This window comes from Streptomyces sp. SM11 (genome assembly GCF_002910905.1).
In the GTDB taxonomy this organism is placed as follows: domain Bacteria; phylum Actinomycetota; class Actinomycetes; order Streptomycetales; family Streptomycetaceae; genus Streptomyces.
In genome coordinates, this window is sequence record NZ_NEUE01000208.1 from 1 (window position 1) to 55,229 (window position 55,229).

The 55,229-nt window shown below is 69.6% G+C and carries 43 protein-coding genes and 2 pseudogenes; 14 read left to right on the forward strand and 31 right to left on the reverse strand.

All coding sequences use genetic code 11. The features are described from left to right. From B9S58_RS19645 to B9S58_RS19690, 10 genes and pseudogenes are all read right to left on the reverse strand, one after another. Window positions 1–1,335, reverse strand: a pseudogene (locus B9S58_RS19645) (hypothetical protein); the annotation flags it as partial. Beyond that, window positions 1,332–5,030 (reverse strand): tubulin-like doman-containing protein, encoded by a 3,699-nt coding sequence (locus B9S58_RS19650; RefSeq protein WP_103533420.1) that lies wholly within the window; start codon window positions 5,028–5,030, stop codon window positions 1,332–1,334. The pseudogene B9S58_RS19645 and the gene B9S58_RS19650, both read right to left, overlap by 4 nt. Before the next feature lie 49 nt (window positions 5,031–5,079). Next, entirely contained in the window at window positions 5,080–7,350 is a 2,271-nt protein-coding gene (locus tag B9S58_RS19655) for a VWA domain-containing protein (protein ID WP_103533421.1), read from the reverse strand. Window positions 7,351–7,468: 118 nt separating this feature from the next. Continuing rightward, complete coding sequence (locus B9S58_RS19660) at window positions 7,469–8,059, reverse strand: Pycsar system effector family protein (protein WP_103533422.1); 591 nt, start codon at window positions 8,057–8,059, stop codon at window positions 7,469–7,471. Further along, a complete protein-coding gene (locus B9S58_RS19665; RefSeq protein WP_103533423.1) occupies window positions 8,056–9,156 on the reverse strand; it encodes a hypothetical protein in 1,101 nt (366 codons plus the stop codon). The genes B9S58_RS19660 and B9S58_RS19665 overlap by 4 nt, the downstream gene beginning before the upstream one ends. Then, the gene (locus B9S58_RS19670; protein WP_103533424.1) at window positions 9,149–11,653 is read right to left on the reverse strand and encodes a hypothetical protein; all 2,505 of its coding nucleotides are present in this window, start codon (window positions 11,651–11,653) and stop codon (window positions 9,149–9,151) included. Before B9S58_RS19670 ends, B9S58_RS19665 begins: the two co-directional genes overlap by 8 nt. 2 nt (window positions 11,654–11,655) lie before the next feature. Then, entirely contained in the window at window positions 11,656–12,510 is an 855-nt protein-coding gene (locus B9S58_RS19675; protein WP_103533425.1) for a hypothetical protein, read from the reverse strand. Window positions 12,511–12,611: 101 nt separating this feature from the next. Next, a complete protein-coding gene (locus B9S58_RS19680) occupies window positions 12,612–13,322 on the reverse strand; it encodes a Crp/Fnr family transcriptional regulator (RefSeq protein WP_103533426.1) in 711 nt (236 codons plus the stop codon). A gap of 542 nt (window positions 13,323–13,864) precedes the next feature. Further along, entirely contained in the window at window positions 13,865–14,227 is a 363-nt protein-coding gene (locus B9S58_RS19685) for a nuclear transport factor 2 family protein (protein ID WP_103533427.1), read from the reverse strand. Beyond that, window positions 14,224–14,934, reverse strand: a complete 711-nt coding sequence (locus B9S58_RS19690; RefSeq protein ID WP_103533428.1) for an SDR family NAD(P)-dependent oxidoreductase — start codon at window positions 14,932–14,934, stop codon at window positions 14,224–14,226. Before B9S58_RS19690 ends, B9S58_RS19685 begins: the two co-directional genes overlap by 4 nt. A 227-nt stretch (window positions 14,935–15,161) precedes the next feature. On the opposite strand from B9S58_RS19690, the gene B9S58_RS19695 reads away from it, so the two are divergent. Next, window positions 15,162–16,052 (forward strand): helix-turn-helix transcriptional regulator, encoded by an 891-nt coding sequence (locus tag B9S58_RS19695; protein WP_181009380.1) that lies wholly within the window; start codon window positions 15,162–15,164, stop codon window positions 16,050–16,052. A gap of 330 nt (window positions 16,053–16,382) precedes the next feature. Here B9S58_RS19695 and B9S58_RS38060 read toward each other — a convergent pair whose 3' ends face one another. After that, window positions 16,383–16,547, reverse strand: a complete 165-nt coding sequence (locus B9S58_RS38060) for a hypothetical protein (protein ID WP_181009381.1) — start codon at window positions 16,545–16,547, stop codon at window positions 16,383–16,385. Between the two features lie 131 nt (window positions 16,548–16,678). Here B9S58_RS38060 and B9S58_RS19705 point away from each other — a divergent pair, with 131 nt between their 5' ends. Further along, window positions 16,679–17,134 (forward strand): hypothetical protein, encoded by a 456-nt coding sequence (locus B9S58_RS19705; protein WP_103533430.1) that lies wholly within the window; start codon window positions 16,679–16,681, stop codon window positions 17,132–17,134. Between the two features lie 389 nt (window positions 17,135–17,523). Here B9S58_RS19705 and B9S58_RS19710 read toward each other — a convergent pair whose 3' ends face one another. Then, window positions 17,524–18,204: a response regulator transcription factor gene (locus B9S58_RS19710; protein WP_103533431.1), complete on the reverse strand. Its 681-nt coding sequence runs from the start codon at window positions 18,202–18,204 to the stop codon at window positions 17,524–17,526. Window positions 18,205–18,227: 23 nt separating this feature from the next. Next, the gene (locus B9S58_RS19715; protein WP_103533432.1) at window positions 18,228–19,469 is read right to left on the reverse strand and encodes a sensor histidine kinase; all 1,242 of its coding nucleotides are present in this window, start codon (window positions 19,467–19,469) and stop codon (window positions 18,228–18,230) included. Window positions 19,470–19,610: 141 nt separating this feature from the next. Here B9S58_RS19715 and B9S58_RS19720 point away from each other — a divergent pair, with 141 nt between their 5' ends. Both B9S58_RS19720 and B9S58_RS19725 read left to right on the forward strand, forming a co-directional pair. Further along, window positions 19,611–20,825, forward strand: coding sequence for a serine hydrolase (locus B9S58_RS19720; RefSeq protein ID WP_103533433.1), 1,215 nt, complete (start codon window positions 19,611–19,613; stop codon window positions 20,823–20,825). 53 nt (window positions 20,826–20,878) lie between these two features. Further along, a complete protein-coding gene (locus B9S58_RS19725; protein WP_103533434.1) occupies window positions 20,879–22,051 on the forward strand; it encodes a serine hydrolase in 1,173 nt (390 codons plus the stop codon). A gap of 443 nt (window positions 22,052–22,494) precedes the next feature. On the opposite strand, the gene B9S58_RS19730 is transcribed toward B9S58_RS19725, so the two are convergent. The 3 genes from B9S58_RS19730 to B9S58_RS19740 are packed head-to-tail and all read right to left on the reverse strand — an operon-like array spanning window position 22,495 to window position 26,242. Next, window positions 22,495–23,577: an ABC transporter ATP-binding protein gene (locus B9S58_RS19730; RefSeq protein ID WP_103533435.1), complete on the reverse strand. Its 1,083-nt coding sequence runs from the start codon at window positions 23,575–23,577 to the stop codon at window positions 22,495–22,497. Further along, on the reverse strand, window positions 23,574–25,181 hold the full coding sequence (locus B9S58_RS19735; RefSeq protein ID WP_103533436.1) for an iron ABC transporter permease: 1,608 nt from the start codon (window positions 25,179–25,181) through the stop codon (window positions 23,574–23,576). Before B9S58_RS19735 ends, B9S58_RS19730 begins: the two co-directional genes overlap by 4 nt. Before the next feature lie 5 nt (window positions 25,182–25,186). After that, window positions 25,187–26,242 carry an iron ABC transporter substrate-binding protein gene (locus B9S58_RS19740; RefSeq protein WP_103533437.1) on the reverse strand — a complete coding sequence of 352 codons (1,056 nt, stop codon included), beginning with the start codon at window positions 26,240–26,242 and terminating at the stop codon, window positions 25,187–25,189. Between the two features lie 246 nt (window positions 26,243–26,488). Between B9S58_RS19740 and B9S58_RS38065 the strand changes: the two genes are divergently transcribed. After that, window positions 26,489–26,929 carry a hypothetical protein gene (locus tag B9S58_RS38065; RefSeq protein ID WP_181009384.1) on the forward strand — a complete coding sequence of 147 codons (441 nt, stop codon included), beginning with the start codon at window positions 26,489–26,491 and terminating at the stop codon, window positions 26,927–26,929. Next, window positions 26,896–27,090 (forward strand): hypothetical protein, encoded by a 195-nt coding sequence (locus B9S58_RS19745; protein ID WP_374935693.1) that lies wholly within the window; start codon window positions 26,896–26,898, stop codon window positions 27,088–27,090. The genes B9S58_RS38065 and B9S58_RS19745 overlap by 34 nt, the downstream gene beginning before the upstream one ends. Window positions 27,091–27,410: 320 nt before the next feature. Here the strand turns inward: B9S58_RS19745 and B9S58_RS19750 are convergent, their stop codons facing one another. Both B9S58_RS19750 and B9S58_RS19755 read right to left on the reverse strand, forming a co-directional pair. Beyond that, window positions 27,411–28,562: an SWIM zinc finger family protein gene (locus B9S58_RS19750; protein WP_103533438.1), complete on the reverse strand. Its 1,152-nt coding sequence runs from the start codon at window positions 28,560–28,562 to the stop codon at window positions 27,411–27,413. 119 nt (window positions 28,563–28,681) lie between these two features. Then, complete coding sequence (locus B9S58_RS19755) at window positions 28,682–31,489, reverse strand: DEAD/DEAH box helicase (RefSeq protein ID WP_103533439.1); 2,808 nt, start codon at window positions 31,487–31,489, stop codon at window positions 28,682–28,684. A 264-nt stretch (window positions 31,490–31,753) separates the two neighbouring features. Between B9S58_RS19755 and B9S58_RS19760 the strand changes: the two genes are divergently transcribed. Continuing rightward, on the forward strand, window positions 31,754–32,065 hold the full coding sequence (locus tag B9S58_RS19760) for a hypothetical protein (RefSeq protein ID WP_103533454.1): 312 nt from the start codon (window positions 31,754–31,756) through the stop codon (window positions 32,063–32,065). Between the two features lie 77 nt (window positions 32,066–32,142). Here the strand turns inward: B9S58_RS19760 and B9S58_RS19765 are convergent, their stop codons facing one another. After that, entirely contained in the window at window positions 32,143–33,330 is a 1,188-nt protein-coding gene (locus B9S58_RS19765; protein ID WP_103533440.1) for a hypothetical protein, read from the reverse strand. A 530-nt stretch (window positions 33,331–33,860) separates the two neighbouring features. Between B9S58_RS19765 and B9S58_RS19770 the strand changes: the two genes are divergently transcribed. The 4 genes from B9S58_RS19770 to B9S58_RS19785 all read left to right on the forward strand — a co-directional run bounded on the left by B9S58_RS19770 (window position 33,861) and on the right by B9S58_RS19785 (window position 35,927). Then, on the forward strand, window positions 33,861–34,160 hold the full coding sequence (locus tag B9S58_RS19770; protein ID WP_146063537.1) for a transposase: 300 nt from the start codon (window positions 33,861–33,863) through the stop codon (window positions 34,158–34,160). A 23-nt stretch (window positions 34,161–34,183) separates the two neighbouring features. Continuing rightward, a complete protein-coding gene (locus B9S58_RS19775) occupies window positions 34,184–34,936 on the forward strand; it encodes an IS3 family transposase (protein ID WP_258044754.1) in 753 nt (250 codons plus the stop codon). Between the two features lie 182 nt (window positions 34,937–35,118). Continuing rightward, the gene (locus tag B9S58_RS19780; protein ID WP_103533443.1) at window positions 35,119–35,445 is read left to right on the forward strand and encodes a hypothetical protein; all 327 of its coding nucleotides are present in this window, start codon (window positions 35,119–35,121) and stop codon (window positions 35,443–35,445) included. Continuing rightward, entirely contained in the window at window positions 35,442–35,927 is a 486-nt protein-coding gene (locus tag B9S58_RS19785) for a hypothetical protein (protein ID WP_181009382.1), read from the forward strand. Before B9S58_RS19780 ends, B9S58_RS19785 begins: the two co-directional genes overlap by 4 nt. Before the next feature lie 457 nt (window positions 35,928–36,384). Here B9S58_RS19785 and B9S58_RS19790 read toward each other — a convergent pair whose 3' ends face one another. From B9S58_RS19790 to B9S58_RS19830, 9 genes are all read right to left on the reverse strand, one after another. Beyond that, window positions 36,385–38,811 carry a DEAD/DEAH box helicase gene (locus B9S58_RS19790; protein WP_103533444.1) on the reverse strand — a complete coding sequence of 809 codons (2,427 nt, stop codon included), beginning with the start codon at window positions 38,809–38,811 and terminating at the stop codon, window positions 36,385–36,387. After that, window positions 38,808–40,169 carry a site-specific DNA-methyltransferase gene (locus tag B9S58_RS19795; RefSeq protein ID WP_181009383.1) on the reverse strand — a complete coding sequence of 454 codons (1,362 nt, stop codon included), beginning with the start codon at window positions 40,167–40,169 and terminating at the stop codon, window positions 38,808–38,810. Before B9S58_RS19795 ends, B9S58_RS19790 begins: the two co-directional genes overlap by 4 nt. Window positions 40,170–40,806: 637 nt before the next feature. Further along, on the reverse strand, window positions 40,807–41,802 hold the full coding sequence (locus B9S58_RS19800; RefSeq protein ID WP_103533446.1) for a thiopeptide-type bacteriocin biosynthesis protein: 996 nt from the start codon (window positions 41,800–41,802) through the stop codon (window positions 40,807–40,809). After that, window positions 41,784–43,016, reverse strand: coding sequence for a lanthionine synthetase C family protein (locus B9S58_RS19805; protein ID WP_103533447.1), 1,233 nt, complete (start codon window positions 43,014–43,016; stop codon window positions 41,784–41,786). The genes B9S58_RS19800 and B9S58_RS19805 overlap by 19 nt, the downstream gene beginning before the upstream one ends. Continuing rightward, window positions 43,013–46,078, reverse strand: a complete 3,066-nt coding sequence (locus tag B9S58_RS19810) for a lantibiotic dehydratase (protein WP_103533448.1) — start codon at window positions 46,076–46,078, stop codon at window positions 43,013–43,015. The genes B9S58_RS19805 and B9S58_RS19810 overlap by 4 nt, the downstream gene beginning before the upstream one ends. Window positions 46,079–46,163: 85 nt before the next feature. After that, window positions 46,164–46,355 carry an FxLD family lanthipeptide gene (locus B9S58_RS19815; RefSeq protein WP_012380187.1) on the reverse strand — a complete coding sequence of 64 codons (192 nt, stop codon included), beginning with the start codon at window positions 46,353–46,355 and terminating at the stop codon, window positions 46,164–46,166. Between the two features lie 55 nt (window positions 46,356–46,410). After that, complete coding sequence (fxlM, locus tag B9S58_RS19820; protein WP_103533449.1) at window positions 46,411–47,646, reverse strand: methyltransferase, FxLD system; 1,236 nt, start codon at window positions 47,644–47,646, stop codon at window positions 46,411–46,413. A 217-nt stretch (window positions 47,647–47,863) separates the two neighbouring features. Beyond that, complete coding sequence (locus B9S58_RS19825; protein ID WP_103533450.1) at window positions 47,864–48,283, reverse strand: DUF6415 family natural product biosynthesis protein; 420 nt, start codon at window positions 48,281–48,283, stop codon at window positions 47,864–47,866. Then, window positions 48,280–48,705 carry an ATP-binding protein gene (locus tag B9S58_RS19830; protein WP_258044746.1) on the reverse strand — a complete coding sequence of 142 codons (426 nt, stop codon included), beginning with the start codon at window positions 48,703–48,705 and terminating at the stop codon, window positions 48,280–48,282. The genes B9S58_RS19825 and B9S58_RS19830 overlap by 4 nt, the downstream gene beginning before the upstream one ends. Before the next feature lie 618 nt (window positions 48,706–49,323). Here B9S58_RS19830 and B9S58_RS19835 point away from each other — a divergent pair. From B9S58_RS19835 to B9S58_RS19845, 3 genes are all read left to right on the forward strand, one after another. Next, a complete protein-coding gene (locus B9S58_RS19835; RefSeq protein WP_258044756.1) occupies window positions 49,324–50,196 on the forward strand; it encodes an XRE family transcriptional regulator in 873 nt (290 codons plus the stop codon). Beyond that, entirely contained in the window at window positions 50,193–50,720 is a 528-nt protein-coding gene (locus B9S58_RS19840; protein WP_083192939.1) for a GNAT family N-acetyltransferase, read from the forward strand. Before B9S58_RS19835 ends, B9S58_RS19840 begins: the two co-directional genes overlap by 4 nt. A 233-nt stretch (window positions 50,721–50,953) precedes the next feature. Next, window positions 50,954–51,997: a hypothetical protein gene (locus B9S58_RS19845; RefSeq protein WP_258044750.1), complete on the forward strand. Its 1,044-nt coding sequence runs from the start codon at window positions 50,954–50,956 to the stop codon at window positions 51,995–51,997. 284 nt (window positions 51,998–52,281) lie between these two features. On the opposite strand, the gene B9S58_RS38480 is transcribed toward B9S58_RS19845, so the two are convergent. The 3 genes and pseudogenes from B9S58_RS38480 to B9S58_RS19860 form a co-directional block, all read right to left on the reverse strand. Continuing rightward, window positions 52,282–54,210 carry a hypothetical protein gene (locus tag B9S58_RS38480; RefSeq protein ID WP_219818898.1) on the reverse strand — a complete coding sequence of 643 codons (1,929 nt, stop codon included), beginning with the start codon at window positions 54,208–54,210 and terminating at the stop codon, window positions 52,282–52,284. Window positions 54,211–54,432: 222 nt separating this feature from the next. Then, a pseudogene (locus tag B9S58_RS19855) lies at window positions 54,433–54,540 on the reverse strand (IS5/IS1182 family transposase); the annotation flags it as partial. Between the two features lie 20 nt (window positions 54,541–54,560). Beyond that, on the reverse strand, window positions 54,561–55,229 hold a 669-nt coding region (locus B9S58_RS19860), incomplete at its 5' end, for an ISAs1 family transposase (RefSeq protein ID WP_107494948.1).

A 55,229-nucleotide genomic window follows, 5' to 3' on the forward strand; every position in this document is an offset into this window, starting at 1 on the left:
CGTGCGCAGCCGGCCCGCGCCCAGCAGCGCGACGGCCACGAACACCACCGGCACCACCAGGGCCGCCAGGACGGCGGGCCACTGCCACAGGCCGCCCAGCAGCCCGGCCGCACCCGCCATGAGCAGCACCCCGCCCGGGGTACGGGGCGGTGCGGCGTACTCGGTGGCGGAACCGCGGTTCACCGACTCCTCGGAGTGGTCGGCGAGCCGGTGCAGCAGCGCGGTGCCCGGCACCGGCTCGACCCGCCCGGCCAGCGAGGTGAAGTGCTGGGCCACCGAACGCAGCGCGAGCCCGTCGCCGAGGAGCATGCCCGCCAGTTCACGCAGCCCCTCCCCGACGCGTTCCCCCGCGCTGTCGGCGAGGGGCACCCGCAGCCCGAGCGCGCCGAGCCGGGCGGTGGCCTCCGCGGTGGGCGCCGCCGCCGCACCGCCGCCGCCCGAAAGGGCCCGCTCCACCAGAGTGCGGAACCCGTCCAGGTCCTCGCGGGCCTGTTGCAGATCCGCCTCCAGGGCCTCGCGCCGGGCCGGGTGCAGCAGGCCCGGGAAGGCCCGCAGCGCGACGAGGTTCTCGTCCGCCCGGTCCAGGGAGTCCGCGCACGCCCGGTGTGCGAGGTTCGCCGGTCCGTCCGGCCGCCGGTGCCCGTGGCCCCGGCCGTCCCGCCCCGTCACGAGCGCGCGCAGCGGTTCGGGCAGCCGGGCGTCCGGGATGACGTCGACCGGGTCGCCGGCCCCGGTGTCCTCACCCGCGAACCGGGTCAGCGCGTCCCGCCAGGCCCGGTCTCTGACCTCCGCCGGCAGATCCTGCTCCAGCAGCCGGACCCCTGGGGCGGCGACGGAGTCGGGCAGCATCCGCAGGTCCTCCAGGACCCGGACGAAGACGTCCGGGACCGACAGGAGGTCCACCAGGACGGCCAGCGACGCGGGGTCGTCCGGCGCCGGCCGGTCCAGGGCGGTACGGGCGGAACGCAGATCACCGGCCCACACCAGGCCGATCGAGGAGGCCCGCAGGGTCGTGGGCCGCACCAGCCGGCGGTCGGGGAGGTAGGCCTCCTCCCCGCCGGCGTACGAACCGGGGGAGCTGCCCACCAGCAGCACCAGGATCCTGGTCTCGCCCACCGCCCGGTAGCCGGAGAGTAGTTCGTACTGGAGCTGGTGGTCGGTCAGCCCGGCCGGGGTGTCGGTGACCAGGAACAACGGATAGTCGGGTTCCGGCAACCCGGCCCGGCCCAGCTGCTCGGCCACCCGGTCGCGTACCGCCTGCGCGGTGGCCAGGGCCGCGGACCCGGCGCGCAGGTCGAGACGGACGACGGCGGTGGTGTCCTCGGGAGACGTCACTGCGGGCCCCCGTTCCGGTAGGAGCGCCCGGCGGCGTCCTCGTCCGTGTCCCAGCCGTCGCCGTCCCAGCCGCCACCCGGGGCCGGGCGGCGCACGGGCGGCCGGTCCTGCCCCCCGAACCCGTCCGGCCCGTCGTCGTCCCGACCGCCGGACCGGTCGTCGGCGGGTGGCCGTGGGTCGGTGAACCGGTCGTCGGTGAACCGCTCGTCGGCGAGCCGGTCGTTTCCGAACAGCTCGTCCCTGGACCGGGCGCCCGGGAACCGCTCATCGCCGAACCGCTCGCTCCGGGCCCGCCCGCCGCGCGAGGCGCCGGTCCCGTACCGCTCCTCCTCGTGCCGCGCACCGCCGTCGTACCGCTCCTCCCCGTACCGCTTCTCCGCCTCGTACGGGACGGAGCGGGCCGCCGTCCGCGGCGCGGGCACGGCGTCCTCGCGGAGCCGGTCGTCGGCCGGGCGTTCGTCGGTGCTCGGGGCCGCCGTGCCCCAGTCCTCCTCGTCCGCCAGGGCGCGCCGGCGTTCCGGGGCGGGCCGGGCGGGGTGCGCCTTCGGGGTGCCGCCGCGCGCGTGTTCCAGCAGGGTGCGCAGCGTGGGCTGGATCGCGTGCTGGTCGCCGAACTCCGTGTCCAGGGCGGCGGGCAGGGTCTCGGCCCAGAATTCCCACAGCGGCCGGATCCAGCCGTCCACGCGCTGCCCGCCGTGCTCCCGGCGTTCCTCCAGGAGCTCCAGCTGGCGCGGGGCGATGTGTTCGACGAGCTCGACGAACAACGGGTGCGGGGTGCTGCCGGCCCGGGCGAGGCCGAGAGGCTGGGCGCCCATCAGCTTGCGGCAGTAGTCCTCCACGGTCCGCTCGTCGTCCAGCACGGTCCAGCGTTCGTAGGAGCGCAGCAGCTCCGACCAGCTGGAGATGCCGCCGGGGAAGTCCCCCAGACGCAGCCGTACGCCGGGGACGCTCGCCCCCTTCTCCGGGAACAGCCGCAGCCGCACTCGCGAGGGCGAGGCGGTGTCGCCGTCCAGGACGTCCACCTGGCCGTTCCACAGGCAGCACAGCAGGCGGTGCAGGATCGTGCGCCGGTCCTCCTCGCTGCTGACCATCCAGTCGTCCTCGAAGCCGAGGCGCTGCCGCCAGCGCAGTACGTCGTGGGCCTGCTCGTCGTCCTTGGCCCTGGCCCACTGGCGCAGCACCTTGCGGGCCTCGGGCACCTGGGTGAGGCTCATCTCGCTGCGGAAGAGGACCACGGTGATCGAGTCGCTCTCCACGCCCCGGTACTCGACGGAGTTCTTCGCGTCGGACGGCAGCCGCAGCGCCTTGGCGAGGTACTCCTGCACCTCCTCCGCCGCCTGGACCCGCGGGTGGGTGACCAGAACCCGCAGCGGCCCGGTGCCCTCCGGGGTGAAGCCGACCGGCAGCAGACCGGCGAGCTTGCGGCTGAACAGGTCGAGGGCCTCCTTGCTGACCTGGTCGGTGGCGTCGGCGTCACCGGCGGCGGCCGCCAGCAGGGTGCTCATGGAGGGCAGCAGGGGCCGCTCCTCCATCTGCGCGCCGTTCTCCGCGAAGAGCCTGGTGATCCGCCCCTCCAGCCGGGCCTTGACGACTCCGACCGCCCCGTCGGGGCTGCGGTGGCTGCGCGTGTGCACGTCACGCCAGGTGTCCCCGTCGATGAGCCGCAGCAGCAGCGACGCCTCGTCGTCGCTCTCGTGCAGGCCCTCACCGCGTACGAGCCGGGCCACGACGTCCTCGTAGAAGTGGTTGAGGCTGCGCTGCGGCGGCAGGAGGTAGGAGATGCCGGTGCGCTCCGCGTACAGCTCCAGTCCCTTCTGCTCGGCGGACTTGCGTTCCTGGTCGGCCTGTTTGCGGAAGGCGTTCACCAGCCGCAGCATGTCGGTGCCCGCCATGTCCGCCTGCGACTGCCAGCGCTGCTGCTGCTCCCGCCAGGCCTCGTGCCATACGGCCCGGCAGCGCCAGCGGTACCAGTTGTCCTGGGCCTGGAGAGCGGCCCGTACGTCGTCGTCGCCCCACCGGGCCGGGGACATTCCGGCGATACGGCCCTTGATCCGGGGGGTCTTCGGCGGCTGGTCGGTGACGCCCGGGGGCCGCTTCGGGGAGCGGGAGCGGGCGGTGACCATGCCGAGGAACCCGAGCCGGGTGATCTCGTCCTCGCTGTCGGGGACGCCCCTGACGAGGCGTTCGGCCAGGAACGGGTCGACGCGCTGCAACAGCTGCTCGATCGCCGGGCGCGGGCTGAAGCGGGCCGCCATCGCGGCGGCCTGGCGGTCGGCGATGGACTGGAGCCCGGACAGCAGGCGCTGCATGTCGCCGATCCGGTGGTTGAGCGCCTCCTCGATCGCCTTGCCGCCGCGGGGCAGCGGCTGGGGGTCCTCGACGGGCAACTGCTTGCGCTCCCACAGCTCTTCGAGGTGGGAGTCGGCGAACAGCTGACGGACCAGCGGCACGGCGTCGTCCTTCGCCGGGTTGCGCGGCCGTTCCACCAGTTCGGTGACCGCGACCCGCAGCAGCCGCCCGGCCACCAGATCGGCCAGCTGGTCCATGGGCGCGGTCATCGAGGCGACCAGGCTGGTGGAGACGCCCTGCCGGCCGATGCCGGTGGGGGACAGCGCGCTGCGGTGCACACCCCGGTTGATGAAGCTCGCGGCGAAGGTCTGGAAGTCGTCGTCGCCGGCCATCGACCGGCCCTGGGAGCGGCTGTCGCCCAGTTCGGTGCCGATCAGCGACATCACGAGCGAGACGATGGAGCGGCGCAGATCGTCCTGGCGGATGCCCGCGGTCGGGCTGAAGAGGAACGCGGTCGGCAGGATTCCGGTGCGCAGCCGGACCGGGGTGACGCCCGGGTAGCGGATGCCGAGGCCGGTCTCCTGGTCGAGTTCGCCGATCTCCGCGCCGGCGGTCGGCGCGTTCTGCCCGTCGACCAGCCGGAACAGGTCGACCAGCGCACGGGCGGCGTTGAGGTCCGCCTCGCGCCCGCCACCGGTGGAGGCGCTGAACGAGGACGGCATGACGACCAGCGGGTAGATCTTCACGCCGTTGAACCGGCGCATCTTGAACGCCTGGTTGATCAGGTGCAGATAGTCCAGGAAGATCCCCGCGCCGGTGCCGCCGGCGACCGAGAACGCGACGAAGACATCGCAGCCGGTGACCCGGCCGCCGCCCAGTTCGCTCAGCTCGCCCGCGGACCTGGCGATCGCGTCGATCGCCTGGAGGAGGGGCTCCAGGACCGGCTGGAGGGAGTGCCGCAGCGTGGCGAAGAGCGCGGCACGGCCCACCGTGGGGAGCTGGCCGGCGCCGTTGTGCAGCGGGGTGACGCGCGGTTCGCCGTCGCGCGAGGGCAGCCAGCCGGCGACCTCCTCGCGGAGGCTGGCCCGCAGCATCTGCGTCACCTCCGGCGAACTGTCGAAGTTCGGCAGGAGGTTGTGGGTGGCCCGCGAGGTGCGGGCGTACGCCGCGCGCAGCGAGGAGTCCACGTTGAACTGGGGCAGCCGCTGGAGGTCGGACTCGCTGAAGTCCGCGTACACGAACTGCAGGCAGTCGGGCAGCTGGTAGGGGGCGAGGCCGCCGATGTGCTGGAGTGCCGTGCCGTCGGGGCCGCACAGGTCCACACGCAGCTTGCGTTCCAGTTCGGCGCCGACGAGGCCGCCGGTCCCGCCCAGGCCGACGAAGAGCATCGGCTGGAAGATCTTCATGGGGTTCCTCCCGCTACCGGCCGGGGTCGGGCCGGTTCGTCAATGGGCGTCACAGGTAGTCGTCGTGGCTGCCGGGGCTCACCGGATCGGGCCGCTCGGGGGTGCTGGGGCGTACGGAGTCCTCACCGAGGGCGAGGCTCAGCCGGTCGGTGAGTTCGGCCCGGCCGTTCGCGGTGAGCCGGGTCCGGGCGCTGCCGCGCCTGCGCAGCACCGCACCGCCCTCGGGGCTGCGCTGCACGGCGTACTGCCCGTGGGTGCGCCGCTCGATGCGCGGGTTGCTGTGCGCCTCGGCGATGTCGAACGCGTACCACTGGTTCTGGCCGTGCCCGGCCCGGTGGACGCCGAGCACGTCGCCGTCCTCGGAGATCAGATGGAGCATCAGCCCGTGCGGGTCGCGGCGGATCCGCCGCTGCCGGAGCCAGGCCAGCGCCAGCAGGACGCCGACGACGATCAGGGCGACGGCGCCGGTCAGCACCCACCAGTACCGGTCCAGGAGGCTGGGTTCGGGGGTGACCTGGACGGAGAGCGGGGTACGCACCAGGGTGCGGTCGTCGTCGGTGGCGTCCTGGACGGTGACGGTGCCGCCGATACCGAGCGGGCCGTCGTCGAGCCGCCCGTCGAAGGACTTCTCCGGTCCGATGCCGATGGTGATCTCGTGGGTGGTGGACGCCCCGGGCTTCACCACGATCTCGGCGGGGCTCACGGTGAGGAGCCCGGCCCGGACGTCCGCGAGGGAGAGCCGCAGGGTGTGCGGGGCGCCCGTGGTGTTGGTGACGGCGAGCTTCGCGGTGACGGTGTCCCCGGGGTGGCCCTCGCCCCGGACGGGGCCGAGCGCCGTGGCGACGGGCAGGGCCCCGGGGGCGACCCGGCCGCCCTCGCTGCGGGTGTCGGCGCTGAGCCCGGAGGCGGTGAGGGTGCCGCTGACCTTCAGGGCGCCGTCGGCGCTCTCGGGGACGGTGACCGTACCGCTGAAGGAGCCGTCGCTCTTCGTGGGGTCGGGTCCCTCGCCGTCGTCGGTGAGCCGCAGGGGCAGGGGCGCGAAGCCGTCGCCGGTGAGTTCGCTGCTGACCTTCAGACCGGCGTAGTCGGCCGGGTCCTTGATCTCGTAGCCCTCGCGGGTCTGGAGCCGCATGGTGACGGTCGCCTTCTGCCCGGCCTGCGGGGAGGGCGGGTCCATCGTGATGGAGCCGCGCAGCTCCCCCTGCCACAGGACGCTGACGCCGACGGGCAGCGAGCGGTGGCCCTCGGGGGCCTTCACGTCGACCTTCCACCGGCCGGGCACCGGGTCGATGATCTTCAGTGCCTCCACGGTGCCGCCGCTGCCCGCGAGTTCGAAGGTGGACCCCTTGAACTCGCCGGTGGTCGGAACCTTGTTGCCGAGCGGGTCGGTGTAGGTGACGGTCACCTCGGGGGTGCCCTTGTCGACGACGATGGAGCCGACGGTCGCCAGCGGCGAGATGGTGATGGGCAGGGTGGCGGGCGGGCGCTTGCTCGGTCCCGGCTGGTAGCGCAGGCAGTGCGCGGCGGCGAAGATCCGCTCCAGCACCGGTCCGACGTCCTTGGCCCCGGAGACCTTACGGGCGGTGGGGCGGGCGGACTTCAGGTCGACGCAGCCCTTCTGGTGGCCGCCGGCGGCGATCCTGTCGAGCTGCTCCTTGTCCGGGGCGGGACCGAATCCGAGCGGCCAGATCTGTACGTTCTTGGCGGCGGCGTTCTTCAGTTCCAGGTCCAGCTGCCGCTTCCCCTCGGCCTTCCGGTGCGCCGGATCCCCGTACTGGGGGCTGCCGGTGACGTCCATCTCGCCGTCGGTGAGCAGGAACAGCACCCGGGGGACCGACGGGTCGGTGCCCGAGCTCAGTTCGTGCACGCCCTGGCGTATCGCGCTCGGGAAGTCCGTCCCGGTGCCCTCGCTCTTCTTGCGGCCGCGCAGCTTCTCCACGCAGCCCCCGATCGACTCCCGCCCCGCCGTGTCCAGTCGGGTGCGGGGGCAGACGGGGTCCACCGCCCGCTGGTCGGCGGACTCGGCGGCGGCGAAGCCGAACACGGTGATGTGGGAGGTCGCCGAGACGTCACCGAGCGCGATCCGGGCGGCGGCGGCCTTCTCCGCCTTGATGTCCTCGGGCGCGAGGCTCGCGGACTGGTCGACGGCCACCGCGTAGTTGACGGAGGCGAAGGCCGGCGCGGTGGCCGCGGCCGGCTCCGGACCGGGGGCGGCTGGTGCCGTCAGGGAGGTGAGCAGGGCCGCACCGGCCAGGACGGACAGCGCCGCCCGCCCGGCCCGGCCGGTGCCGGCCGGGCCTCTTCTTCGGTCATTTCGCACGACCGTCCCCTTTTACTCTCGTTGCCATGTCTGCGTGGTGTCGCGAGGTGCTTGGGTGACTGCTCTGGGTAGTTGTCGACGGGTGTGCCCCTGGACGCGGCACACCCGTGCGGGACGGTCAGCGCGCGGTCAGGCTCCAGGCGAGAGCCAGCACCGCCGACGGGGCGAGCGTGGCGACCGCCCAGCGGATCGCCCGGTACTTGGCGGACAGGATGGCGCTGACGTCCACGGCCTGGACGAGCAGCCAGCCGACCGGGTCGCGGCCCGCTTCGTTGATCCGGGCGGTCAGCGCGTCGTGGTCGAACGGGGCCAGCAGGTCCCCGAAGTACGTCACCCCTTCCTGGTCGCGGACCGTGCCCGTACGCGGCAGGAGCGCGCGGACCAGGGCGGCCACCGCGACCACCCACAGCAGGCCCGCGACGACCAGCGCCAGGTCGCCGGGGCCCCGCCAGTCGGGGGAGCCGTGCCGCCCGATGAGGAAGGCGGGCAGGGCGAGCGCCCCCGAAAGCAGTACCGCCGCCTTGGAGTCGGCCCGGCCGAGGTCCTCCCGGACCGTGACCAGCAGCCGTTCCGCGATGCGTTCCCCCGCCCTGTCCGGCCCGTGCCGGTCCCCGTTGGGCTCCCCCGCCCCGTCCGGCCCGTGCCCACCCCCGTCCGGCACCGGCGCGGTCGGGGCGGGGGAAGTCCGTGTGCCGCCGTCGCCGCTCATCCGTCGTCCTCCGCCCAGCCCCACCCGTCGTCGCGCGGCCGGGAGCGCGGAGCGGGCGGCTCGGGGTCGTACGCGATGTCCCGGTCGGCTGCGATGTCCCGGTCGGGTACGGCGTCCCGCTCGGGCGAGCTGTCCCGGTCGGGCGTGCCGGGCCGCCGTACGGGAGGTTCGTCCGCCACCCAGTCGGGGGCGAACGGCTCCTCCCGGGCTGGCTCCAGCTCCTGCGGGGCACGGCGGGCGGCCCGGGTGCCGATGGGGCCCTGGATGCTGAGGTGCCTCTTGTTGAGGTAGGAGAGTGCCTGGCTCTCCATCTCGTTGGAGTGGATCTGGCCGTCGGCGACCATGGAGAAGAGCCGGTCGACGCGCTCCTTCTCGTCCTGCCTGCCCTCCTGGCGGATCTTCTCCAGGAAGGTGTTGGCCGCGTCGGGGTCCGCGGCCAGCATGTGGCTGAGCTGCGCCAGGTCCCCGCCGCGGAGCATCTTGAGGTACTCCTCCTGACGCATCCGCGCCAGCACGGTGTCCCCCCGCTGGCTCCGGACCCTCGCCGTGTGGCCGATCGTGTGGTCGTCCACCCGCAGCCGTACGTACAGCCGCACCCGCAGCCCCAGGTCGGTGCCGAGGTCGTTCCACCGGCCCGAGACGCAGTGCTGGGTGATGGCGGTGTTGGCCTGCTCGGCCTGGTGCACCGGGAACTGGGCGGAGATCTCCCGCAGCCGCTCCAGGGCCGGCGCGGTGAGCCGCTGGGCGATGTCGGTGACCACCTCCACCGCGACCCGGTGCGGGTCCTCGACGGTCCAGTGGATGTCCACCTCCGCCTTGAAGAAGGTCGCCCCGCCGACGGCGGGCAGCTCCATCCGCAGGGTGGTGACGAAGGTGCCGGTGGCGATCTCGCAGACGGTGTGCGGCCGGGCCAGCGGCGGTTTGCCGAAGTGCTCGACCCCGGACACGCCGGCCACGCTGTAGCCCCGCCGGTAGAACAGCACCGACGTGGTGCGCGCACCGCTCCGCCGGAACGGGCCGGTCGGCGCGTACTCCCGCAGGAACGGGCCGGCGGGGACCACCGCTCCGTTCTCCGCCACGCCGTTCTCCTCAGCCATGACTCTCCTCCTCGTCGGGCCGCCGCTGCCGCGCGGGCACAGCGAGCCACCACAGGGCGCGGGCCTGCTCCTCGGCCAGCGGCCGGTCCTGATCCCTCATCATTCGGCGCAGCAGCCAGTCCAGCCGCCGCTGGTCGTGCTCCTCGGCGACCAGGGCGGGCAGCAGCGCGGCCAGCCCCTCCCGGGTCCACGCGCGGCCGTCCTTGCGGGTGGCGGAGCGCAGCAGGGTCTCCAGGGCGTCGAGCGCCACGTCCCGGGAGCGCGCGGTGTTGAGCGCCGTCCAGAACAGGTCGGCGAGCCGCCCGGTCAGTTCGGGCCGGGTCGCGGCCAGCGCCAGCAGCAGCGGCCAGTCGCCCCGGTCGCCCAGCGGGGTGCCGGGCTCGTCGTCCAGCACCTCGTCCACATCGGTCAGCGCCAGCCGGACGATGGTCACCAGGGCGAGGTCCTGGTACTCCTCGCCGCGGTGCCCGGTCCAGTCGGCCAGCCGCCGCAGCACGGTCGCGCACTGCGGGTGCGTCAGCAGCCGGACCACGTTCAGCGAGGCCACGGCCAACTGCTCACCGTCGTCGCGGACCCCGATCCGGGCCAGCGCGTCCAGGGTGTCGTCCATCGAGTCGGCGGACCGCCCGTAGCCGAGTGCCATCGCCGCCGTCCAGCGCAGGGACGGCGTGCCGTACCGCGACCAGTCGTCGACCACCCTGCGCACCGCCTTGCGGTGCGAGGCGTGCCCGGCGACCTGGTCCAGCGCGGTCGCGGCGAAGACCCGGCGGCGCGGCGTGGGGGCCTCGGCGAGCGGCCGGACCAGCTCCGCGTACCCGTGCTCGAAGTCCCGTACGGACAGCTCCCCGGCGGCCACCGCGGCGCGCATCGACACCTGCGGCCGGGGGTCGTCGGCGAGCAGCCGCAGCCAGCGCACGACCGGGGCGCGGACCGGGAAGTGCCGCTCCCAGAGCTCAGCCAGCACCGCGGCGGGCAGCGCGGTGCCCCGGTAGAAGACCAGCCGCCCGGCCACCTCGGCGCCCGCCACGTCGACGGTCCCCTCGGCCGGCCGAGCGCGCGAGAGCGCCAGATCGGCTTCCGGGTCGTCGCAGAACAGCGCCCGCGCCGGGGTGCTGTCCGGATCGCTCTGTACGGACAGTTCCCAGGTCAGCAGGTGGGCGGCGGCCGACACCGCGCTGTGCGACGCCCCGCCGAGCACCGCGAGCGCGATCCGGAACGCCACTGGGTGGAACAGGGCGGCGGTCCCGGAGCGCACGGGCGCCCCGTCGTCGCCGGGCGGCGGGGCGGCCGGCGCGCGGTCCACCCCGGCCAACCACTCGTACGCCTGGACGGCCGCGAGACCCCGGCAGCCGGACAGCAGCTCCTCGCGGCCGAGCGAGCCGAGCACATGCCCGGCCAGCAGCGAGGCGAACAGCTCCGCCTCGGCGGGGCGCAGATCGTCCAGCCCCACCGCCTCGGTGACCTCGGGGTCCTCGCGAAGCTCCGCCGCCCGCTCCAGCAGCCCGCCGCCCCCGTCCGCGCGCTGGTCGCCGTGTTCCTCCTCCAGCCGCTCGCGCAGCCGGACGTCGACCAGTTCACGGGTGGGGGCGGGCGGGCAGAGCGCCCCGTACCGCCCGGCCAGCAGCGGGTTGGCCGCCGAGCCGACGCTGACGACGAGCACCGCGTACGAGCCCTGCTCGGCCAGCGCCGACGCCAGTTGGTCCAGGTCCATGCCGTTGGGCGGCAGCACCCCGGGCCGGTCCGGCGCGGGCTTCAGCAGATACCCGGTGCCGCGCCGGTGGCCGCCCTCCCCGGCGGCCACCTGGTCGGCCAGCTTGCGCACACCTTCCTCCGGGGCGGTGCGGCGGACCCGTTCGTTGTTCTCCGCTCCCTCGCCGTTGCGGGTGACCTCGTCCAGGAGCGCCAGGGCGGTGCTGGTCCGGCCGGTGCCGGGGGCCCCGCCGAGGACCAGCAGGCGGCGCGACTCCAGCGCCCGGCGCAGCCGTACGTACCCCTCCGGCTCGATGTGGGCCCGCCGCAGCCGCCGCAACTCGTCCTCGGGGACCGGGCCGCCGCGCATGGCCAGGCCCGAACGCCGGGCGTCCAGCTGGACGTTGATGTCGCCGATGTGGGCGTGACCGATGCGCGACCGGTCGAAGCTGGTCAGGTCCCGCCCGCTGCTGAGGAGCTTCTGTCCGGCCCGGCGGGCGCGTGTGGCGGCGGCGAGGTCGGTCGGCTCCTCCTCGCCCTGCTCCTCGGCCAGCGGGTCGCGGGTCAGGTCCTTGAACCGGTCCGCGGCGCGCTCGCGCTCCTTCTCCCGCTCTGCGGCCTCGCCGTCGGCGGAGCCGGGGGCGTCGGCGGCGTCGGAGGGACCGGGCGAACCCTTGCCGTCCGGGGCGCCCTTGGGCTGGTCGTCCTTCCGTGCCTCACCGCGCGGCGATGCCTCGGGGGAGCGGGCGTCCTTCGGCTGCGGGGCCGCGCGTTCGGCCGGGCCCCCGGCCACTGCTTCGTCGGCCATGCTCAGTCCTTCCGGTGGCCGTCGCCGGTGACGCGGCCGATGTGCACGGGCTGCTGGTAGACGTTGTGCCGGTGGACGGACAGGTCGCCCTCGGCCCTGTACTGGGCGGGCACTTCCCCGTCCCTGTCCTCGTCGTCCACGTCCACATCCCTGTCGCTGTCGTCGGCCCGCTGGTCCCGCCGGCCGTCCGCCGCGGCGCCGGCCGGTGCGGCAGCCGGACCGCCGACCGGTGCGGCCGGTTCCTCCGGAGCGACCGGCCCGATGTCCGGCGCGGGCCGTCCCGGCAGGTGGAACCAGGCGGTGACGGCGCCCTCCTTCAGGGCGAGCCGCGCCGCGGCGAAGCGCGCGGGCTCGATGAACTTGCCCCCGGCGGAGACCACATCGACGTAGAGGGAGTCGGAGACGGCGAGGACCAGATCGGCCCGTTCGCGGTCCAGCAGGTCCCGGGCCACGGCGGAGTCGGCGAGCCGGCAGGTCAGGTCGACTGCGCGCCCGCTGATGCCCCGGCTGTCGTGGCGTACGGGACCGACGTGCATCGCCACCCGCAGCCCGAGCGGCACGAGGAGGCCGCCGTTCTCCTCCCGCAGGTTCTCGTGGACCTCCACCATCCACAGGCCGAGCAGCCGCGTCACCGCGATCCGGCCGGGGACCGACACCAGCACGCCGTCCCCGCGGTCCTCCATGTGGACGGTGTCCCGGACCACCCCGGCCTGGGCGAACGCGGTCTCCAGAACCCGGTAGATCCGCTCCCGCATCCGCGGCTTCTCCGCGTCGCCGTACTGCCCGGAACGTCTGGCGTCCACGCTGATGACCAGCTCGTAGCGTGCCTCACCGGCATCCAACGCCTCGTGCTCCACCCCGTGCCCCGCTCTCTCTTCGCCGCCGCTTGCCGTCCCGTACAGCTTCCGGCCCGGGACGAAGGCCGTCTGTAGCCGTTTACACACGGCGGGGCAGAGCCTTACTCCCGGTGCCCCTCCGCGAGGAGGGCGAGCAGCGGGGGGTCGAGGATCTCCACCATGCGCGTACCGGTGCGCACGATGTTCTGGGTGCGCAGCAGCCGCAGCGCCTTGGCGACCGCTTCCCGGGTCGCCCCGACGGTGGCGGCCAGTTCGTCCTGGGCGAGGTGGACGACGGCCCCGGTGTGTCCGGAGCCGGGCGCGGACGGCGCGTAGGGGCCCGAGGGGGCGACCCGGGAGAGTTCGGTGAGCCGGCTCGCCAGGCGTTGGAGGACGGTCAGCGAGGCGAGGGCGGAGCGCTCCTGGTCCGCGCTGCGCAGCCGGAAGGTCAGCTGCCGTATCACCAGCCCGCTGACCCGGGGGTGGGTGGCGAGGAACCGGCGGAACGCGTCGCCGCCGATGACGGTCGCCTCGACGGTGCCGAGGGCCTTTACGGTGGCGCTGCGCGGGTGATTGTCCAACGCGGCCATTTCTCCCAGGAGTTCGCCGGGCCCCCGCAGCCCGAGTATGAGCCGGGTGGCGCCGCGGTCGGTGGTGCGGGAGACGGTCGCCCAGCCCCGGAGCACGATCACCACGTGGCCGGTCCGGTCGCCCTCGGTCAGGAGCGGGGCGTCGGCCGGGTACTCCTTGCGGTGTCCCAGGGCCATGACGCTCTCGTACTCCGGGGTGGTCAGAGCCCGCCCGAACGCCAGCTCATCGCCGAGCAGCCCCATGGCCACTCCCCCCCGCGGCGGTATGTATGGCCCGATCCCGTGGCGTAGATGTTTCCAGAACCACCCCTTGGGGGGCGTGAATTGCGCCACACGTGCACTACGCATAGGTAACCGATGCGTTGCCTGGTCGGCGACGGTGCCCGCCGCGAGCCCCCTTCCCGTACCCATGAGGCGGAAGGGAGCCCTCCGTGGTGCCCCGCACGCCTCGCGTGCACCTGGGCATGTCCCTGACCGGGGGAGTCGTGGCGGGGCGGGGGTGCGGCGGCGGGCCCGACGCCGATGCGGGGCCGGGGTTACGGCTGCACGGGCGACTTGGCGGGAACTCGGGTTTGGGCCCGCGCATGCCGCCGCCCCCGGGAACACCTTCCCGGGGGCGGCGGAACGTACCCGAGGGGATGGAACGGGGCAGTGCGGGGGTGGCCCGACGCGCCCGGGCTCCCGCCGTCGCGGCGAACACCGACAACGGCACGCTCCCCAGGAACGCCGCCGGAGCGGGCGCCTCACGCACCGCGACACCGCGAGCCCTTCCGGTCTGGGTCTCCTCAGGGGCGGGAGACGTGGTACTGCCGGATGCGCCAGCCCTCGTCGCCGCGGACGGCGACGAGGGAGAGGCGTACGGGGAAGTCTCCGTCGTGCTGGTGGAAGACGACCTGGGCGAGGCCGCCGATCCAGTCGCAGCCTCCCCGATAGCCGTGCAGGGGGCGGACGGTGGCCCGGGTGCCCGGGGGGACCTGCCGGTAGTAGTCGGCGATGCTCTCGGGCCCGATGACCGGATCGGGGAACAGCCCCTGGAAGAGCGCGTCCTCGGTGAACAGCGCGGCGGCCCGTTCGGGGTCGGGCTCGTTGAACCGGGTCTGCCACTCCTGGAGCAGGCCGGCGAGCCTCTGCGCGGCGCTGGTGGTCACCGAACGCCCCCGTCGACGTCGAGCGTGATGCCCGTGGTGAACGTGTTCTCCATGAGGAACAGGGCGGCGTGCGCGAGTTCGTCGGCCTCCCCGGGGCGGGCGACGGGCAGCCTGCGTGAGACCGATTCCCGGTACGCGGAGTGCTCGTCCGCGGGCATGCGGGCAGCGTGTGTGTCGACCGGGCCGGGGGCCAGGGCGTTGACCCGCAGTGGCGCGAGCTCCTGGGTGAGGGACTTCACCAGGCCCTCGATCGCGCCGTTGACCCCGGCGAAGGCGGAGTAGCCGAGTTCGGGCTTGCGGTAGAGGTAACCGGACATGAGGGTGACCGAACCGGTCGTACGCGGGATGCGCGGCAGGGCCGCCCGCAGGACGCGGTACTGACCCCACCACTTGATCTCGAAGAAGCGCCGGAAGTCGTCCTCGCCGAGCTCCTCGAACGGGCCGACGGTGATTCCCGCGGCGCTGGTGAACACGTGGTCCACGCGCTCCAGCGATCCCACGGCCACGTCGACGGAGGCGGGATCGGTGACGTCCAGTACGCGGTACTCGGCCCGGTCCCCGATGCTCTCGGCGGCCAGGCGTACGGCGTCCTCGTCACGGTCGGTGAGTACGACATGGGCGCCGCGTCCGGCTGCCAGTCGCGCCGTGGCGAGGCCGATGCCGGCTCCGGCCCCGGTGATGAGCACGGTGGTTCCCTTGATGGCCATGAGGAGCCCTCTCCTGTAATTCGTAGGTAAGTGCGGCTATTTGCACTGGAAGGCTATGGGGATAGCCGGACTGTTTCCTTGGATAATGGGTGCATAATCATGAAATGCTGGATTGTGAAAGGGATGGACAAAGCTCTCGGCCGCCGGTGTGCCCGTGCGGGGAGGACCCGTCGACCGTGTGCGCGCAAGGTTTGGCGAGGTACCGCTATGCGGTGATCAAGGGCTGTATGCCGTCGGCCCAGGCCCCCGGGTGCCTTCTGGCGCTCGGGCTGGTGACCCCTCCGCCGGACGATCCGAGGCTGCTGGTGCCGGTCGCACCGGATGTGGCTCTCGACGAGCTGCTGCAGCCGCTGGAAGAGGACATCCGGCGAGGCCACCAGCAGGTGCGGCGGACCCGGTCGGACTTCTCCCCGGTCCAGGCGATGTACCGGGCGGCGGTCCGCGAGGCCCGCTCCAGCGTGGCCCGGATCGACGGCGAAGGCGCGGTCATGCCGACGCTGGAGAAGGCGGTGCGCTCCTGCCGCGGCGAGCTGGCGACGATCCAGCCACTGGGCGAGCGCAACGCCTTCGACCTGGAGGACCCCTGGCTGGTTCCGCGGGGGGTGGCACACCGCACGCTGTATCCGCATGCGGCGCGGACGAACGCCCGACTGCTGCGGCATGTCGCGAGGGTGGAGGACGCGGGCGGCCATGTCCGCACCGTGGACCAGGTGATCGGGCGGCTGCTGGTGTGCGACCGCTCGGTCGCCTACCTGGTGCACGGTGGCGGCTCGCCGTACGCGGGGGCGGTGGAGATCACCCACCCGGGCATCGTGGCCTTCCTCGTCTGCGTGTTCGAGGAAGCCTGGCAGCGTGGCACTCCGGTGTCGGCGCCGGTGGTGCGCGCACGGGAGCCCGTGATCGTGGACGAGGTGGAGCGGGCGGTGACGCGGCTGCTCGTATCCGGTCACACCGACGACGCGATCGCCCGTCGGCTGGGGGTGTCGCGACGGACCGTGGCCGCCCATGTGGCCCGCATATCCCAGCAGTTGGGGTCGCGCTCGCGGGCACAGCTCGGCTACCTCATCGCCACGACGGAGGCCACGCGCGACGGTGAGGAGGATCCCGTCGCGCTGTGACGTCCCCCGGCCCGGGCGTTCGGGGCCGCGTCGCCTGCCCGGTGGAGCGCGGGCCCGTACGGCGCGGGAGACGGCGAGCGAGGGGTCGGCGGACTCGGCGGCGGCCATGGCGATGACCCGGAACCTCGGGTCGTGCCGTCCTGACGATGACCGTTTCGGCGGCCTGGAGCCGAGTCCTCGCCGGAGCTGTCGGGGCGCGGGTGTCAGGGGGTCGTCCGACGCTCCGCGTTCTCCTGCCACTCCCGGCCGATCGATCGCATCAGAGCCGGGTGGACCCCCAGGTGCCGGAAGGGTTTGATGCCGGGCATGTACAGGGAGCCGAGACGGCCGTTACTTCCTGGCGTACGAGAACTCCGCGACCTGCTCGGTGGTCGCCGACATCGAGACCGGCAAGGTGCTGCGCGTCTCCGGCTCGGTGCTGGAGACGCTGTGGGGCGGCAAGCTGTGGACCGCGGGCAGCGGCATGCCGTCGGTCTCGGCGCTGGACCTGGCCACGGGCAAGACGTCGAACCCCGTCCTCCTCGACGGCGAGTGCGTCGCTGCCGGCCGCTTCCTGGCGGTTCACCGTCAAGGACAAGGCCACCGGCCGTCAGGTCCACAGCGCGAGCGGCAAGGCCGCCCGCGGCGTGGTCAGGACGCAGTGGGCCGGCAAGGACGCCCAGGCGCCCCGCGGCACGTACACCTGGACGCTGACCGCGACCCCGGCGGACGGTGTGGGCGCGACGCTCACCCGGAGCGGCGACCTGAAGGTGATCGGCACGTCGACGGCGTGGCACGACTTCGACGGCGCCGACGGCATCGGTGACATCCTCGACGTGGCCTCCGACGGCACGGCGTACATCTTCCCCGGCAAGGGCGACGGCGGGCTCGGCGCGAAGCGCCTCGTCGGCACCGACTGGCCGAGGGCGTCGACCCTCGTCCCGTTCGGTGACATGACCGGCGACGGCGACGGCGACGGCGACAACGACGTCGTCGGCCTCGATCCCGAAGGCCGTCTCCTCCGTTACGACGGCACCGGCGAGGGAACTCTCACCGGCCGCACCCAGATCGGCGCGGGCTGGTCCGGCCACACGGTCTCCTGACACCTCGGTCCACAGGACTACCGGACGGGCCCGTACCGCAGCCTCCGCGGTACGGGCCCGCACCGGGCGACCTGTGGACGAAGACGCAGGACAACGAGGGCTGAGCCAACGTCGAAGGCCCCCGCAGCAAGCTGCGGGGGCCTTCGAGGTATTGCCCGGTGAGAGCAATGGCGGAGGATACGAGATGCGAACTCGTGAGGGGTGCCCCCAAACACGCTTTCGAAGTTCGCTTGGCGGTTCGGCGAGAACCGTACTCGCCCTGACCTGTGGTGGAGTATGGGGATGGCCTCGTCCGGACAGCTTCGGACAGGGCTGAACGAGACCAGGGCCGAGACCAGGACCGAGACCGGAGAGCCGTGCGGGCGGCCGTGAAGGGGAGCGGAAGCCGGTCAGCCGGCGAAGCGCGGGACCACCAGGCCGGACTCGTAGGCGATCACCACCGCGTGGGTCCGGTTCTGCGCGCCGAGCTTGGTCAGCACGTTTCCGACGTGGGTCTTGATCGTCTCCAGGCTCACCGTGAGGGACTCCGCGATCTCCGGATTGGAGAGCCCGGTGGCCATCAGGCGCAGTACCTCCTCCTCCCGGCCGGTCAGGGCAGCTTGCGGCAGGGCCTCCGCGGAGCCCAGCGGGCGGGCGGCGACCATGCGGCTCAGTGCGGCCGGGAAGAGGACCGCTTCGCCCGCCGCCACCACCCGTACCGCCTCGGCGATCCGGCGGACCGGGAATCGTTTGAGGAGGAAGCCGCTGGCGCCCGCGCTGAGGGCGGCGGTGACGTAGCCGTCGTTCTCGAAGGTGGTGATCACCACGATCCTCGGCGGCTCGGCCGCTTCGGCCAGCAGTTGGCGGGTGGCGTCGATCCCGTTGAGACGCGGCATCCGGACGTCCATCAGGACCACGTCCGGCCGCAGGCTCCGGGCCCGGTCGACCGCCTCGACGCCGTCGGCGGCCTCGCCGACCACCGTGATCCCCGGCTGTGCGGCGAGCAGCATGCCCAGGCCGCTGCGGGTCACCTCGTCGTCGTCCGCGATCAGGAGGGTGACGGCGGGGCCGGCCTCTGCGGGGAGGGCCATACCTCCGTCCGCGTCGGATCCACTCACGCCGACGCCCGTACCGGCAGCCGGACGGCCAGCCGCCAGTGCCCCGCCCCGTCCGGGCCGGACCGGAACTCACCGTGCAGCAGTCGGACGCGCTCGGCCAGTCCGGGCAGACCGTGGCCGGAGGTCGAGAAGGCTCCCGAGCCCGGGCCCGTCCGTGCCCCGGTCCGGTTGACCACCGTGAGGTCCAGCCCGTCCGGTCCGGCCGCCACCCGGACCTCGATCGGGCCACCCGCCCCGTGGCGCAACGCGTTCGTCAGCCCCTCCTGGAGGATCCGGTACGCCGCTCGGGAGAGCGTCCCCTGCACCCGCGCCAGTTCACCCGACAGCTCCGGTTCCACCACCGCACCCGCGTGCCGCAGGCGTTCCAGCAGTTCGGGGAGGTCGGCCAGGGTCCGGGTCGGCGCCGTCCCCGGCTCTTCCTCGCGCAGCACTCCGAGCGCGTAGTCCAGGTCCTCCAGCGCGGCCCGCGTCGATTCCTCGATGCTGCGCATGGCGGCCCGCGCCGCGGCCGGGTCGGCGGAGAGCACCTCTCCGGCCACCGCGGCCTGGATGGTGGCCGCCGTCAGCGTGTGCCCGATCGAGTCGTGCAACTCGTGGGCGATCCGGTTGCGTTCGGCCAGCAGCAGTTCCCGCTCCGCGGCCAGCGCGAGCCGCTCGGCCGCCGACGGCCCCAGCAGCCGGGGCGCCGACCACCGCAGGGCCTTCGTCACCAGTACGCAGACGGCGACCGCCAGCAGGACGCACACCGCGGCCACCACCCAGCTCCACCCGCCCGACACCCGGACCGACGTGCCGAACAGGCTCGCCCGCACCTCGCCGCCGAGCCAGTTCGCCGGCAGGGAGAGGCCCATGATGAACAGCACCCCGCTCGCCAGCGCCCCCGTCCACCCGACGGCCACGTGCAGGACCAGCCAGAGCGGGGTCCGCCAGCGGTCGAGGCCGAGCGAACCGGAGGCGCGGCGGCCGGCCACCGGATTCGGCAGCGGCACCCGCAGCAGCCGGCGTGCGGACACGACCAGCGCTCGCCGTACAGGGCGCGCCAGTCCGACCACGCCGACCAGCGCCGCCCAGACCAGCAGGACCACGACGACCTGCACGCTCTCGGGGGCGGAACGCCACGACAGCGCCGGCAGCAGGGCGAAAGGCAGCAGCGGAAGGCTCGCCAACGCGCCGCAGTAGGCGAACAGCACACCTGAGTACGTGGAGCCGCGCAGCAACAGCCGAATTCCCCTGATCATGGTCGCCAGTATCGTCGGGCAGCCCGCCGGCGGCCTCCCCCGATCGGGGGAGCGATTTCTCCTGCCTTCCCGCGATGTGGCCGAAGGGCCCCACGAGCCAGGATTCGAGCCCCGACCAGACGACTCTCCGGGAGTTCACTTATGCGTACTCAGACACGGCAGGGCCTTCGCTTCTCGATCCGGCACCAGGGCGGCCGACGGCGACGGGCCGTGTCGGCCGCGGCCGCGGTGGCCGTCGGCGTCATGACCCTGGGCGTCCTCGCCCCGCCCGCCGCCTTCGGTTCCGCCGATTCCACCGACTCCGCCGTCGCCGCCTCCGCTGCTGCCGCCAGGCCGAACGCCGTCCAGCAGGCCCTGAACACGCTGGTGCGCGATGTCGGGATGCCCGCCGCGCTGGCGAGCGTCAAGGGCCGTGACGGCCGCAACCGGACCTACACCGCAGGGGTCGGCGACCTGGCCACCGGCTCGAAAGTGCCCAGGGACGGTCAGGTGAGGATCGGCAGCAACACCAAGTCGTTCACGGCGGTCGTGGTGCTCCAGCTCGTCGCGGAGCGGAGGATAAGCCTTGACGCCGATGTCGACACCTACCTGCCCGGCCTCGTACGCGGGGAGGGGATCGACGGGAACGGCATCACCGTCCGCCACCTCCTCCAGCACACCAGCGGACTCCCGGAGTACGGCATCCACCTCGACGACGCCAAGATCAGGAACTGGTACTTCGAGCCCCGCGAGCTGCTCGACCTCGCCCTCGAACACAAGGCCGACGCGGAACCGGGGAAGACCTGGGGGTACAGCAACACCAACTACGTCCTGGCCGGCCTGATCGTCCAGAGGGTCACCGGCCGCCCCCTCGCCGAGGAGATCGACCGGCGCATCATCAAGCGCGTCGGGCTGCGCCACACGTACTTCCCCACTCCCGGCGACATGACCATCCGAGAGCGGCACCCGCGTGGCTACCACCGCAGCCCGGTGGACGGACCGCTGCGCGACTTCACGGAGATGGACCCCTCCGCAGGCTGGGCCGCAGGCCAGTTGATCTCCACCAACTCCGATCTCAACCGCTTCTTCACCGCGCTCCTGGCCGGCCGCCTCCTCCCGGCGGCCCAGCTCGCCGAGATGCGCGAGACCGTCCCCGCCGGGACCTCCGGCATGCGCTACGGGCTGGGACTCACCAGCAGGCCGCTGTCGTGCGGCGGCGTCTACTGGGGCCACGGCGGTGACATCGCGGGGTACGAGACGCGTGGCGGGGTCACCGACGACGGCCGCGCCGCCAACGTCGCGGTCACCAGCATCCCGACGGACGAGGCGGCCGCGCGGCACGTGACCGACGCCGTGGACAAGGCCCTGTGCGGCTGAACACGCAACCGGCAATCCGAACGACGAACCAACGATTCCTCAGGAGTTGACCCATGCGTGGACAGAAGCGGCGAGTATTCCGCCCGACGAGCCGCCGGTACGGCATGCGGCGACAGGGCCTGCCCGCCGCGGTCGCGGCGACGATCGGCATCATGACGCTGGGCGCCCTGGTCCCGCCCGCCGCCTCGGCTGCCGCCGCCAGGCCGGACGCCGTCCAGCAGAGCCTGAACGCGCTGGTGCGCGACAGCGGGACGCCCGCCGCACTGGCGAGCGTCAAGGGCCGTGACGGCCGCAACCGGACCTACACCGCAGGGGTCGGCGACCTGGCCACCGGCTCGAAAGTGCCCAGGGACGGTCAGGTGAGGATCGGCAGCAACACCAAGTCGTTCACGGCGGTCGTGGTGCTCCAGCTCGTCGCGGAGCGGAGGATAAGCCTTGACGCCGATGTCGACACCTACCTGCCCGGCCTCGTACGCGGGGAGGGGATCGACGGGAACGGCATCACCGTCCGCCACCTCCTCCAGCACACCAGCGGACTCCCCGAGTACAGCAAACACCTCGGGGACGACGTCCGGTACTACGCCCCCCGTGAACTGCTCGCCACAGCCCTCCGCCACCCGGCCGAGTTCGACCCCGGGAAGAGCTGGAAGTACAGCAACACCAACTACGTGCTCGCCGGCCTGATCGTCCAGAAGGTCACCGGCCGCCCCCTCGCCGAGGAGATCGACCGGCGCATCATCAAGCGCGTCGGGCTGCGCCACACCTACTTTCCCGCTCCCGGCGACGCGAGCATCCGAGAGCCTCACCCCCACGGCTACTACCAGGAATCGGCGGAGACGCCGCTGCGCGACATCACGGAGATCGACCCTTCCTGGGGTTGGGCGGCAGGACAGATGATCTCCACCAACTCCGACCTCGACCGCTTCTTCACCGCGCTCCTGACCGGCCGCCTCCTCCCGCCGGCCCAGCTCGCCCAGATGCGCTCCACCGTCCCGGCCGAAGCGACCTTCGGCCCGGGCGCCCGCTACGGACTGGGACTCGTCAGCAGGCCGCTGCCGTGCGGCGGCCTGGCCTGGGGCCACGGCGGCAGCTTTCCGGGGTACGAGACCCGTGGCGGCGCCACCGACGACGGCCGCGCCACCAATGTCGCGGTCACCACTCAGCTCACCGGCGAGGCGGCGCGGAGAACTCTCGAACGCGCCGTGGACACCGCCTTGTGCCGCTGAACCCGCCGGGGCGTTTCGTGTCCGCGGGTCCGAAATGACGTCGGGCCCACGGACACGTCCGTTCACAGCCGCCGCCACCCCACCCGGTGCCAGTACCGCGAGCAGTGCGTCCGCCGCGGTACCCATGGCGCCGCCCGGTGGGTTCGGCGTGCGCCGCGCCGCTTCGGATGCGGCCGCGCGGTTGTGGCTCGGCGCTCAGCCGGCGCCGTGATGCGTGGGCGCCGCTCGGGCACTCCCCGGTTACCGCTGCCCGTATGGCCATGAGCATGCCCACGGGATACGGGCGATCGCGGGAGCGACGCGGGCGCCGGAGGCAATGACCGAGGCTCGGCAGAGGCCTGGCTGATGGTCGTGGGGTCGGCCGGTCCGGGTTCACCCACTCCAGGCCCGGTCGCCGGCACCGCTGGGGTTCCTCGCTGGACCGGGAAGCCGGTGCGGCGAGGTCAGGGTGCGCTGTAGAGGACTGTCCTGCCGGTGACCGCGATCCCGGTCTTCTCGCCGGGGCGCACCCCTACCGGCCCGGAGACCCGGACCGACACCGGGGTGTCGAGCCCGGGAACCGCGACGACGACCATCGCGTCGTGGCCGTAGAAGTGCACGTCCACCACCGTGCCCGGGGGGCGGTCCACGCCCGCCTCGGTCAGCGTGAGCTGTTCCGGGCGCAGGACGACCGTCCCGGTGCCGCCGCTGACGGTGGAGTCCGTGGAGTCCTTCCCGGTGCCGACCGCGCCGCTGTGCGCCGCCAGCGGGACCGGGCCCAGCGCGGTGAGGGCCGTGGCGCCCTCGACGGTACCGGGCAGGAGGACGGCGTCGCCGACGAAGCCGGCCACCCAGGGGTCCGCCGGGCTCCGGTAGACCTCCTCGGGGGCCGCGCACTGGGCGACCCGGCCCGCCCGCACCACCGCGACCAGGTCGGCGGTGGAGAGCGCCTCCTGCTGGTCGTGGGTGACCAGCACGCCCGTGGCGCCCGTGGCCCGCAGTGCGGCGCGCACATCGGCGCGCACGCCCGCGCGCAGGGCGCTGTCGAGGGCGTTGAAGGGCTCGTCGAGCAGGACGAGCCCGGGTTCGGGGGCCAGTGCGCGGGCCAGGGCGATGCGTTGCTGCTGGCCGCCGGACAGCTCGTGCGGCATCCGGTTCCCGTACCCGGGCAGGCCCACCAGCTCGAGCATCTCCTCGGTGCGCCTGCGGCGCTCGGCCACGGGGACACCCGGCAGACCGAAGGCCACGTTGCGGGCCACGTTCAAGTGCGGGAACAGGGCGCCTTCCTGGGGCACGATCCCGATCCGGCGGCGCTCGGGCGGCAGGTGGACGCCGGGGCCCGCGACGACCTGGCCGCCCAACTCGACCGTGCCGCCGTCGGCGCGCAGGAAGCCGGCGAGGATCCGCAGCATGGTGGTCTTGCCGCAGCCGGAGGGGCCCAGGACAGCGGCCAGCCGGCCGTCCGGCACGGTGAGGTCCAGACCGTCGAGCACCCGCGTCGCGTCGTCGTAGGACTTGATGAGCCCGGTGATCCGCAGGTCGGTCATGTGCGGTGCCTTCCGAGGAGGTACGAGGGGACGGCGGCGATCAGGATCAGGACGGCGGCGTACGGTGCGGCGGCCGCGAAGGAACCGGTGCCGGTCTCCGTCCACAGCCGGGTGGCGAGGGTTTCCATGCCGGTGGGCCGCAGCAGCAGGGTGGCGGGCAGCTCTTTCATGCAGACGACGAAGGTGAGTGCGGCACCGGCCGCGACTCCGGGGGCGGCGAGCGGCACGGTGACCTCGCGCAGGACGCTCAGCGGGCCACGTCCGAGCGAGCGGGCCACGTCCTCGAGGACGGGGGGCGACTGGAGGACGGCGGCCCGGGTGGCGGCCACGGCGACGGGCAGGAACAGCACCGCGTAGGCGGCGACGAGCAGCGGTAGCTGCTGGTAGAGCGGGTACGCGTAGCGGACGGCGAGGAAGACCATCGCGAGTGCGACGGTGATGCCGGGCACGGCGTGTCCGGCGTATGTGGCCTGCTCCAGAAGGTGCGCGGCACGCCCCCGGTGGCGGGCGGCGAGGATGCCGACGGGCAGGGCGAGGAGGGTGGTGACCGCGGCGCCCAGCGCGGCGACGCCCAGGGTGGTCCCGGCCGTTTCGAGGAGCATGCCGGGTTCCCAGGTGCCGGAATTGCCGACGGCCAGCCAGTAGACGAGGGTGCCGACGGGGAAGGCCACTCCGGCAGCCGCGACGAGAGAGCACCAGCCGAGGGCGGGCCAGGTGAATCCGCCCAGTTGGGCCGGGAGGGCGGGCCTGGGTGCGCCCCCGCCGGTGCGGGCGTGTCCGGCGCGGCCCCGGGTGCGGGCCTCGGCGGACACGAGCAGCACGGTCATCACGACGAGTACCACGCTGAGCGCGGCGGCGGGCGTGCGGTCGAAGCTGGCCTTGTACGAGGTGTGGATGGCCCTGGTGAACGTCTCGTACCGCATGATCGAGACCGCGCCGAAGTCGGAGAGCACGTACAGGGCGACGAGCAGTCCGCCACCGGCCGCGGCGGGGCGCAGCTGCGGCAGCGTGACGCGGAGGAAGGTACGCGTCGGGCCGTGCCCGAGGGATCGGGCGGCCTCTTCCTGGGCGGGATCGATACCGCGCAGGGCGGCGGCCACGGGCAGGTACACGTACGGGTAGCTGACCAGAGTGAGGGCGAACGCGGCACCCGTGAAACCGGCGAGGTCGGGATCGGCGGAGATCCAGGCGAAGGCCGCGACGTAGCTGGGCACGGCGAGCGGCAGGGTGGCCAGCACGGACCACGCGCGGGCGCCGGGCAGCGCGGTGCGGACCGTCAGCCAGGCCAGCGAGATGCCCAGGACCAGACAGGCGGTGACGACGACGACGGTCAGCCCCAGGCTGCGGGCGAGCAGTTCGACGGTCCGCTCGTGGGCGACAACGTTCCAGGCGTATCCGGGGCCGCGCTCCAGCGCCCGTACACCCAGGTAGATCAGCGGCAGCAGGGCCACGACCGCGGCCAACGACGCCGAGCCGATGAGGAGAAGAGGAGGCCGCTGCCGGGCACGCCCGCGCCCTGACGACGCGTCGGCGTCGTCAGGGCGCGGGGTGGTACCGGCGGGCGCCGACCGGTTCGGGTGGACCGGCGTCCCCGATGTGCTCATGCTTCTCAGACCATTCCGGCTTCCTGGATCATCTCCAGTGTCACCTTGAGCGATTCCAGCTTGCTCAGGTCGATGGCGGGGGCGTCGATGGAGCTCAGGGGCGGAAGGTTCTCGACCTTGCTGGTGACGCCCGCGGCCAGCGGGTACTCCTTGGTCTCGTCGGCGAAGTAGGTCTGCGCCTCCGCGGAGAGCAGGAACCCGACGGCCTTCTGGGCGGCTGTGCTCTGGTCGCTGCCCTTGAGGACGCCGACGCCGGCGACGTTGACGAGCGCGCCCGGGTCGCCCTTGGTCGGGAAGTGCAGCTTGGCCTTGACCTTGGCCACGCCTTCCTCGGCGACCTTCTCGTACCAGTAGTAGTGGTTGATCAGGCCGAGCTCGGCCTTGCCGTCGTTGACGGCGTTGAGGACGGCGCCGTTCTTCTCGTACACCTGGGGGTCGTTGGCCTTGAAGTCCTTGAGCCAGGTGCGGGTGGCGTCGTCGCCCTCAAGGACGCGCATGCCGGTGACGAACGCCTGGAAGGAGGCATTGGTCGGTGCGTAGGCGACCTTGCCCTTCCACTCGGGGCCGGTCAGCTCGTGCACGCTGTCCGGGGCCTTGGCGACCTTGTCCGGGGCGTACGCGATGACGCGGGCGCGGCCGGAGACGCCGACCCAGGTGCCGTCCTCGGCGCGGAACGCCTTGTCGACCTTGTCCAGGGACTCCCTCGGCAGGGCCGCCAGGCGGCCCTCCTTGGTGAGCGCGCCGAGAGCACCGGCGTCCTGGGAGAGGAACAGGCCGGCCTTGCTCCTGTCGCCCTCCTCCAACAACTGCGCGGCGAGTTCGGCGCTGTCGCCGTAGCGAACCTCGACCTTGGTGCCGGTGGCGGCTTCCAGCTTCCTGAGCAGTGGGTCGATCAGCTCCTCGTTGCGGCCGGAGTAGATGACGAGGGTTCCGTTCTTCTCCTCGGCATTCGTGCCCGCAGCAGCGCCCTTCTCCTCGCCACTGCCGCAGGCGGCGACGAGCGGCGCGAGCAGGGCGCCTACGGCGAGGGTGGTGAAGCGACGAGGGGCGGGGCTTCGCATGGCATGCCTTCCTGGTTCCTGTGAGCCCCCTATGAATAAGGTGTGCCTAACCTAAGCGTCAAGGGCTATGTCCCCTCCGGGGCTACTTGACACCGGGTTGTGATGCGGGAGCCGGGCCGGAAACGCGAGTGCCCCAAGAGTTCGCCGCGGCAGCGTCGAGGCCCCTGGCCTGACGAGCCCGGATCCCAGCCTCCGGCCACAATGAGGCCGCCCGCTGCCTTCGCGTTTGCCGGTGACCAGGAGGTCATGGTGGGCGCGCACCGTCTCACAAGCAGGAACATCCTCAAGTCCGCCGGCGGCCTCTCGGCTGTGATGGTCCTGGGCCGGCGGTGTCTCCACCAGGCCCGGGTCAGCGCGGACAACCCGATCGAGCGGCTCAGGAACTACCGGGGCAAGCGGATCCTCATGGCCGCCGGCACCAGCCCCGAGCTGACCTTCTGGGACACGTTCAACGAGGTCGGCGTGCTCGAAACCCAGCGGGAGTTCCGCGGCCTCCTCGACGGGGCGGGCGTCCAGCACGACTCGCACAAGAGGGCCGGAGGCCACACGGTCGACCCCCGGTTCTGCGACCAGGACCTCAAGGACATCATCGGCCGCCTCCACAAGGCGCGGCCAGGCGGCGGCATGATGCCCGGCACACCGCTGCCACAGTTCTGCTCGTCCTCGGCGTACCCGAGCGGGTCGTGATGCAGATCATGGGCTGGCCGTCCACGGCGATGGCGGCCCGGTACCAGCACGTGACGGGTGGCATCCTCGCCGACGTCGCGCAGCGGCTCGGAGGGCTCATCCGGGAAGTGGCCAACGACGCTGACGACAGCAGCACGGAGGGCTCCGACGAGTCTCGTTGAGACTGCAGATGAGACTACGAACGCCGAAGGGCCCCACCGCGAACGGTGGGGCCCTTCAACGTATCGCCCGGTGAGAGCAATGGCGGAGGATACGAGATTCGAACTCGTGAGGGGTTGCCCCCAACGCGCTTTCCACATGTACGCCTGGGGGGCCGGGGGCGTACGGGAGCGTCCTGACCTGCGGTGTAGCTGGTCCGGGCGGGGGTTCTGAACGGTGCTGTACTCCGGTGAACGCAACCAGAACTGCAACCACGGAAGTGGAGCAACGTGAGTGTGTCCCGCTTCTGCTCGTGGTTCCTGGTCAGCGGGGAACCGCCTCCTCACTCCCCGTTCTGGGACCAGGCCGCGGTGAGCGCGGTGACCGGGTCACTGTCGGCCGGTGCCGCGGGCCACCATTCGCCGTCGTCGTCCTGGAGGTAGGGGTACCAGCGGGCGTCGGGGCCCAGACGCAGTTGGATGCCGTGGTGGGTGAGGGTGAGGCGGTTGCGCCAGGCTCTGAGGTGTACGGGGGAGTCGGTCATCTCGGCGAGGGCCGCGTCCAGGGCGGTACGGGCGGTCTTCATCACCGTCGGGTCGGGGGCGTAGGGCTGTTCGGCGACGGCGATGCCCGTGGGGCCGCCGTGGCGCCAGGCGCGGGTGAGGCGTGCGAAGGCAGTGGGTTTGGCGTGGGTGTTCTGGATCAGGTGGTGGAACCACTCGGGTCCGGGGTTGCTTGCGGCGATGCGGACGGCGTCCTGGTGCTGGGTCAGGTGCAGGTCGGCGGTGTCGCCCGCGAGTAGCCGGGCGGCGCGCGCGGTGACGTCGGCCATGAGGCGTTCCAGGTCCGCGGCGGCCAGGCCGGTGCCGGACGGCGGGGCGACGGGCAGTGCTGTGGTGTGGGCGGCGGGTTCCGGGAGTTCGGGCAGTTCGGGGGGCTCTTCGGCCCAGTGGGCGTACGCGGCAGCGGCCGGGACACCGGCCGGTGCCGGTGGGGCGGCGGTCTCCTGCGCTGCCGTACGGCGTGCGCGCAGCTGGGCGAAGACCTCCTCGCGACCGCGGCCGCGCAGCGCGAAGAGCACGAACGGGTCGGTGTCGATGGTGGCGGCGATGGCGTAGCAGAGCGCGGCGGCGTGCTTGCAGGGGTATCCCCAGTCGGGGCAGGAGCACTCCGGATCGAGCTCGGTGGGCAGTGGGAGCAGAGGGACGCCTGCGTGCCGGGCGTCGTCCACGAGTTCGGCGGGCATCTCGTCGTCGAGAAGTGCTGCGAGATGTCCGGCGCGGGCCGCGATCGTGTCGAGCAGGGTGTCCCACTGGGGGTCGGTGAGGACGGGCAGGTGGACCGAGGAGCGGTACGGGCGCGGGCGGCTGCCCTGGACAGCGGCATCGACCTTGCCCGGAGCGACCGTGACCGGGCCGACCATGCCTTTGCGGGCGTAGGTGCGTCCGCGCGAGAGCCGTCCGGCGTCCAGGGTGGAGTCCTCCAGGGCGGCCACCCATGCCTGGCCCCACCAGGTCGCGGCGAAGGCTCTTCCCCGGGCTCTCGACTGCGCTCGACCAGGGGATACCCCATCGCCGCGGGCGGGCGCACGGCGCGGGCCGGGGACGGCGGGGCTCATGACTGCCTTCCCAGGGCGACGAGTTCGGCGAGGTCGGCGTCGGACAGTTCGGTCAGGGCTGCCTCGCCGGAGCCGACGACGGCGTCGGCGAGGGCGCGCTTGGCTTCGAGCAGCTTCGCTACCTTGTCCTCCACGGTTCCCTCCGCGAGGAGCTTGTGCACCTGGACGGGTTTGTCCTGGCCGATGCGGTAGGCGCGGTCGGTGGCCTGGTCCTCGACGGCCGGGTTCCACCAGCGGTCGTAGTGCACGACGTGAGTGGCGCGGGTGAGATTGAGTCCGGTGCCCGCCGCCTTCAACGACAGCAGGAACACCGGCACTTCACCGCGCTGGAAGCGGTCCACCATCTCCTCGCGCCGTGCGACGGGGGTGGCACCGTGCAGGAGGAGAGTGGGGACGCCGCGCTCGGCGAGATGCCTCTCCAGCAGAGCCGCCATCTGTCGGTACTGCGTGAAGACCAGCACGGATTCACCTTCGGAGGTGATGGTGTCGAGAAGTTCGTCGAGCAGGTCGAGCTTGCCGGAGCGGCCCCGCAGGGGAGTGGACCGGCGCAGGCTGTGCTCTTTCACATACTGGGCGGGGTGGTTGCAGATCTGCTTCAGCGCGGTGAGCAGCTTGAGTACCAGACCGCGTCGGGCGATGCCCTCCGACTCCGCGATCTTCGCTATGGTCTCGCGGACCTGTGCCTCGTACAGGCTGGTCTGCTCGGCCGTCAGTGGGACGACGTGGTCGGTCTCGGTCTTGGCCGGCAGTTCGGGCGCGATGCCGGGGTCGGACTTCTTGCGTCGCAACAGGAAGGGACGTACGAGACGGGTCAGGCGCTCGGCTGCCTCGGGATCCTCGCCCGCCTCGATGGCGCGGGCATGCCGGTCACGGAAGGCGGTGAGTGAGCCGAGGAGCCCGGGGGTGGTCCAGTCGAGCAGTGCCCACAGCTCGGAGAGGTTGTTCTCCACGGGGGTGCCGGTGAGAGCGACGCGGGCGCGGGCGGGCAGGGCACGCAGTTCGCGGGCGGTGACGGCGTAGGGGTTCTTGACGTGCTGGGCCTCGTCGGCGGCCACCAGCGACCAGTCTGTCTCGGCAAGCACTTCGCGGTCGCGGCGCAGCACCCCGTAGGTGACCAGGACGATCTCGTCGCCGGCCAGGTCCTTGAGGTGGCGGTCGCCGCCGTGGTAACGGCGTACGGGGGTGAGCGGTGCGAATCTGGCGGCCTCGCGCTGCCAGTTGCCGAGCAGGGAGGCCGGGCAGACGACAAGGGTGGGGCCCGTGGTGGTGGGGTCGCTCTGGCGGTGCAGGTGCAGAGCGAGCAAGGTGATGGTCTTGCCCAGGCCCATGTCGTCGGCGAGACAGCCGCCGAGGCCGAGTGCGCACATCTCGGCCAGCCAGGCCAGGCCCCGTTTCTGGTACTCGCGCAACGTGGCCTTGAGGGCGGCGGGCTGGGGCACGAGGGTGCGGGACTCGGGGTTGCGGATACGAGTGACCAAGTCGCCGAGCGCACCGACCGCCGTACAGGGGACCCGGTCACCGTCCCGCTCGGCCTCGCCGGTCAGCGCGGCGCCCAACGCCTCCATAGGCGTGAGCGGTTCCATCCGGCGGCGCTTGGCGCGGGCCACCAGCTTCGGGTCGGCGACCACCCACTGGTCGCGAAGCCGGACGAGGGGACGGCGTGACTCCGCGAGAGCATCCATCTCGGCCTCGGTGAGCGGCTCGCCGCCGAGGGAGACCTGCCAGCGGAAGTCGAGGAGGGCCTCGGTGTCCAGCAGGCCGCCCGCGGCGGAACCGGGGGCGGTGGGCTGCCCGATCTCCGCGGTCGCGGTGAGCGCCTTGACCAGGTCGCGCGGCCAGTGCACGTCGACACCGGCCGCGCGCAGCTCGTTCGTGGTGTCCCCAAGGAGATCGAAGGCTTCGTCGTCGGTCAACCGGAGCTGATCGGGAGCGGCATCGTTGAGCAGCCTCCGCAGTGGGGGCCAGGCGCGGGCGCCGCGGCGCAGGGCAAGGAGGGTCTCGGTCTCGGCGCGTGGGCCGAGCAGCCGCTCCACTTCGGTCGGCTCGCTCCAGAGTCGTGCGGCCTCGATGACGAGCGCCCGGTCCGCCTCGGTGTGCAGTTGCAGGACGGCCCGGAACTGCCGTCGGCGTCCTTCGGGTACGTCGACGCGCAGGGAGACACTGACCTCGGCGGTGAGCGCCGCCTGGGTTTCCTCGGCCCACTCACGCAAGGTGGGCACGGCGCGGGTCTCGCGCCAGGCGTACGGCACCGCTCCCATGGCGAGCGGAGCGGCCGGAGCACGGACCAGATCATCGGCGACCGCGTCGCAGAACTGGCGTACCAGCGCGGTCGGTTCGGCGATCCGCACCGGAGCAGGGCCAGGCTCGGGCAGGCAGTGGGCGTGTGGCGGGAAGGCGGCGGCCAGGGCGTCCAGCGTCTGGCGCTGGGCGGCGGTGCAAGGACCCACCCGCCAGGTGTCGTAACCGGCGGGGGTGAGGGCTGGGTGGAGGCGGCCGTCGGCAAGCAGCCGCAGCGCGAAGCGAGTGGCGGCCTGCCAGGCGGCGCCGGAGGGATGCGTCGGCTCCGCATTGGCCAGGGCGGAGACAGCGACGGCGACAGGCAGCGCGTAACCCTCGACCCTGCGTCGCCTGACCGAGCGGCCGTGCGGCAGGACCAGCTCCACCGCCTCGGTCTCAAGGCCGGTGAGCGCCATACTGTTTCCGGCTGCTGCCCCGGTCGGCTTCCACAGCAGCAGCCGCCCAAGGCGGGCGGGCTCACCGGGCAAGAACACCGCCGCCCAGCCTTCGCCGAGCAACTCCCTCACGAAGGCGGATGTTTCCTGCCGGGCCAGCGGCGGTGCGCTCCTCGCGCCCGTACTCGGCTCTCGTACGACGACTCGTGCCACTCTCTTCCGCCCTGTCGCTTGCCGGGCCCTCCCTTGGGCCGCTCACTACCGAACCCCACCAGGCAACGTCACACGCCGGCAACCGCGAGCCTTGGCTTGACTGCTGGCGACGGGCGCCAAACGGATACGCCGCTGCTGAACAGACCGGTCCTCAATCGTACGATGCAGCGCTACGGTGAGGCCATGAGCACCTGGACCCCAGCCGTGCTGGAGGCGTTGATCGAAGAAGCCACCGTCGACGCCTACGGCGAGGATGAGCAGATCACCGGCTTCTTCACGATGATCGAGGAGAGCCTTGCCGTGCCGTTCACCACGACTGTTCTCGGTGTCGAGGTGAGCGTGGTCGGTGTCGATCTGGCCGAGGACGGACGCGTGGTCGCACGCTGCGCCCGGGGGGCGGTCCGTCAGGGCATCGGAATCCTGGACCTGCCGCTGCCGGAACCCGCCCCCGAGGGCACGCAATGGATCGAGGCATACCGCCACTGGGCCCGCTGAACTGGCGTGTCGTGCAAATCTGCGTGGATTCGCCGATACCCGAGTCGCAGGAGCAGCTTGGGGACGGTCGACCACCGTTATTCGACCTCGGCGTCTGGATCGAGTGCCTCCTCCTCAACCGCGAGGTAGGTGTCTGAGGTCGCCGCCTCCAGGAATCCCTCCTCTCCGGGGACGGCAAGGCGCGGAGCCAGGTCGATGAGGTGAACCCAGGAGCCGCGGCCCCCCATCGTGAAACCAGCACGTACGGAACGGAGTTGGTCGTCACGCTGTTCCTCTCGAACTCTGCGTGCGTACTCCTGAACCTCGGCGATCCTCTCCTCATGCGCGCGATCGTTCATCTGTCGTTCGCGCCACCGCGCGACCGTGCCGTCCGGGCGCTGAACTGCGCGGGGTAGTTGCTCCATATATCCGGGCTGCTCTTCCCGGACCCGTGTGATGACGCGACGCTCTGCGTAGGCCAGCGCACGGCACGCGCCGTACAGGCGGCGGGACATCCCGAGCATGAGACCTGTTCCCGGTATTCGTCCCGCCAGCATTTCCAGGCCGTTCCGTTGCCTGATGGCCTCGTCCCCGGCACCTGGTGCGACGTGGCGGCGCAGCTCGGTCGTCGCTCCGTCGCTCTCAAGCAATCGGATCGGGTCCCTCCGCGCTGCTGCTGCCCCTTCCTCGGGCCTGCCGACAGCCGTGATGCGCAACCCGCCCCGGGGCAACGATGTCAGCGCGAGATTGGTCAGCATGCGCGACCTAGCGAGCTCCAGGAGTGCCTCGTCGTCCTGGTCTAGCGTTTCCGCGTCCACGCTGTCAGAGGTGCCACTGCCAACCGGCGGAGTGTCCTCCACATCAATCATCATGAAGAGACGCCGCTCCAAGCTGGTCCCGCACAGCACCTTCTGGTGCGGAACGGGCACGAGGGCACCGACGTCCAGTTGCTTGGCTCCCTTGACCCTGGGACGCAGGCCGAGCCGACGGCTCCCTTTCGCCTCGACCAGCCAGAGCTCGGACGTGACTGGGTGTGTGCCGAACAGGTCTGGCAGGCTGGGCGTCTTGGCCCAGCCGGGCGCCGCGCCCTGTGGTGTTGCGCTCTCGGCGTGTGTGGTGGGACCGAGCCCCATCTTCTGGCAGGCCCACTCGGCCATCGTCATGCCGACGTGGTAGCCGAAGGCGGTACGAGTCGAACTCTCCGTTCCGTGGGAGTAGACAACGCTGGGCACGACCTCGCTCCCGGCACGGACGAGGTAGGCGGAGAGGGGGTACCGGCGTGCCATGATTCGCGGCGTGCGAGACGGGGGGTGGCGGCGATCCAGGGGCCGATGTCCCGCCCTACCGTGGTCGTGGCGTCCAGAAGGGCACGCCACGTCGTCCTGACCAGATATGCGCCGTCTGCAGGGATACCAGTGCCCTTGGGCCAAGGCTGGTGGGCCGAAGCTACCTCCACGGGGGAAGGTCGTGGCGCTGGGGCCAGAGGAGAGCTGCGGTGGAGGAACACGGGGACGTCAAAGGCGTCGGGCGCGGATATCGGGGTATCTGCGGTCCCCGCCCAGGCAGGCGGCTTCATGCGCTCACTGTGCCACCGGCTCGCGCGGCTGCGCGGGGCGGGTGCCGAGAGAGGCCAGCGGTTGTGACGGCTGTCGAGAAGGACTTGCTGCTGTGAGCACATGGTCCGGACGTCATGTTCGGCATGCCAGAGGCGACTCGGCAAGCGAGCTGCAGGGCCGGAATTGAAGCTCCCCCTTTGACCTGGACAGCCTGATACTGGGACGGAAGGTCCCGGAGGAAGCAGTCACAGGTAGTGAGCGTGAACAGCGACATGAGCAACCGGTACACGGCGGAGTTCAAGCGGGATGCCGTCGCGCTGGCGCTGTCGTCGGACAAGACGGTGACCGAGGTCGCACGGGACCTGGGGGTGAGCCCGGAGGGACTGCGTGGCTGGGTCAAGCAGGCCAGGACCGACCGGGGCGAGGGGCCTGCCGGGGCTCTGACCAGCGTCGAGCGGGAAGAACTCACTCAGTTGCGGCGCAAGGTCCGTGAGCTGGAGAAGGCGGTCGTCATTCTGGGAAAAGCGACCGCCTTCTTCGCGCAGGACAAGATGAGGTAGACACCGCCTCGCGGTGCCGCTTCATCGACGCGGAGAAGGCATCGGACGACAATCCTGCAGGTCATAGCGTTGCACTGCTGTGTCGCGCACGGGAAGTGCCGCGCTCTACCTACTACGCGCACCAGGCGGCCGCGTCGGCGCGCCGGGCCGCACGGCGCGAGGAGGAACGCCTGGTGGACGAGATCCGGGTGTTCCACGCCGGGTCGCGCGGTGCCTACGGGGATCCGCGGATCCACGCCGCTCTGCGGCGGGCGGGGCGGGCGGTGAACGGCAAGAAGGTCGAGCGGCTGATGCGCAAGCACCGGATCGTCGGGATCACTCGCCGCCGGCGTCGGGGCACGAGCCGGCAGGCGAAGCAGTCGGTGTTCGCCGCCGACCTGATCGGTCGGGACTTCGCCGCACCCCGCTCCGGGATGCGGCTGGACGGTGACATGGCCGAACTCGTCACGCTGGTGGGAAAGTTGTATCTGGCGACGTGTATCGATCCCGCGACACGGGAGGTGATCGGCCGGGCAATGGCCAGCCTCCATCGCGCCGAGCTGCCGGTCGCTGCTCTGCGGATGGCAGCCGGACGGGGTGACCTGGAGGAAGGTTGCATCTTGCATACCGACCGTGGCAGCGAATACACGAGTGACGAATTCCGCACAGCGATAAGCAAGTTGCGCATGAGACAGTCAATGGGACGTGTCGGCTGCGTCGCTGGGGACCATGAAGCTGAACCTCCGGGTGGATGCGGATCCATTGCTGCGCGAGGGTGGGGGCTCCTGATGCTATGACGCTGTTGTGTCCGGCCGAGGCCCCGCAGCATGTCCGCGCAAGCCATCTGCAACCAAAACTGCAACCACGGAACGACGGACAGAGTTCGGACGGTCGTGGTCGAGTCAGGGCGGCTCGGCCTGTCGGCCCTGCGCGGGCGGAATGCTTGGCGGAGTCGTAATACGCGTCATACACTTCTGGTATGCCGAAGACGAGAATCAGCATCAGCCTGGACAGTGAGCATGCCGAGCGCATTCGGATCCACGCGGAGCGGGCTGGAATGGATGTGTCCGCCTACCTCGTCAACGCTGCGACCCGGCAGATGGCCGAGGCGGAAGCGGCGGAGGCTCAGTTCGCCCGACTTGACGCGGTGATCGCGGCAGCTGAGGCGGAGGCTGCCGCACTGGCCCCGCTGCCTGAAGTCGCCGACGACGACCTCACGGAGCAGGAGCGGCAGGAGGTGCAGGAGGCTATGGGGCTCATCTATGGTGCCGAGGGTCCTGCTACCCGATCCGGTAACGCGGCGTGACTGTCCGGGTGCCGGTCTACGACACCGGCATGCTGATCGCGCTCGCGGACCGCAAGGCGAAGGCGGTGCGTCTGCACGCCGGCCTCCGGGAGACACCGCATCGGGCGCTCGTGCTCGGACCGGTACTCGCGCAAGTCTGGCGGCCCAGACCCGTTACGGTGCATGCCCTGGCCGGGGTGATGAAGGATTGCACGGTGCCTCAGGCTCGTAGTTCGGTCCCGGCCATGCGCCCTACCAGCGTGGGGCAGACGGCATGCATAATGTGCGCCACCGGTCCGGACATCACCGAATGGCAACGCATCGGAAGCGCACTCGGTTCGGCAGAGTTGCCCCCGAAGAAGCGGCCGGACGCTGTGGATGCCCTGGTGGCTCTCACAGCCGCCCGGCACGGCAGTGCTGTGGTCTTCACCAGTGATCCGGCGGACCTCGACGCCTATCTCAAGGCGCTGGATGCCCAGGACGTGCACGTGGTGCAGATCTGAGCACCGGTCGACAGCTGGTCAACGTCGATGGCCCCCGCAGCGAGCTGCGGGGGCCATCGACGTATTGCCCGGTGAGAGCAATGGCGGAGGATACGAGATTCGAACTCGTGAGGGGTTGCCCCCAACACGCTTTCCAAATGTTCGTCATCGGGTCCGGGCGGGTTCGCCCGCGTCCTGAGCTGTGACGGAGCATGGCCGGTCAACCTGGGCGGACCACCGCGAACGAAGGTGAATGCAACCCCAACTGCAACCCTCCCGTGGCCCGGTTAACCTCTGTCGTCATCGGCCTTGCGGCCGATTCGGCAGAGCCGCGCTCAACCCGCTCTTTCAAGGGGCGAGGCCGTTTCCCTCCGCGCGAAGGCGCAGCGTACAGCCGCACGAGCCCTCGGCAGGAGGTACTTCCGCCCCACCCCTCACCGACCAACGCCGGGCTGCTGTCCTGGTGAGCACATGGTGACTACTCCGGCTTAGCGAGAGCGAGGAGGGACTCCCACGAGTTGCTGGCATTCCTGATCACGCTCTCCGTCGCGAAGATGTAGCGCCAGATACCAAATCTGCCGTCGTCGCGTACAAAGCGCGCCCAATCCTCTGCGGCCCGTTTCTTTTCCAGCACCTCGGCGTCGCCGGCCCGGTCGTTGGCCTTACCCTCGACAACCCAGTACGTGCCTTCCGTATCGAGGACGATGAAGTCTGGGTAATATTTCTTGCCATTGTCCCGCTCGATCCATACCGGGCTGTGGTCGTAGTTACGCAACCACCATTCCACGCTCGGACTGCCATCAAAGAGGTGCGCCAGCGTGTATTCGGTGCTGCCAGCATCAAACCGCGCAACCGGCTCGACGGAGTGCTCCCACCCCTCGTACCACCTATCTTTGCGGAACTTCTCCCATTTGCTCACGACATTCGAAGGCATCGGCGGCGGTGGAACGGCCGGAACATCAACTGGCCTGAATGCGAACTGGGGCTGGAGCTTTCGGTTGTCGTAGGCAGCCTTCACCAGCTTGCCCAGTGCCGTGGCGGCCTGCCGTGCTCTCAACTCTCCCCAGTCGTGGTCCATGTCCTCCGAGGCGACACCTGCCCCAGCAAGGAACTCACGAACCACACGTTCAGCTGCACGGGATTCAGCGAGGGTCTCTTCGACGTGCCCGATGTTCCAGATCCGGTCGTAGAGGTCCCTGCGGAGCTCGGAGATAGAGACCCTGCGCTGTGTGGCATCCACAGACTCAGCTGCGGTCACTCGGACGCCGACGGTCCCATCGAGTCCGCGCTGGGCATCAACGGCCTGACGGGCAAGAGTGACCTTGAACTCGTGTGCGTAGGCGGCACCCTCGGCTCGGGCAGCTGCATCCGTGATGTAGCTGAAGGAGAACCGAACAGGCAGAATCTCCCGCTCGCGCCTCGGGAAGCGGATGAGAGGTGCTCCAGGAACTCTGGAACGCAGAGTGGCGACGGCCTTTTGGTCCCGTGCGGCCTGTTGGACGGCCGCGTCCATCGACTCGACCTGCAACAGCAACGATCCATCCACCATGTCGTCGCCCAGGATGCGGGGACGCGAGGTGAAGTTCAGTGTGCCTTGTTCTGCTTCTTGACTGGTAGAGGAAGGCGCTCCTGTGGTCGGCTGTGGTCGTTCCTCATCAATGTCTCCGCCACCTGATGGCAGGACCTGTTGGAGGAGGGCATCCTTGTTTTCCAAAAGCTGCCGGTAGGACTCGTGAGCAACCAGATCCACCGAGTCGACCATCGGCGTGCCGACTCGACGCCCGAACGGGAGTCGAAGACCACGGCCGAGAACTTGCTCAGTTAGCGTCTCCGAAGCAAGCGCACGAAGGCCGACGATGACGCCAATGTTCTTGACGTCCCAGCCTTCCTTAAGTTTATTAACCGAAACGACTGCCCGCACCGGCGAGTCCGGTTCCTCGACGGCTTCCAAAGCGCGCAGCGCGGTGTCGCTTGATTGCGATGTGATGGTGAGAACCTGGCCCTCGCCAGGGAACATCTCATCGCCCGTCAGACGATTGGCGACACGCTCAGCATCCGAGATGTCACGGCAGACCACGAAGAGTACCGGCCGTACTGGGGCCACACCTTGGGTTTGGGCCCAGGAAGTCCAGGCCGCATCCTTTATCCGCAGCAGGTGACAGGCGTCCGCCAGCACTGTTTCCTCGTCCTTGCGGCCGTCGGGCCGATAGACGATCACGGGGATCTTTACGTACTCATCGGCGATAGCCTCGGCCAGCGAGTACCGGAAGATCGGCTTGACCTCGGGTGCCGGTGTCGCTGTCAGACCGATGACCGCCCGCGCCCCGAGCTCCCCGATGGCCTGGCTGAACGCTTTGGCCTTCGCGTTGTACACATGATGCTCATCGGCGATCACTACCAGATCATCGACTTCCTGAAGGTGCTGGTAGAGACCGGTTCCAATGAACTCGTCCTGTGCCCGAACGCGGCGGGAAGTCTTGTCGGTGGGTCGGATGAGTTGCTGCACATTGAAGACGAAGAGCTTGGTGACGTCCTCGGAATGCAGGGCATCCCCCACCTGCCCCCGGCCAAAGTTCTCAGAGGTGATAACAAGCAGCTCGGCATCCATGCCTGCCACATGCTTCGGGTGTCCAGGGGTAAAGTTGCCGATCGTCTTGTCCTGGATTGTTGTGCCCGGCGTCACTACCAAAATGTTGCGTACGCCCTGGGCTGACAGGTAGTCCACCAGGCCGGCAAGAATGTAGGTCTTCCCCACGCCCGTTGCCAGGTCGCATACGACTTCCCGACCATCACCCTCGGAGATTGCCTCGGCCACCGCGTGGATCGCGTCAGCATTAGGAGTCCGTAGATCTAGCCTCGCCGCGATGTTTTCCAGCAGCGCCGGGTCGTACGTGATCCACTTCATCGGACGGCCCTCCCTCGGCGGACGAGGTCACGGGGTGCCTTGAGGACCCTGGATCCTGGGCTCAACTCCCTGATGAGCACTTCCGCTTCTGGTGCCACACCCCTGCCGACAAGCACTGTCCGCTCTCCCTCGTCCAACTGTCCGATGACCCCCCGGGCCACCACCTCATCCACGACACCGTTGACCACAGCAAGGCGCGCACGCCCTCGCTCGCCACAGAAGGCGCTGCCGTCGGCGCCGCTGTATGTGAAGCCCAACTGCGCAGCGACCATGGCCGCGAAATCATCCGCGCTCAGCCAGTCAGCCAGGAAAGCCCGCTCATCAACGACTTCCAGGGCGGAGGGAGCGACTTCCAGGCTCCGGAAGCCGCCGCCGCCTTCCCAGCCGACTGTCTTGGTCACTCCGCCCGCATCGTCGCCGACCACTACACGTTCCAGACGAGGACGGGTGAAGTTGTCCGCCGTTTCCGCCAAGGCTTCGACTGTCACCCAGCGGCGACCCATTTTGTGTGCCACTGCCGCCGTCGTCCCGGATCCGGCGAAGCAGTCCAGCACGATGTCACCGGGATCCGACCCCATGGCGAAAATTCGCTCGATAAGAGCTTCTGGTTTCTGTGTTGAAAATCCAGTGCGCTCCACCGCTTGCGAGTTAATCACATTGATGTCTGTCCACAGGTTACCAATGGCGCGACCCTTGGTCTTATGGAGATACTTCTTATATCGGGGAAAACCGCCAAGCTTCCTAGGCCAGTGGATATATCCGGCTTCATCCAATGCGTCAAGTTTCTCGCGCATGGTCAAGCTTGCGATCTGATCCTCCGTCAGGCCCGTCTCTACCAGAGGGTTGCGAGGCACTGCCCAGCAGCGGCGGATAGTGCTGGGATCAAACCCTCGCCAGGCCATGCCGCTGTCAAGGTGTGGGCGATGGCTTCCGGCAGTGAGGTCGCCTGTGTCATACCGACCGCGCTCGTCATCGTTGCTGTAGCGCTTTAGGTACTCCTCTTCGAGCGGCAAGTAGAGGGGTTGCAACTCCGCCTTTTCGGTCGCGCCGTAAACGAGGATGCTCTCGTGCATCGTCCCCATCGTGCGGCGCGCCAGGCTTTTCGCCGATGTCCGTTGCCAGACGACGGTTGCCAGGTAGCTTGATGGGCCGAAGATCTCATCGAGTAGACAACGAGCGCGATGGACTTCATTGTCGTCGAGATGTACCCAGACGGTTCCATCTGCGGCGAGCAATTCCTTGAATAGTAGAAATCTCTCGCGGATCATGCTCAGCCAGATGGAATGTTCTAGCGAGTCGCTGTAGTCAGTAAAGGATTGGCCGGTGTTGAATGGCGGGTCAATGTAGACCTGCTTCACTTTTCCGCGATACTCTCGCGCGTACTCCGGGATTCTGCACAGAGCGTGGAGAGCGTCGTAGCTGTCACCCTGGATGAGTAGGTTATCTCCGGGATTGCCCCTGACAGTGCCGGTCTTACCCGTTTCCTTAAGCAGTCGTACCTCTGTGGCCCTCGCATGATGGCGAGAAACCCACTCGTACCCGCCGTCCGGTGTGTTCAGCAGGGCCTGGTCCTTGCCGACCCAAGACAGGGTTAGGCGCCCACTTGCCACCGTCGACCACTTCCTCTTCTCGCGCGATAGGTCCGAGCTGTGAGCTCGGGAGCATCAGGCGTCAACCGTACCCGTCACCACCTACATGATGGGCTCCTTGCGTCTGCTCAGCTCGACTGATGGTCGGAATCGTCACACCTGTCTCGTCACCCAGCTGAGTTGGGCTGGCGGACGCGCAGGCTAGGCCGGAGCGGCGGGTACCAGCGAACTTATTGGCCGGCCCGTCGTGCTTCCTCAGTCGGCATCGCTACTCACGCTTTCGGGCATGGTGTGGGCTCGCCGATTGGGTAGGAAGCGGCCCTACTGCGCTTGGGCGTTCTCGCCTGTCTGATCAGTTTGGTCCTCGGAAGGCCATCACTGCCGATGGTGACCGTCGTCACGCGTCTCAGCTCTCCTGCTCTTTGTCGTGCAGGATTGCCGCCCGGGCTGCCCAAGCCAGGATGCTCTGACCGCGCAGGGACAGCCCGAGCCGGTTCCAGTGGAAGATCACGTGGTAGCTGAGTACCTGTCGTAGCCCTCGGTCGAGTGTTCCGTCCTGGATGCCGTGGGCAAGGGCTTGGCCGGTGCTGCGGAAGGCGGCGGCCCACTCTGCGACGGGTTCCAGCAGACCCCCGGGGCACAGCAGGACGTCGCTGTCGGCGAGAAGCAGAGGACGGATCTCCTGGACTCGGGCGTCTAGCTGTTCCGGCGGAACGTCGCTGACGGCCGAGCGGTGTTCCGTTGTGATGACGCGGTCCCAGACATCGCCCTGCTCATACCACTCCAACGGGGCGGCGCGCATCATGATCGTGCACAGGAGGACGGACAGTTCCCTGGGCCCGACGGTGAGATCGTCGCGCTGGCGCAACAACTGGATCTCTCGGCTATCGGTGACGAACAGGGCGTGCGCGGCCGTCATGCTGGTCTTCCCGCCGAACGCCGGCGTCTCCGGTTCGTAGATACCGGGCCACCAGCGCTGAAGGTGTCCGTCGGAGACGAGGCGGTCGAAGCCGTCCCCGATCGTCAGCTTGGCGCCGCCCGCAGGCTGGACCCGGAGGCGCAGCCGCCAGCAGGGGTGCTTTCTGGTGTACCACCAGCCGTCGATCCTGCGGGCGGCTTCCGCCTCGCGCAGGATGGGCAGGACGTGCGTGGTGAAGGTGGTGTCGGCGTTCGGCCAGTCGGTGAAGTGGAGGTACGTCTGCCACCAGTCGGTGATGGCTGCGTGGCGGGCCAGGGCTTCTCGCCCAGCCTGGTCGTAGACCGCGACCGCGTCGGAGAGGACTACGGGGTCCATCCGGTACTGGCGTGCTGCGTCGGCGAGTGGAAGGCCGGTCAGGACGGCGAGGACGGCGTGCTGCGTCGGACTCGGCTCGGTTGTCTGGATCAGTTGATCAAGAGACATGCGTCCCATCCAGTGCTCGGCGCCTGTTGCGAGGCGCAGGTAGTGAGGGCGAGTGCGGTGCCGGCGGCACCGTTGATCAGGCCGGGAGCCGATGAGGAGCAGGGCTGGCCGGATGCGAGGAGAGCGTCACCAAGGCGTTCCGCGAGGGTGTGCAGCCGCGGATCGAGCGCGTCTGCGGCTGCGCGGTGAGCGGTCTGGTAGATGCCTGCCCATCCGTGGCAGAGGCCGTTGTCGGTGACCAGGGCGAGTTGCGCGGGATCGGACAATGTCCGGTACAGGGCATCCTCGTAGAACTTCTGGAGCGTGGGTGAGCGCAGGGCGATCCCCGCGAGTTGCCCTGCCCGTGCGATGCCCGTTGTGCCGTAGCACCAGCTCGGACGGGTGGGGGCGTCGTGATGAGGCTGACCGTTGTCGAGGTCGCGCCGGGAGATGTGCTCTGGCCACCACGGGCCGGAAGCGCCGTGCTGACACCAGGCGTCGAGGTGTGCGCAGATGGTGAACATTGCGTCCTGGTGGCCATCGACGGTGACACCTTGGCGCATGGCCTGGGCCAGGAGGAGGAGCGGGCCTGTGATGCCGTGGGCCGCGCCGAAGTTGCCGTGCCCGTCCGGGAAGTGGGGCGACTCGCCGCGCGCCGGGTCATGGCGGACCCACCAGCCGGGCAGCCCGCGCCCGTCAGAGCCGAGCGGCCGGGTCAGGCCGACGAGGTACTGCAAGATCCTTTCCAGGGCCGGGCCCTCGGGCTCGGTGCGCAGGAAGTAGGCGCCGATCCCGGTGAGGCCGTAGAAGAGGTCGTACTCCGCGAAGGTCGGCAGGTCTCCCCTGCCGATGCGGGCGAGCGCGGCGTCCACGCGGCGGTTGGCGAGGTCGGTGATGTGCTGGTGCAAGGTCGTGCGCGCCGAGGCGTACAGATGCTGGTAGGCCGGAGGAACGGCGGTGAGGACGAAGCCGACGGCCGGGGCGCCGAGGAACAGGCCCGTCTGGTCGGCCGCGCTGATGGGTCCGGAGGCTGCACTCGTGATCCACCGGTGAGCGGAACGCCAGGAGCGGCCGTACCTGCTGGCGATCTCGATGTGCAGCAGGCTGATTCCGGCAGCGCCGTCGGCGAGCGACTGCACCGCCCAGGGCTCCTCCGGGGGCGGGGGAGGAGGCTCAGCCAGATCAGCTGTGTACTGCTCCAAAGTTGTTGCGGCGGTGGTTGCCAGCGTGGTCATCGGTCCGCCATCCGGTGCTGGAGGGCGGCTGTTCGCACGAGTCGAATCGTCGTCTCCTCGGTGCGCGGATCGACGCCGAGAGCGCGGACGTGGTGCTGGTGCAGCAGCGACCGGGCGACGTCGAGCGGATTACGTTCACTGACCAATGCGGTCCGATAGAAGTCCACGGCGGCGGCGCGGGCTCGCCACGCTTCGGTGACCTGCCTGCCCCCGGGGAGGGACGCGAGTGCAGAGGCACCGCTCGGCCCGGTGAGTTCGAGCACGTGGCCGCGCAGGGTCCGGTCCAACCGTCCTGTGCCTTGGGGGAGGTTGCCCACCAACCACTCTTCGGCCGCCGCAGTGTCCGGTGCCAGGGGAGTGACGAGGTGCAGGGCACTGGCGGCAGCGAGGGCCTGTGGGGCGAAGGCATCGATGCACTCGGCGAGCTGGATCTGCGCAAGGGCGGCGGCGGAGTCCGCGGCGAACACCTGGTGCGCGGCGTCCATGGCCGGCCCGTGGCCGAAGCGTCCGGTCTGCGGCTGGTACGCGGCCAGGGCGAGTCCGGACGCGAGCCCCATCGTGTGCAGGCTGTCGGCCCACGCGCGGACGTGCCGTGCGCCGACCCCGTACGCGTCCGGGGACAGGTGCAGAGTGAGGTCGAGGTGCTGGTCGGCGTCCGGCCGGGCCATCTCCCGGTGGCGGGTGAACCACCAAGTCGGCGGCTCCTCCCCGAACGCGGCGAGCAGGTGGGGGAGGTGGTGGCTCAGGATCTCGTCGTAGCGGCGCGGATGGGCGTGGAGCTGTGCGTGAAGAACGTCGCCGCCGCCCGGCAGATGCCGCTGGGCGCCCGGAGACGTAGTGGAGCGCGGCCGGGGCACGTACGGGGTGTCCGGCTCGGATCGGCCCAGCGAGAGCCAGATCTCGTGTGCCCGTCCGATCCAGCCGTGGGCGTCTGCGTCCGGTACCTCGCGCAGCTCCACGCGCCGGGCGTTGTCGAGGTGGGCGCGCAGGACCCGGAGGTGGACCGGGTGGGACAGGTCGAGCGGGAGGCGCTGGTCGTACTCGATGACGGCGACCTGCATCGGTACCCGCAGCCGGTCCCGCCACGCGGTGAAGGCGTCCGCCCACTCCTGTCTCGGGGCTTTCCGGCCGGGCAGGTCTTCCGCCATCAGTAGCCATCGCGCCTGCGTGAGGATGGTGCGGCGGTAGCGCACCCGAGGGAGGTAGGGGAGCCGAGAACCGGCGCCGAAGTCGAACGGCTTGTAGGCGGCGTACCGTCCGTTGGCCACTTCTGCCAGAAACCGGGCCAGCGGCGGGGTCTGGGTTCCGCCTTCCAAGGCGTGCAGGACCCGCACGTCGATGCGCCGGCCGGTGGAGAGCTGCACGAGATGGAAACTGCGCGGGTCGGCGGTGACGGCGATGTCGGCGAGCTGGATCGTCATCTCGTCGCGCTCCTGGTGGCCGGAGAGCTCGATGATGTGCGGCAGCAGTCGCGATGTGCGGGTGACGTTCTCGTTGCGGTGCCGACGCGGTGGGAACACGAGCTGCGCGGTGAGGCGGTCCGGTGCCTCGCGATAGCTGGTGGCGAGGGCGTCTTGGTGCTCGGGTGGCAGGACGTGGGCGAACCGGCCCGCCATGCTGCTGCCGGGGCGGGGCGCCGCCGTGAGAAGGAGGTCGAACGTGCCGCTGGACAGCGCCCGGGTGCTGGAGGCGTGGATCTCGAAGGCGGCCTCCACTCGGGGCACGAACAGCCGCTCGTCCGTTCCGGCGGCCTTCTCCAGGGCGTGGACCATGTCGTCTGTCAGCCGCAGTTCGTCGAGGCCGTCGAGGAGGACTTGCTGCATCAGCGAGAGCAGCAGTTCGTCGCGGTCGGTGCGCACCTTCAGGGAGGCTCCGCGTTCGGAGCCGACGTATCCGGCGGGCAGCCCGAGGCCGCTGTCGGCGACCAGGTCCATTACCGGCACCAGGGCGCCGACGCCGTACCGGGCCCGGAACCGGCGATGGTAGTCGCGCCAGTGCTGATAGCCGTAGGGCTGCGGGGTGGTCCGGTAGAGGGCTGACACGGCTGCCTGCGCTTCCGCGATCACGGCCTGCGGAAGCTGGGTCTCGCAGTCGAGGGCGGTGTCAATGAGCAACGGTGTCGGCGTGACGGTGGTGAGGGCGCGCATCCGCGCGACGATGACGCTCACGCTGGCGTCGGAGAGCGTCGGCTGGTGGGCGGATACCTCGTCGCATAGCGCGTACAGCTCGTGGACCAGGTCCCGCACGTCGAGGATGTTGTCCGCGTCGTGTTGTTCCAGTTCGTGGCACAGGTGCTGGAGGGGGTCCACCGTGGTCATGGGCGCCCACAGGCCGGTGATGAGGAACTGCTGCTCGACCAGGCTGGTGAGAAGTGCGTCGATCTGTTCCAGTGTGGCCTGCGGGAAGTTGTCGCGCAGGTGGCCGTGCAGGGCGCCGTAGGGGATGGGAGCGCGGGCGGCGTCCATGGCGGCGGCCACTGGCCTGGCATTACGGACGGATACCTCGACCGGGGCCAACAGGACGGCGTGCCCGTCGGAGGGCGGGCCCGGCGCCACGAGCCGATCGCCCCGCGTGTGGGCGGCGTTGTTGGCGACGAGCGGGAGCCGCGCCAGTAACGCGGGGATGCGCTGGAGTCGGAGGACCATGTCGGTGACCCATTCGGAGTCCGGCCGGACCAGCACGCGGTGCTTGTCGCGCCACCGCGCGCTTGCCCTGGGCCCGACCGTCACCGGAGCGGTGCCGGCGAACAGGCCCAGCGGGGTCGGCCGGTGCTGCCACCGGAGGAGATAGGAGACCGTCGATACCGCGGTGCGGCGGATATGACGGGGATCGGTCCGTCGGCCTTGGACGACTGCTTCGACGGCGTCGGACAGGACGGGGGTAGCCAGCTCCAGCGCGTTGCGGAAGCCATCGCACCGCCAGACGTGGTTCAGCCACCCGCGAGTGACGGCCACGTTGTCCAGGTCGAGAGTGCGGGGGATGTCCGCCGGTCCGGTGCTGGTGGTGGCGCGCAGCATGGCGGCGCCCTGCCATTGGTAGTCGGCGACTGCTCGGGAAACCATGGGCCCTCCGTCTGACGGGGCGGGTGAGGGGCCGGTGGGCCGAGCGGAGCAATTCGCTCGGCCCACCGGCAGGGAACGGCCTGGATCAGGCCGGGTCCTCCGTGAAGGAGCCGCAGGCGGAGGCGCCGGTCGCGCACGTGGTGCCGCAGCCGTCGCCCGTGGAGCACATGAGCTTGCCGTACGCGTGCTCGGCGATGACGACCTTCACGTCCAGGGGCGCGAAGTCGTCGTCCAGGCCAGCCAGCGGGGCGGGAGGGGCCAGAGTGGCGCTCGTCATGTTCGTGCCTTTCTTCTTGGTGTCCGGATGGTGTGGAACAACCTGGCTTCCGGCGTTACGCCGAGGGCCAGGAGAGCGAGACCCGGCTGTGCACCTTGTCGATGACCCGGTCGGCCGGGATCTGGTCATCAGAGGTGTTGGCCGGATAGACCCGGATGACCGGGCTGGGGCCGCCGCGCCGGCTGGCCTCCCAGTCGCGGAGCACGTCGGCGACCTTGTCGACGAACTGCTTCGCGTTCGGGCCGAGGGTGTGTACGCCGTATTCGATGTGCTTGTTGTCCTCGGTGCGGCGGGTGACGAGATAGGCGAAGGTGTCGTCCTCGACGGCGGCGAGGGCGAACCGCTTGTTCACGGGGGCGACCAGGCCCGTGTCCAGGTCCTCGTCGACGGCCATCGTGCAGAAGCCGGGCAGGCTGATGGCCATGGCCATCTGGAGGGTGTCGATGAGTTCCGAGAGGCCGATGACGACGCCTGTCCACAGCTCGTGGCGCGGGAACGTGACCGCGTTGTCCAGTCGGTGTGGGTCGGCCGGTAGCCCGTCATCGAACTTCAGCCCGATCTCCGGTGTGCCGTTGACGAGAAGAAGTTCTTCCCGGTGGGCTGTCGAGCCCTGCATCGGGACGAAGCCGCAGATGAGCGCCGACACGCTCTCCAGGTACGGGCCGTGTTCGCCCGTGATCTGGGTGAAGGCGACCGACCGGGTCAGGCCACGCATCCGCAGCGGCACCACAAGGCGACCGCCCTGCTTGAGCTGCGCGGTCCACGCCGGAGCGATGTCCCAGGCTCCGGCAGTCACCATGACGACGTCGACCTCGCCGAGCTCCGGAATGGGCTCGGCGGCGTCGGCGGTAAGGACGCGTACCCGGTCGTAGCCGTGCTCGTCCAGGAGCCGGTGCGCCCGCTCGGTGACTACGGGGTCGATGTCCACGGTGACGACCTCGCCGTGCTCGCCCACGAGCTCGGCGAGGTAGGCGGCGTTCAGCCCGCCCGAACCGATCTCCAACACGCGCATGCCGGGCTTCACCTGGGCCTGCTCCAGCATCATCGCCTGGATCTGCGGGGCGGAGACGGAGCTGAGCTGCACACCGTGCTCGTCCGTTTTGGTGATCACTGCCGCGTACGTGTCGTACGCCTTGTCCAGCGGGGTGTCGGGAATGAACGCGTGCCGAGGCACCTTGCGCATGACGGCTTCGATCTCCGAGGAGGAGATGTCGCCGCCTGCGCGCAACTCGTCCACCACCTTGTTCCGGAGACGGGTCGCTTCGTCGGGCTCGACGGTCGTGTTCGTCATGGACTTCCTTCAGTCGTGCGTATGGGGGATGCAGGCCGGCGGTCCGTGCCGGATGGGTCGGGTAATCCAGGGGAGAGCGCGCTCGGTTCTCGTCGGCTGACCGACAGGGCCGCGCTGGACGGAGAGCTGGGAGGTCCACGCCCGCGGAGGGCTGCCCGGCGGGCCGGTTCGTGTCGACCAGCCCGCTGGGTGGCTCGCGGGTGGCAAGGGGCGTGCGTCACTCGATCTCCTTGATGTAGCGAGCCTCGATCAACACTTCGATCAGGTCAGCGGTCACGAAGGCGAGACGGCGGGCGAGTCCGACGGCCTGCCGATAGCCAGCCGGAGTGGGCTCCTCCAGCAGAGGAACTCCTCGCTCGACAAGGCGGGTCATCTCAGCACTGGGCGGGAAGCTGTCGTCAGCCACCGTGATGTCGCTGAGCTGCTTCAGGTGTCTGCGGAGGCGGCCGAGCAGGGCGACAGCCGTTGCAACAGGTGGCGGCTGACTGCCGATCGTCGCGTCGAGGTCGTCGAAGACCTCCTCGATATCGAGGGGTTCCCACGCCCGGAACCGCTCCAGCACGAGCCGTAAACCGTCCGCGTCGAGCGGTGGCGTCCACTCCTGGGCTGGAGGTTTCGGAGCCACTGCCGTGCTCACTGCTCCCTCCCCGCCGGCGTCTCGACCACAGCCCAGGTGACCTTGCCCCACGGGTGCGTGTCGTAGCCCCACCGGGCGCTCATCGCCGCGACCAGACTCAGACCCCGGCCGCTCTCAGCGTTCAGGTCGGCCGTTTTCAGATGGGGAGCGTCGTGCGAGCGGTCGGAGACTCCGATGCGGACGGCACCGTTGCTCGGTCGCTCGATGTGGATTCGCGACACCGGGGTCTCGGTGTGCTCGACGGCGTTGGCCAGCAGTTCGGTGACGATGATCTTTCCCCAGCCGGTCACGTCGTCGTCCATGCCCCAGACCGCCAGCACCTGGGAGATGAAAGCGCGGGCGAGGCTCACGGACTCACGTACGCAGGACACCTCTGCGGCGTAACCCGGGGAGCCGATCGCATTCGGTTGAGCGACGGTCATGGTCACGAGGTCTTTCCCTCCGGCTGGGGTTCCCGGTGCGGACAAGCAAGGCAGGACCGGGCTTTCCTCCGTGCCGCCGCACCGAACTCGGCTTGGCGACCGATGACCAGTCAACGAGCGACGAGCGCAGCGCAACAGGAAGAGTCCCGGATCCGTACACGCCACCAACCGGAAGACTTTGCGTTTCCATTACCTGAGCTCTAGGTGTCAGCGTGACGGTGGAGCTACGTTCGGTGCATGGGAGGAAATCTCGTTCTTCAGGACCGACTTGATCAACTCGGTCTGACGCAGGAGGAGTTGGCGGCACGCCTGAACGCCGCGCTACAGGAGATCACCGGTCGGCCTGGCGACATCTCCTCCCGGACGGTGCGCAACCTGCTCAACGGATCAAGCCGACGCCCAATCGGACGCACTTGCGCTGCACTTGAGCGTGTGTTCGGCTGCCCCGTGGCGGACTTAGGGTTCAGCGCACCCAGCTCCATGCAACATCCCCCGGAGGGCCCCGTGCGGCGTCGCGACTTCATCGCTTCCACTACCGGGACGGCAGCCGCAGTCGTTCCCGTGGTCAAGCAACGTCGGTCGGTGGGCATGTCGGACGTGGCCCGAGCATCGGCCGGCATGAACCAGCTCGTGGAGGCCGACGACCGTCAAGGCGGGCACGCCTCCCTGGCGACCGCAGCCCTCGAAGCTCGCGCAAAGGTGCTGGAGCTTCAGCAGCGGAATGCCAGCGAACTTGTACGCCGTGCCCTGTACGCGCTCGCGGCCGAGTTCACCACCGTCGCTGCCTGGTCATGCATCGACCTACGTGACCTGGACAAGGCCCGGACGTACCTGCACGAGTCGTCCACGTTCGCCGGCCTCTCCCAGGACCCGCCCACGGCCATGCGCGTGTGGGTCAACATGGCCATGCTCGCCTACCAGCGGAAGAACTGGCCGGAACAGCTCGCGGCAGCTCAGGCGGCCAACGCCTCCCCAGCCGCCCGCCGAGACCCGTTCTTCGGCTCCATGGGCCGCGTCCGCCTCGCGCTCGCCCACTCGTCGCTGGGAGACCTGCGAGCCGCTCGCCGGTCCCTGGGCGCAGCGCAGGAGAACTACCGGAAGGCGGCTGAGGACGAGCGTCCTCGATGGACCGCGTTCTACGGGCCGGCGGAACTCAACCACCTCGCGGCGATCATCCTCAACCACAACGGGGAGCCCGCCGAAGCCGAGGCGATGGCTCACCGGTCCCTGGCCAAGATCCCGGCGGAGTTCCAGCGCAACCGCGCGCTGGCCACCTGCCAGCTCGCCCTGGCGCAACTCCGCCAGGGCGAGCCCGAGCAGGCTACGGCGACCGCGGGCACCGTCTTCACGATCATGGAGGGCGCTCCACTGCCGGGGCGCATGCGCACCCTGATCGGAGACTTCCACCGAGACCTGTTCCGGCTGGCGCCGTCGACGACGTACGCCCGCGACTGGGCAGACCGCATGCGAGATGAATGGAGCCGAACGTGACCAGGGTGATCGACCTGCGGCACTACGGACAGGGAAGCCTCCCCGAGGGCTTCAAGCAGATGCTGATCGACGTGCACGCCGACGCCTACGCCGACGCGATGGACAACGAGTTCAACCAGCGGTTCCCGTGGTTCGTCGATCACTGGTCAGGGATGGACGGCTTCACCTGCGTCGTCGCATTCGACGGCGACGAGCCGACCGGCTTCGCGTACGGCGCCCCGCTCCAGCCGGGCCGTGAGTGGTGGCGTTCCACTGCGTTCGCGCCGAACAACGGCTACACCGCGACCTACGCCGTCTCCGAAGTCATGGTGCGCCCGCAGTGGCGGGGGCAGGGGATCTCGGAGCGGCTCCACGAGGCCCTGCTGAAGGAACGCGGTGAAGACCTTGCGGTGCTCCTGGTCGACGTGACGCACCCGAAGGTTCAGGGTCTGTACGAGACGTGGGGCTACGAGAAGGCGGGCGAGCAGCAGCCCTTCGCCGACTCCCCGGTTTACGCGGTCATGGTGAAGAGGTTGCACCCGTGAGCAGTTCCGCTACAGAGTCGCCCACGTACGACATCATTTTTTAACAGTTCGTGATCGCTGCGGGCAGGGGCGAGCATTTTCGGTGAGTTCGGATTGGCCGATGGAGAGGCGACCGCGTAGTGGCCGTATATGTAAGCCGGAATCGGACGGATGCATCGCCAAAGCGGGCTGCGGAGCCGGACAGTGAGTTCTTCGAGAGGATTGCCGGGCCTTTTTGGGATCAGATAAGGGATGTGATCAATGAGTGGTGGTCGCATCTTCCGGCCCAGTCTCGCCCCGGCATGCGTAGTAGGCTGCTGGACCGTAACTCTGGCACGAACGTCTTCTCGGCATTGTGGGAGCTCTACCTGCACGAAATGCTGATCGGCTCCGGCTGCAAGGTGGCGATCGAGCATAGTGTCGGAACTACGGGTAGGAACCCCGACTTCCTTGTTAGTCGAGAGGGTGAACGATTCGTCGTCGAGGCGATCTGGTCGGCCCAGCGCCTGGCCGACATGGGTGAACAAATCCCACCCCCGTTGATCGACGCCATCGATAATGTGCCCAGTCCCAACTTCTTCCTGTCGTACTCCGTTCACGCGATGGGTGCGGCAGCGCCTTCGCAGAAGCGGTTGAAGAACGGCTTGGTGCAGTGGCTCAGCAGCCTCGACCCCGACCAAGTCATTGCAGACTGCGAGCACAAAGTGCCACTGCCAAGGCATACCTGGCAGGAAGCCGACTGGAGCCTGTCATTCGAGGCGATACCCCGAAGTCCTGGAAAGCGAGACGACCCGGCAGCCAGGGCAATTGGGGTTTACCCCTCGATTAGCTGGCTCGATGTCGGGTCGGATCGGGTGCTCGACGCGGTCAAGAAGAAGGGGAGCAGGTATGGTGAATTGGGGATGCCATTCATCGTGGCGGTGGGCCACGCGGCTTTCTTTCCTGAGAACCGAGATGTCGAGACAGCGCTATACGGGGCCTCGGTCGAGTGTGTCCACACCGGTACTCCCGTCGTCGGTCGTCTATCCAACGGCTATTGGAACTCCACCTATGATCACGCCCACGGAAAAGTCAGCGGCGTTCTCACCGTCGACAACCCAGCACCGTGGACCTGGGCAAAGAACACCCCCGTTCTTTGGCACAGCTCGGATCCCGCCTCGCTTCCGGCCCCCGTCCTGCCCTCCTGGGCTACTGCACAGCTCGCCGACGCCCAGGTCGAAAGGCACATGCCAACCTGCCCCATCCAGGATGTCCTCGGCCTCCCCCAGCTTTGGCCAGTCGGTGATGCCTTTCCCTGACGGCTGCCGGGGCAGCACAGCAACCGGTCTCGCCAGCTTATTCGGCCGCCGCATCCTAGGTCGACGCGTAAGAAGGGTGCAGTGGCATCCGTCTCACGAGCGCCCTCTATTCAGCCTCTTCGAGTTGGTCACCGATCGAGTGATGATCGCGAAGCATCACGCACAGCCGTCCACCGGAGACATCGTCCGTGTTCTGCGCAAGTGAACCCTGCGATTTTCGAGTCATTTTGCTAGCGACTGCGAATTTCCAGAGAATCCTGCGAGCCTCTGCGGGGTTGCCGCGCCTACCTAAGCAGCTCGTTCCGGGCCGCTCGCACAGCACGGCCGACGCGCCGCCACCACGGACGTGGCGGAACTCCGAGCGGGTTGACCAAGCTTGCCTTTACGAGCCCCGCGTCCCTCTCGGTGTGTTCGTGGGAGGTAATGAGTACGAGCAAGGAGTACGCCCGGAGCGCCAGAGCCGCCTTCTCACGGCTCACCGTGTCCATAAAACCGTGAGCAACAAGGTTGCGGACACCCATGCCGTCCCCAAGGAGAAATGTCCTCAGGAAACGCTCCCAATCAGGGTCAAAGCCACTATCTATCAGGTGTGGGAGGAGCGCTCCAAGGCCCGGAAATTGCCCCGCCCCATCGCCGACTTGTGTTTTATATACAGGCTCATTCAGCTCCAGCAGGAGCGCCCGAACCGATGCCTCGACTTTGGGGACAGTAAGATGCACGCAAGCATCAAATTCACCGACCCAATACAGAATCAGTCCTTTTGCGAGAGTTCTAGCCGGCACAGGATGAGTTCCAGATGTGGCAATAGACTCCTCAAGATCCCTGAAATCGGGAATCCCAAAGCGGCCCTTGATGATATCTAGGGCGTCAGCAAGGAGAATCCCGTGAAAATTTATCCCCCAGGTCTCTGCACGGACAAGCTCATTCTGGAACTTTGCGTCGTCTTTCGAAAGAACTCGCCTAGGGAGATCCCCCGGGCCAAACTCAATTGTCGTGACGATCCTAGTCAACACCGAATGCGTTAGCACGTTGCGTGCCACCGCCTCATTGCTGGCCAGGGTACCGCTGGGTGCCTCACTATCAAACCATGCGCCCAGAGCTTTGCGCCACGTTTTTGCTCTCTTGTATGGTCGCAGGTAGCCGCGAATATAAAAATTCGGAATGCTGGCCTCGGTTGCTAGGGTCTGCCACTTTACAGGAGGAGCAGACTGCAAGCGAGAGATTGCCAAATTTTCCAGTTCTGGAATGCTGAGGCGGCGAGCTAGTGAAGCGGCTTCATTTAGATGTGCCCTAATAACTAGCGCATCGACGGCTCCATCGGCATCACTCAAATGAGCCTTGACCTCCACCTCGCTGGCGTGCCGAGCACGGGCATCGTCGCCTGTAGCGACAGCTCTACGCCGAACAAGCGCAGCTATTTGGCCTACGACAAGCGTTCCCGAGTAGGACAAAAGCGCCCTGTCGAGCAGATCGTCGACCCTGGGATCTAGCGGTTGTGCGTTTTTCTTACGTTGTGGCGGACTCAGGGCATCGAGCAGATTGGTGAAGATGTGTCCATCTTCACTGTCGCTCAATAGCCTCTCCGCCATATCCAGCATGACGGTCTTTACCTGTTGCATTCGCGACAAGAGATTTACTGAACGCGTAATCTCCCACGCGCGCAACAAGCCCGTTCCTTGCTCAGTGGAAGAAAGGCTGCCTCCGATCGTATCCAGATAAGCTCGGGCTGCCCCGTCCGCAGCGTCACGACCATTTGTCATGCGAAGACTGAAGACGATATCCGAACAACGGGCCTTCGCTGCAGGATGCGTAACGGATGAATAGAGAGCGAGCCAAAGTGCTCGCGTATCACTGTCGGCATCACGCAATGCCACCGGAAAGATGGATGGTCCATCAAACGGGACCAGGGAGGCGCCTGGCTGGGAAGACATGAATGGATGGATCGCAAGATGGTACGTGAAGGTTGTGGTCAGAACCTGTAGTGCGGCGGGAGGAAGCGAAGTTTCAATATCCTGCGCAATTTGTCGAATGCGTAGACTTGCAGTCATCAAGTCGTCCGCCTCTTCACATGCCGCATCTACGAGTCGTGCCAGAGCGGGCACCAAGGAAGGATCATGCCGATAAGTAATAGCTTCCGTGTCTGGCGAGTCAACTCTGACTTGTGATTCATCAGAAGAACCCGGGCTGCTCGCGGCGGAATCGATTTCACTCACGATGCTCTCCCTGCGCAATGTTGATTACCGTAGGCCGCAGATCCCTCGGCTTCGAAATACTCGGGAACGGCAACGCGAACGACGGCCGCCGAGTCGATCATTCGATGCAGATTCTACGCTGAGTTCGTGCTCATCCATGAGATTTTTTACACTCCGCACGAACAATCTGACCGGACCTAAAACGCGGCGCGCCAGCCCGGTGATGTGGGCCCCGCGTTGCTGGCCGTCTCTGTTGCACGAAGCGAGGTAGCCCGTCCGGCTGTCGCCGACGCGGTCGCACTCGGCCAGTGTGCCGTCGAGCGTGACGAAGCCCGGTTCGTGCTCGCGCAGCGGCCAGGGCTGGTGCGTTCTCAGCTTTCAAGATCGAGTAGTTGGAGGGTGTGGTCGGTTCGGGACCGGTAGTGGTCGGTGGCGGCGGCGGTGTTCGTCCAGCCGGCCTGGCGGATGAGGCCGATGGCGAGATTGCGGAGGGTGGCCATCGCGCGGGGTGCGGTGCCGGTGCGGACGTGGGAAGCGTCCTCGGCGAAGGTCACGTCTCTCACATGGTGCAGGGCTTCGACCTGCCAGTGTCCGCGGATGAGTTCGGCGATTCGGTCCGCGGCGGCTTGTTCGGGAGCGAGGCTGGTGACCGCGTAGATCGTCGTGATGGTCGTCTTGCCGGTGGTGCGGTTGGTTCGGCGGCGCTTGACCTTGATGGCCTGCACGGCGTGCGGGAAAGGGAGTCCGGGCTGGACGGTGCAGACCTTGAGGCGCCGGATCTCGCGTCGGCCGTGGCCCTGTTCGCGGGTGCGGTGCTGGAGCGGGACCTCGCGCCAGGGCAGGCGCCGCAGCTGTCGGCGGAGGTTCTTCTGGTTGCCCTTGACGACCAGGATGTAGTGCCCGCCCCGCGTGATGACGTGTTCGGCGTGGCCGGTCCGGGTGTGCATCGCATCGGCGGTGATGACGTATCTGCGCAGGTCGAGCCCTTCCAGCAGCAGGGCGAAGGCGGGGATCTCGTTGCTCTTGGCGGCGATCTGCCG

Bases quoted from the DNA above. Each gene is read 5' to 3' on its own strand.
- B9S58_RS19650 (WP_103533420.1), bottom strand. From the start codon at position 5,030: ATGAAGATCTTCCAGCCGATGCTCTTCGTCGGCCTGGGCGGGACCGGC.
- B9S58_RS19660 (WP_103533422.1), bottom strand. From the start codon at position 8,059: ATGAGCGGCGACGGCGGCACACGGACTTCCCCCGCCCCGACCGCGCCG.
- B9S58_RS19665 (WP_103533423.1), bottom strand. From the start codon at position 9,156: ATGGCTGAGGAGAACGGCGTGGCGGAGAACGGAGCGGTGGTCCCCGCC.
- B9S58_RS19670 (WP_103533424.1), bottom strand. From the start codon at position 11,653: ATGGCCGACGAAGCAGTGGCCGGGGGCCCGGCCGAACGCGCGGCCCCG.
- B9S58_RS19680 (WP_103533426.1), bottom strand. From the start codon at position 13,322: ATGGGGCTGCTCGGCGATGAGCTGGCGTTCGGGCGGGCTCTGACCACC.
- B9S58_RS19690 (WP_103533428.1), bottom strand. From the start codon at position 14,934: ATGGCCATCAAGGGAACCACCGTGCTCATCACCGGGGCCGGAGCCGGC.
- B9S58_RS19695 (WP_181009380.1), top strand. From the start codon at position 15,162: ATGCCGTCGGCCCAGGCCCCCGGGTGCCTTCTGGCGCTCGGGCTGGTG.
- B9S58_RS19710 (WP_103533431.1), bottom strand. From the start codon at position 18,204: ATGGCCCTCCCCGCAGAGGCCGGCCCCGCCGTCACCCTCCTGATCGCG.
- B9S58_RS19715 (WP_103533432.1), bottom strand. From the start codon at position 19,469: ATGATCAGGGGAATTCGGCTGTTGCTGCGCGGCTCCACGTACTCAGGT.
- B9S58_RS19720 (WP_103533433.1), top strand. From the start codon at position 19,611: ATGCGTACTCAGACACGGCAGGGCCTTCGCTTCTCGATCCGGCACCAG.
- B9S58_RS19725 (WP_103533434.1), top strand. From the start codon at position 20,879: ATGCGTGGACAGAAGCGGCGAGTATTCCGCCCGACGAGCCGCCGGTAC.
- B9S58_RS19730 (WP_103533435.1), bottom strand. From the start codon at position 23,577: ATGACCGACCTGCGGATCACCGGGCTCATCAAGTCCTACGACGACGCG.
- B9S58_RS19735 (WP_103533436.1), bottom strand. From the start codon at position 25,181: ATGAGCACATCGGGGACGCCGGTCCACCCGAACCGGTCGGCGCCCGCC.
- B9S58_RS19740 (WP_103533437.1), bottom strand. From the start codon at position 26,242: ATGCGAAGCCCCGCCCCTCGTCGCTTCACCACCCTCGCCGTAGGCGCC.
- B9S58_RS38065 (WP_181009384.1), top strand. From the start codon at position 26,489: ATGGTGGGCGCGCACCGTCTCACAAGCAGGAACATCCTCAAGTCCGCC.
- B9S58_RS19760 (WP_103533454.1), top strand. From the start codon at position 31,754: ATGAGCACCTGGACCCCAGCCGTGCTGGAGGCGTTGATCGAAGAAGCC.
- B9S58_RS19765 (WP_103533440.1), bottom strand. From the start codon at position 33,330: ATGGCACGCCGGTACCCCCTCTCCGCCTACCTCGTCCGTGCCGGGAGC.
- B9S58_RS19780 (WP_103533443.1), top strand. From the start codon at position 35,119: ATGCCGAAGACGAGAATCAGCATCAGCCTGGACAGTGAGCATGCCGAG.
- B9S58_RS19790 (WP_103533444.1), bottom strand. From the start codon at position 38,811: ATGAAGTGGATCACGTACGACCCGGCGCTGCTGGAAAACATCGCGGCG.
- B9S58_RS19800 (WP_103533446.1), bottom strand. From the start codon at position 41,802: ATGTCTCTTGATCAACTGATCCAGACAACCGAGCCGAGTCCGACGCAG.
- B9S58_RS19805 (WP_103533447.1), bottom strand. From the start codon at position 43,016: ATGACCACGCTGGCAACCACCGCCGCAACAACTTTGGAGCAGTACACA.
- B9S58_RS19810 (WP_103533448.1), bottom strand. From the start codon at position 46,078: ATGGTTTCCCGAGCAGTCGCCGACTACCAATGGCAGGGCGCCGCCATG.
- B9S58_RS19815 (WP_012380187.1), bottom strand. From the start codon at position 46,355: ATGACGAGCGCCACTCTGGCCCCTCCCGCCCCGCTGGCTGGCCTGGAC.
- fxlM (WP_103533449.1), bottom strand. From the start codon at position 47,646: ATGACGAACACGACCGTCGAGCCCGACGAAGCGACCCGTCTCCGGAAC.
- B9S58_RS19830 (WP_258044746.1), bottom strand. From the start codon at position 48,705: ATGACCGTCGCTCAACCGAATGCGATCGGCTCCCCGGGTTACGCCGCA.
- B9S58_RS19835 (WP_258044756.1), top strand. From the start codon at position 49,324: ATGAACCAGCTCGTGGAGGCCGACGACCGTCAAGGCGGGCACGCCTCC.